Annotated in this window: 56 protein-coding genes, 1 tRNA gene and 1 other RNA gene (2 of these 58 only partly in view); 37 read left to right on the top strand and 21 right to left on the bottom strand. The window is 45.1% G+C overall.

Features of this window, described 5'->3' with window-relative positions; genetic code table 11:
• The 6 genes from lysS to fusA all read left to right on the top strand — a co-directional run.
• Positions 1–158, top strand: the 3' end of a protein-coding gene (gene lysS / locus B3L97_RS08025; RefSeq protein ID WP_286847461.1) for a lysine--tRNA ligase. Its footprint begins 1,363 nt before the window's first position; only the last 158 of its 1,521 coding nucleotides appear in the window; its start codon lies beyond the left edge, outside the window; its stop codon occupies positions 156–158.
• 14 nt (positions 159–172) lie between these two features.
• Positions 173–2,194, top strand: coding sequence for an NAD-dependent DNA ligase LigA (gene ligA, locus B3L97_RS08020; protein WP_286934782.1), 2,022 nt, complete (start codon positions 173–175; stop codon positions 2,192–2,194).
• A gap of 8 nt (positions 2,195–2,202) precedes the next feature.
• Entirely contained in the window at positions 2,203–2,499 is a 297-nt protein-coding gene (gatC, locus tag B3L97_RS08015; protein ID WP_024821893.1) for an Asp-tRNA(Asn)/Glu-tRNA(Gln) amidotransferase subunit GatC, read from the top strand.
• 1 nt (position 2,500) lies between these two features.
• Positions 2,501–3,970 carry an Asp-tRNA(Asn)/Glu-tRNA(Gln) amidotransferase subunit GatA gene (gatA, locus tag B3L97_RS08010; RefSeq protein ID WP_286934781.1) on the top strand — a complete coding sequence of 490 codons (1,470 nt, stop codon included), beginning with the start codon at positions 2,501–2,503 and terminating at the stop codon, positions 3,968–3,970.
• Positions 3,970–5,442, top strand: coding sequence for an Asp-tRNA(Asn)/Glu-tRNA(Gln) amidotransferase subunit GatB (gene gatB, locus B3L97_RS08005; protein WP_286934780.1), 1,473 nt, complete (start codon positions 3,970–3,972; stop codon positions 5,440–5,442). The genes gatA and gatB overlap by 1 nt, the downstream gene beginning before the upstream one ends.
• 164 nt (positions 5,443–5,606) lie before the next feature.
• The gene (gene fusA / locus B3L97_RS08000) at positions 5,607–7,688 is read left to right on the top strand and encodes an elongation factor G (protein WP_286934778.1); all 2,082 of its coding nucleotides are present in this window, start codon (positions 5,607–5,609) and stop codon (positions 7,686–7,688) included.
• Between the two features lie 109 nt (positions 7,689–7,797).
• Here the strand turns inward: fusA and B3L97_RS07995 are convergent, their stop codons facing one another.
• From B3L97_RS07995 to B3L97_RS07985, 3 genes are read right to left on the bottom strand one after another with little or no spacing between them, the layout of a single operon-like run.
• Positions 7,798–8,013 carry a hypothetical protein gene (locus B3L97_RS07995; RefSeq protein WP_024821897.1) on the bottom strand — a complete coding sequence of 72 codons (216 nt, stop codon included), beginning with the start codon at positions 8,011–8,013 and terminating at the stop codon, positions 7,798–7,800.
• A 30-nt stretch (positions 8,014–8,043) separates the two neighbouring features.
• Positions 8,044–9,462, bottom strand: coding sequence for an NADPH-dependent glutamate synthase (gene gltA / locus B3L97_RS07990; RefSeq protein ID WP_156923336.1), 1,419 nt, complete (start codon positions 9,460–9,462; stop codon positions 8,044–8,046).
• A 3-nt stretch (positions 9,463–9,465) separates the two neighbouring features.
• The gene (locus tag B3L97_RS07985) at positions 9,466–10,299 is read right to left on the bottom strand and encodes a sulfide/dihydroorotate dehydrogenase-like FAD/NAD-binding protein (RefSeq protein ID WP_024821899.1); all 834 of its coding nucleotides are present in this window, start codon (positions 10,297–10,299) and stop codon (positions 9,466–9,468) included.
• Between the two features lie 274 nt (positions 10,300–10,573).
• Here B3L97_RS07985 and B3L97_RS07980 point away from each other — a divergent pair, with 274 nt between their 5' ends.
• From B3L97_RS07980 to B3L97_RS07965, 4 genes are all read left to right on the top strand, one after another.
• Positions 10,574–10,810, top strand: a complete 237-nt coding sequence (locus B3L97_RS07980) for a glutaredoxin domain-containing protein (RefSeq protein WP_286934776.1) — start codon at positions 10,574–10,576, stop codon at positions 10,808–10,810.
• 108 nt (positions 10,811–10,918) lie between these two features.
• On the top strand, positions 10,919–12,319 hold the full coding sequence (locus tag B3L97_RS07975; protein WP_024821901.1) for a glucose-6-phosphate isomerase: 1,401 nt from the start codon (positions 10,919–10,921) through the stop codon (positions 12,317–12,319).
• Between the two features lie 135 nt (positions 12,320–12,454).
• Positions 12,455–13,195: an ABC transporter ATP-binding protein gene (locus B3L97_RS07970; protein ID WP_024821902.1), complete on the top strand. Its 741-nt coding sequence runs from the start codon at positions 12,455–12,457 to the stop codon at positions 13,193–13,195.
• Positions 13,182–14,129: a SufB/SufD family protein gene (locus B3L97_RS07965; protein WP_286934774.1), complete on the top strand. Its 948-nt coding sequence runs from the start codon at positions 13,182–13,184 to the stop codon at positions 14,127–14,129. Before B3L97_RS07970 ends, B3L97_RS07965 begins: the two co-directional genes overlap by 14 nt.
• Positions 14,130–14,279: 150 nt before the next feature.
• Here the strand turns inward: B3L97_RS07965 and B3L97_RS07960 are convergent, their stop codons facing one another.
• Positions 14,280–15,041, bottom strand: coding sequence for a tRNA 2-thiocytidine biosynthesis TtcA family protein (locus B3L97_RS07960; protein ID WP_286934772.1), 762 nt, complete (start codon positions 15,039–15,041; stop codon positions 14,280–14,282).
• A 156-nt stretch (positions 15,042–15,197) separates the two neighbouring features.
• Here B3L97_RS07960 and B3L97_RS07955 point away from each other — a divergent pair, with 156 nt between their 5' ends.
• Positions 15,198–15,890 carry a response regulator gene (locus tag B3L97_RS07955; protein ID WP_286934771.1) on the top strand — a complete coding sequence of 231 codons (693 nt, stop codon included), beginning with the start codon at positions 15,198–15,200 and terminating at the stop codon, positions 15,888–15,890.
• A gap of 122 nt (positions 15,891–16,012) precedes the next feature.
• On the opposite strand, the gene fliD is transcribed toward B3L97_RS07955, so the two are convergent.
• Positions 16,013–18,052, bottom strand: a complete 2,040-nt coding sequence (fliD, locus tag B3L97_RS07950; protein ID WP_286934769.1) for a flagellar filament capping protein FliD — start codon at positions 18,050–18,052, stop codon at positions 16,013–16,015.
• Positions 18,053–18,203: 151 nt separating this feature from the next.
• Here fliD and B3L97_RS07945 point away from each other — a divergent pair, with 151 nt between their 5' ends.
• Genes B3L97_RS07945 through B3L97_RS07910 form a run of 8 tightly spaced genes read left to right on the top strand, consistent with a single transcriptional unit; the run spans position 18,204 to position 23,852 of the window.
• Positions 18,204–18,779 carry a D-sedoheptulose-7-phosphate isomerase gene (locus B3L97_RS07945; protein WP_286934767.1) on the top strand — a complete coding sequence of 192 codons (576 nt, stop codon included), beginning with the start codon at positions 18,204–18,206 and terminating at the stop codon, positions 18,777–18,779.
• Positions 18,769–19,503 carry a sugar phosphate nucleotidyltransferase gene (locus B3L97_RS07940; RefSeq protein ID WP_286934766.1) on the top strand — a complete coding sequence of 245 codons (735 nt, stop codon included), beginning with the start codon at positions 18,769–18,771 and terminating at the stop codon, positions 19,501–19,503. The genes B3L97_RS07945 and B3L97_RS07940 overlap by 11 nt, the downstream gene beginning before the upstream one ends.
• Before the next feature lie 14 nt (positions 19,504–19,517).
• Positions 19,518–20,483, top strand: coding sequence for a GDP-mannose 4,6-dehydratase (locus B3L97_RS07935; protein ID WP_286934764.1), 966 nt, complete (start codon positions 19,518–19,520; stop codon positions 20,481–20,483).
• Positions 20,484–20,499: 16 nt separating this feature from the next.
• A complete protein-coding gene (locus tag B3L97_RS07930) occupies positions 20,500–21,093 on the top strand; it encodes a hypothetical protein (RefSeq protein ID WP_286847489.1) in 594 nt (197 codons plus the stop codon).
• Positions 21,094–21,097: 4 nt separating this feature from the next.
• Positions 21,098–21,664 (top strand): D-glycero-alpha-D-manno-heptose-1,7-bisphosphate 7-phosphatase, encoded by a 567-nt coding sequence (locus tag B3L97_RS07925; RefSeq protein ID WP_286934763.1) that lies wholly within the window; start codon positions 21,098–21,100, stop codon positions 21,662–21,664.
• Between the two features lie 48 nt (positions 21,665–21,712).
• Positions 21,713–22,768, top strand: a complete 1,056-nt coding sequence (locus tag B3L97_RS07920; protein ID WP_286934762.1) for a lysylphosphatidylglycerol synthase transmembrane domain-containing protein — start codon at positions 21,713–21,715, stop codon at positions 22,766–22,768.
• The gene (locus tag B3L97_RS07915) at positions 22,758–23,321 is read left to right on the top strand and encodes a methyltransferase family protein (protein WP_286934761.1); all 564 of its coding nucleotides are present in this window, start codon (positions 22,758–22,760) and stop codon (positions 23,319–23,321) included. Before B3L97_RS07920 ends, B3L97_RS07915 begins: the two co-directional genes overlap by 11 nt.
• Before the next feature lie 9 nt (positions 23,322–23,330).
• Complete coding sequence (locus B3L97_RS07910; protein ID WP_286934759.1) at positions 23,331–23,852, top strand: methylated-DNA--[protein]-cysteine S-methyltransferase; 522 nt, start codon at positions 23,331–23,333, stop codon at positions 23,850–23,852.
• A 101-nt stretch (positions 23,853–23,953) separates the two neighbouring features.
• Here B3L97_RS07910 and fabG read toward each other — a convergent pair whose 3' ends face one another.
• Entirely contained in the window at positions 23,954–24,739 is a 786-nt protein-coding gene (gene fabG / locus B3L97_RS07905) for a 3-oxoacyl-ACP reductase FabG (RefSeq protein ID WP_286934757.1), read from the bottom strand.
• 315 nt (positions 24,740–25,054) lie between these two features.
• Here fabG and B3L97_RS07900 point away from each other — a divergent pair, with 315 nt between their 5' ends.
• Positions 25,055–26,116 (top strand): NAD(P)-dependent alcohol dehydrogenase, encoded by a 1,062-nt coding sequence (locus tag B3L97_RS07900; RefSeq protein WP_024821916.1) that lies wholly within the window; start codon positions 25,055–25,057, stop codon positions 26,114–26,116.
• A gap of 51 nt (positions 26,117–26,167) precedes the next feature.
• On the opposite strand, the gene B3L97_RS07895 is transcribed toward B3L97_RS07900, so the two are convergent.
• The gene (locus B3L97_RS07895) at positions 26,168–27,412 is read right to left on the bottom strand and encodes an NAD(P)-dependent malic enzyme (protein ID WP_024821917.1); all 1,245 of its coding nucleotides are present in this window, start codon (positions 27,410–27,412) and stop codon (positions 26,168–26,170) included.
• Between the two features lie 27 nt (positions 27,413–27,439).
• The gene (locus B3L97_RS07890) at positions 27,440–27,997 is read right to left on the bottom strand and encodes a hydrolase (protein WP_024821918.1); all 558 of its coding nucleotides are present in this window, start codon (positions 27,995–27,997) and stop codon (positions 27,440–27,442) included.
• Between the two features lie 133 nt (positions 27,998–28,130).
• Here B3L97_RS07890 and B3L97_RS07885 point away from each other — a divergent pair, with 133 nt between their 5' ends.
• The 4 genes from B3L97_RS07885 to ssrA all read left to right on the top strand — a co-directional run bounded on the left by B3L97_RS07885 (position 28,131) and on the right by ssrA (position 29,815).
• Complete coding sequence (locus B3L97_RS07885) at positions 28,131–28,772, top strand: hypothetical protein (RefSeq protein WP_024821919.1); 642 nt, start codon at positions 28,131–28,133, stop codon at positions 28,770–28,772.
• A 43-nt stretch (positions 28,773–28,815) separates the two neighbouring features.
• Positions 28,816–28,893, top strand: a tRNA-Pro gene (locus B3L97_RS07880).
• A gap of 108 nt (positions 28,894–29,001) precedes the next feature.
• A complete protein-coding gene (gene smpB / locus B3L97_RS07875) occupies positions 29,002–29,463 on the top strand; it encodes an SsrA-binding protein SmpB (protein ID WP_024821920.1) in 462 nt (153 codons plus the stop codon).
• Positions 29,464–29,815: a transfer-messenger RNA gene (ssrA, locus tag B3L97_RS07870) on the top strand.
• Positions 29,816–29,920: 105 nt separating this feature from the next.
• Here the strand turns inward: ssrA and B3L97_RS07865 are convergent.
• From B3L97_RS07865 to B3L97_RS07850, 4 genes are read right to left on the bottom strand one after another with little or no spacing between them, the layout of a single operon-like run.
• A complete protein-coding gene (locus tag B3L97_RS07865; protein ID WP_024821922.1) occupies positions 29,921–30,631 on the bottom strand; it encodes an ABC transporter ATP-binding protein in 711 nt (236 codons plus the stop codon).
• Positions 30,632–30,633: 2 nt separating this feature from the next.
• Complete coding sequence (locus tag B3L97_RS07860; protein ID WP_286934755.1) at positions 30,634–31,845, bottom strand: ABC transporter permease; 1,212 nt, start codon at positions 31,843–31,845, stop codon at positions 30,634–30,636.
• Positions 31,842–32,993, bottom strand: a complete 1,152-nt coding sequence (locus tag B3L97_RS07855) for an efflux RND transporter periplasmic adaptor subunit (protein ID WP_286934753.1) — start codon at positions 32,991–32,993, stop codon at positions 31,842–31,844. Before B3L97_RS07855 ends, B3L97_RS07860 begins: the two co-directional genes overlap by 4 nt.
• Entirely contained in the window at positions 32,990–33,598 is a 609-nt protein-coding gene (locus B3L97_RS07850) for a TetR/AcrR family transcriptional regulator (protein WP_286934752.1), read from the bottom strand. Before B3L97_RS07850 ends, B3L97_RS07855 begins: the two co-directional genes overlap by 4 nt.
• A 559-nt stretch (positions 33,599–34,157) precedes the next feature.
• Here B3L97_RS07850 and B3L97_RS07845 point away from each other — a divergent pair.
• The 7 genes from B3L97_RS07845 to B3L97_RS07815 all read left to right on the top strand — a co-directional run bounded on the left by B3L97_RS07845 (position 34,158) and on the right by B3L97_RS07815 (position 43,087).
• Positions 34,158–34,901 carry an SPL family radical SAM protein gene (locus B3L97_RS07845; RefSeq protein ID WP_286934750.1) on the top strand — a complete coding sequence of 248 codons (744 nt, stop codon included), beginning with the start codon at positions 34,158–34,160 and terminating at the stop codon, positions 34,899–34,901.
• Between the two features lie 199 nt (positions 34,902–35,100).
• Complete coding sequence (locus tag B3L97_RS07840; protein ID WP_024821928.1) at positions 35,101–35,496, top strand: rhodanese-like domain-containing protein; 396 nt, start codon at positions 35,101–35,103, stop codon at positions 35,494–35,496.
• Between the two features lie 351 nt (positions 35,497–35,847).
• Positions 35,848–36,012 carry a hypothetical protein gene (locus B3L97_RS07835; protein WP_286934748.1) on the top strand — a complete coding sequence of 55 codons (165 nt, stop codon included), beginning with the start codon at positions 35,848–35,850 and terminating at the stop codon, positions 36,010–36,012.
• Positions 36,013–36,023: 11 nt separating this feature from the next.
• Entirely contained in the window at positions 36,024–37,265 is a 1,242-nt protein-coding gene (locus tag B3L97_RS07830; RefSeq protein WP_286934747.1) for an exonuclease SbcCD subunit D C-terminal domain-containing protein, read from the top strand.
• An 11-nt stretch (positions 37,266–37,276) separates the two neighbouring features.
• Positions 37,277–40,534 carry an AAA family ATPase gene (locus tag B3L97_RS07825; protein ID WP_334104070.1) on the top strand — a complete coding sequence of 1,086 codons (3,258 nt, stop codon included), beginning with the start codon at positions 37,277–37,279 and terminating at the stop codon, positions 40,532–40,534.
• A gap of 799 nt (positions 40,535–41,333) precedes the next feature.
• Entirely contained in the window at positions 41,334–42,239 is a 906-nt protein-coding gene (locus B3L97_RS07820) for a helix-turn-helix domain-containing protein (protein WP_286934744.1), read from the top strand.
• The gene (locus B3L97_RS07815; RefSeq protein ID WP_286846935.1) at positions 42,236–43,087 is read left to right on the top strand and encodes an ATP-binding protein; all 852 of its coding nucleotides are present in this window, start codon (positions 42,236–42,238) and stop codon (positions 43,085–43,087) included. Before B3L97_RS07820 ends, B3L97_RS07815 begins: the two co-directional genes overlap by 4 nt.
• A 19-nt stretch (positions 43,088–43,106) precedes the next feature.
• On the opposite strand, the gene B3L97_RS07810 is transcribed toward B3L97_RS07815, so the two are convergent.
• From B3L97_RS07810 to B3L97_RS07800, 3 genes are all read right to left on the bottom strand, one after another.
• Entirely contained in the window at positions 43,107–43,481 is a 375-nt protein-coding gene (locus B3L97_RS07810; RefSeq protein WP_286934742.1) for a type II toxin-antitoxin system HicB family antitoxin, read from the bottom strand.
• Between the two features lie 101 nt (positions 43,482–43,582).
• A complete protein-coding gene (locus B3L97_RS07805) occupies positions 43,583–43,783 on the bottom strand; it encodes a type II toxin-antitoxin system HicA family toxin (protein WP_211235516.1) in 201 nt (66 codons plus the stop codon).
• 220 nt (positions 43,784–44,003) lie between these two features.
• Positions 44,004–45,119 (bottom strand): EVE domain-containing protein, encoded by a 1,116-nt coding sequence (locus tag B3L97_RS07800; protein WP_286846930.1) that lies wholly within the window; start codon positions 45,117–45,119, stop codon positions 44,004–44,006.
• A gap of 477 nt (positions 45,120–45,596) precedes the next feature.
• Here B3L97_RS07800 and B3L97_RS07795 point away from each other — a divergent pair, with 477 nt between their 5' ends.
• Positions 45,597–46,157 (top strand): helix-turn-helix domain-containing protein, encoded by a 561-nt coding sequence (locus B3L97_RS07795; RefSeq protein ID WP_286846929.1) that lies wholly within the window; start codon positions 45,597–45,599, stop codon positions 46,155–46,157.
• Positions 46,158–46,251: 94 nt separating this feature from the next.
• Here B3L97_RS07795 and B3L97_RS07790 read toward each other — a convergent pair whose 3' ends face one another.
• From B3L97_RS07790 to B3L97_RS10035, 6 genes are all read right to left on the bottom strand, one after another.
• Complete coding sequence (locus tag B3L97_RS07790; protein ID WP_286846926.1) at positions 46,252–47,379, bottom strand: mandelate racemase/muconate lactonizing enzyme family protein; 1,128 nt, start codon at positions 47,377–47,379, stop codon at positions 46,252–46,254.
• A gap of 53 nt (positions 47,380–47,432) precedes the next feature.
• Positions 47,433–48,740 carry a TRAP transporter large permease gene (locus tag B3L97_RS07785; protein WP_286846924.1) on the bottom strand — a complete coding sequence of 436 codons (1,308 nt, stop codon included), beginning with the start codon at positions 48,738–48,740 and terminating at the stop codon, positions 47,433–47,435.
• Positions 48,728–49,291 (bottom strand): TRAP transporter small permease, encoded by a 564-nt coding sequence (locus B3L97_RS07780; protein WP_286846921.1) that lies wholly within the window; start codon positions 49,289–49,291, stop codon positions 48,728–48,730. Before B3L97_RS07780 ends, B3L97_RS07785 begins: the two co-directional genes overlap by 13 nt.
• A gap of 70 nt (positions 49,292–49,361) precedes the next feature.
• Positions 49,362–50,387, bottom strand: coding sequence for a TRAP transporter substrate-binding protein DctP (dctP, locus tag B3L97_RS07775; RefSeq protein WP_286934741.1), 1,026 nt, complete (start codon positions 50,385–50,387; stop codon positions 49,362–49,364).
• Positions 50,388–50,492: 105 nt separating this feature from the next.
• Positions 50,493–51,578, bottom strand: coding sequence for an NAD/NADP-dependent octopine/nopaline dehydrogenase family protein (locus B3L97_RS07770; protein ID WP_286846917.1), 1,086 nt, complete (start codon positions 51,576–51,578; stop codon positions 50,493–50,495).
• Between the two features lie 769 nt (positions 51,579–52,347).
• A complete protein-coding gene (locus B3L97_RS10035; RefSeq protein WP_333593006.1) occupies positions 52,348–52,554 on the bottom strand; it encodes a hypothetical protein in 207 nt (68 codons plus the stop codon).
• A gap of 394 nt (positions 52,555–52,948) precedes the next feature.
• Between B3L97_RS10035 and B3L97_RS07760 the strand changes: the two genes are divergently transcribed.
• The 5 genes from B3L97_RS07760 to B3L97_RS07740 all read left to right on the top strand — a co-directional run.
• Entirely contained in the window at positions 52,949–53,365 is a 417-nt protein-coding gene (locus B3L97_RS07760) for an ImmA/IrrE family metallo-endopeptidase (protein ID WP_349679279.1), read from the top strand.
• Between the two features lie 148 nt (positions 53,366–53,513).
• Positions 53,514–54,695 carry a PucR family transcriptional regulator gene (locus tag B3L97_RS07755; RefSeq protein ID WP_286846913.1) on the top strand — a complete coding sequence of 394 codons (1,182 nt, stop codon included), beginning with the start codon at positions 53,514–53,516 and terminating at the stop codon, positions 54,693–54,695.
• Positions 54,696–54,917: 222 nt separating this feature from the next.
• Positions 54,918–56,483, top strand: a complete 1,566-nt coding sequence (locus B3L97_RS07750) for an OPT/YSL family transporter (protein ID WP_286846911.1) — start codon at positions 54,918–54,920, stop codon at positions 56,481–56,483.
• A gap of 15 nt (positions 56,484–56,498) precedes the next feature.
• Positions 56,499–57,155 carry an aspartate/glutamate racemase family protein gene (locus B3L97_RS07745; protein ID WP_286846910.1) on the top strand — a complete coding sequence of 219 codons (657 nt, stop codon included), beginning with the start codon at positions 56,499–56,501 and terminating at the stop codon, positions 57,153–57,155.
• Between the two features lie 18 nt (positions 57,156–57,173).
• On the top strand, positions 57,174–57,671 hold the 5' end (the start) of the coding sequence (locus tag B3L97_RS07740; protein ID WP_286846907.1) for a DUF917 family protein. 576 nt of this gene lie beyond the right edge of the window; the window shows 498 of its 1,074 coding nt (coding positions 1–498); the start codon lies at positions 57,174–57,176; its stop codon lies beyond the right edge, outside the window.

Raw genomic sequence — 57,671 nt, 5'->3', positions numbered from 1 at the left:
CTCACGTCTTTGACGAAGATTTTATTAATGCAATAGAATATGGTTTGCCTCCCACTGGCGGCCTTGGGATTGGTATCGACAGACTTGTTATGTTCCTGACGGATTCCAAGTCTATAAGGGATGTCATTCTTTTCCCCACCATGCGCCCGAAAGCATAAAGGAGGCTCTTTTGGTGGATCGTGAAGAAGCGAGGAAACGAATAGAAGCCCTTCGTGACGAACTTAATCATCACGCATATCTTTATTATGTACTTGACAGCCCTGTTGTTGAAGACGATGTGTATGACAGCCTCATTAAAGAGCTGGTCCATCTAGAAGAGCTGTTTCCAGAGTTCGACGATCCAGACTCTCCTACACACAGAGTGGGAGGGGCTGCTCTTGACCGGTTTGAAAAAGTAGTTCATGAATCTCCACTTTTAAGTCTCGATAACGCGCTATCGAAAGAGGAGCTATGGCCTTTCTTTGATCGAGTTTCTGAAGCGCTGGGGCTTGCCGGTCTGGAGTATATTTGTGAACTTAAGATAGACGGTCTTGCCGTTTCTCTTCTTTACGAAGATGGAGTTTTTGTTCGAGGGGCAACTCGTGGAGATGGCCGGATTGGCGAAGATGTAACGGCTAATTTGCGGACAATTCGCTCTCTCCCCCTTAAATTAGGAGAAGCAATTCCCGGGCGTCTGGAAGTCCGTGGCGAGGTGTTAATGACGAGGGAACAGTTTGCTGCTTTGAACGAGGAGCGAGAGGAGGCGGAGGAGCCTCTTTTTGCCAACCCCAGAAATGCTGCGGCTGGAAGTTTGAGGCAGCTGGATCCTTCTGTTACGGCGTCACGAAAACTCTCGATTTTTCTTTACCACCTCATTGATCCAGAAGCCTACGGCCTTGAGAACCAGTCACAAATTTTAGGGTGGCTGCTCCGCTTAGGTTTTCCCGTACAGAAGGCCTGGTGTGTGTGTAAAGATCGAAAAGATGTAGATGGCTTCATAGAAAAGTGGCGAGAAAATCGTTTCCATCTTCCTTATGCTACCGACGGAGTGGTGGTAAAGGTCAATCAGGTGGGTCTTTGGAAGGATTTAGGCACAACGGCGAAAGCTCCTCGATGGGCCGTTGCCTTTAAATATCCGCCAGAAGAAAAAGTGAGTCGTATCTTGGAAATCGAGGTATCAGTGGGGCGAACAGGGACTCTTACTCCTGTCGCCCATCTGGAACCTGTACATTTGGCAGGGAGCATAGTCAAGCGAGCGAGTCTTCATAATGAAGATGAGATACGGCGAAAAGATGTTCGAGTTGGCGATAGGGTACGGGTTCGTAAGGCAGGAGAGATAATACCTGAAGTTGTTAGCGTAGTTTTAGAGGATAGGGACGGTTCAGAGAAAGTTTTTAACATGCCTGAAACCTGTCCAGCCTGCGGTTCTCCTGTGGTGCGGATCCCCGGCGAGGTGGCCCTGCGATGTCCGAACCGAGCGTCTTGTCCTGCCCAGCTCCGGGAAGGCATAGCTCATTTTGCGTCGAGAGCTGCTATGGACATTCGAGGGCTTGGAACGAAATTGATAGCGCAGCTTGTGGAACGGCAGATGGTCCGAAATATGGCCGATTTATTTGCTCTCCGCCGCGACGATCTCCTGACGTTAAATCGCATGGGAAACAAGTCGGTAGAAAATTTGCTTCAGGCTATTGAAAAATCTAAAAGCCGATCATTGTCGCAGGTTATGACGGCCCTTGGCATTCGCCTTGTAGGACAGAAAGTAGCCGATATTTTGGCGAATAACTTTAGAAGTATTGAGAAACTCAGAAATACGCCGGAAGAGGAGCTTTCCACTATCGATGGGGTAGGTCCTAAGATAGCTGCGTCTATCCGGGCTTTTTTTCATGACAAGGCTAACGAAGAGATGCTCCGTCACCTTGAAGAAGCGGGCGTCACTATGGCTGTTGCGGAAGAGGTAGAGGAGGGCCCTGTCCCTTTTGAAGGGAAGCGTTTTGTCTTTACAGGTGAACTTCAGTCCATGACGAGAGACAATGCCGAAGGTATTGTTAAAAAACTTGGCGGAGATTTTTCTTCGAGTGTCAGTCGAAAAACTTCTATAGTTGTGGCAGGGCCAGGGGCAGGCAGCAAGCTCCAAAAAGCGCGGGAACTTGGGGTTACGGTAATTGATGAAGATGAGTTTTTGAAGATGATACACCCATACGTGGGTGATAAATAGGAGGATTGATGATGGCTGTCGAGGCAGAAGATATCAGGCATGTAGCTGCGCTCGCCCGATTGGAGATCAGCGAAGAAGAGGTTAAAGCCATGCATCAGCATTTTGAAAAAATTATGGCTTACTTCAATCGACTTAGCGAACTGGATCTTCAGGGTATAGATGCATTTGCCTTAAAGGTAGATGAAGAGATTCCCTGGAGAGAAGATGTAGAGATAGACAGCTCCGTGAGAGAAGAGGCTCTTAACGAAGCTCCTTATCGTCATGGAGACTTTTTCAGAGTCCCCCGGATAGTAGAGGAGGAGTAAGATGGAACTCTATGAACTTTCAGCTGCTCGAATTGCTTCAGGTATTTCGTCGGGCGATTTTTCTGCCAGCGACGTTTTTGAAGCGTGTCTGAACCGGGCGCGGTCTCTGGAGACTCACATATCTGCTCTTTTGACGGTCACGGAAGAAGAGGGACGATGTAAGGCAAAAGAAATAGATGAGGCACGGGCTGCGGGGAAAGGACTGGCTCCTTTGGCAGGGGTTCCCTTCGTTTTGAAAGACAATATGTGTACTCGAGGTATTCCTACCACTTGTGCCAGCAAGATTCTTGGCCAGTGGAAGCCCCCCTATAATGCAGCTGTTTTTGACTTTCTGAACGAGGCGGGAGCCGTGCTTTTGGGGAAAGCAAATCTCGATGAATTTGCCATGGGAGGCACAACAGAAAACTCTATTTACGGTCCAACATCTAATCCGTGGGATTACGAGAGAGTTCCAGGAGGAAGCTCTGGGGGAAGTGCCGCGGCTGTGGCGGCTGGGTATGTGCCTTTTGCCCTGGGAAGCGATACAGGAGGGTCTATTCGTCAGCCGGCCTCTTTTTGCGGAGTATATGGGTTTAAACCCACCTACGGCCTTGTAAGCAGATGGGGGCTCATAGCGTTTGCTTCCTCCCTTGACCAGATCGGCCCCTTTACGCGAACAGCGGAAGATATAGCTCTTATTCTCAATACCATAGGAAAGAGCGACGAAAGAGATTCCACCTGTAGCCGATGCCCTCGGCCAGACTACACGGGCGCTCTTTGCGCAGAGTCATTAGCTGGTAAAAAAATAGGCGTGGTTAAAGAGCTTGAAGGATATGCATTGCATCCGGACATTCGCGCGACCTTCGATACAACTTTGGCTTTCTGCAAAGAATCAGGGGCGGAGATAGTGGAAATATCCCTCCCCACTACGATCGGGTATGGGCTTGCCTGCTACTATATTTTAGCGCCGGCTGAAGCCAGTTCCAACTTGGCGAGATTTGACGGCGTCCGCTACGGTCTTTCTACAGAGGCTGACTCTCTTATCGACCTCTACATGAAAACAAGGGCTCAAGGCTTGGGCCCTGAAGTAAAACGCCGGATTCTTATAGGTACGTATGTCTTAAGTTCGGGATATTATGATGCCTACTATCTCGTGGCTCAAAAGGTTCGCCAGCTGATTACCCAGGAATTTAAGTCGGCATTTGGCAGTGTGGACGCAGTCTTGTTGCCCACAGCACCGACCCCTGCCTTCAAGAAGGGCTCCTTTGAAGATGACCCAATACAAATGTACCTGACAGATGTTTTTACATTGCCAGTGAACTTGGCAGGTCTCCCAGCTCTTTCCCTCAATGGAGGGTATACGTCGGAAGGTCTTCCCATAGGCATGCAGTTCATAGCTCCGCGATGGGCGGAAGAGAGCCTTCTGTCTATTGCATCTGTTCATGAAAAAACCTTTGGTGCGGCTCCTATTGCCAAGGGAGGTGCTCGTTAATGTCTAAACTAACTTTTACCCCGGTTATCGGTCTTGAAATTCACGTGCAGCTCGCTACGAAGACAAAAATATTCTGCTCTTGCTCTACGGATTATATTGGGGCGGTTCCTAACACGAATGTATGCCCGGCTTGTCTTGGGTTGCCTGGTTCTCTCCCCTCCTTGAACGGGAAAGCTGTGGAATATGGAGTAAGGGCTGGTCTGGCCTTAAATTGCACAATACGGGAAGCCACGCGGTTCCATCGTAAAAACTATTTTTATGCAGACCTACCTAAAGCCTATCAGATTAGCCAGTACGACCTTCCCATAGCGGAGAAGGGGTATGTTGAGATAACGACTGAGGAAGGCGGCCCTCATAAGATACGGATCACACGTCTCCATCTGGAGGAAGACGCCGGAAAGCTTGTGCATGAAGCTACAGACGGCCGACTGGCTGGAGCCGATCAGTCTTTCGTGGACTATAACAGGGGAGGCGTTCCTCTGGCGGAAATAGTTTCTGAACCAGATCTTCGTTCGGCAGCAGAGGCTAAAGAGTATGTATCAAGACTCAGACAGCTTGTGAGATATCTTGAAGTGTCTGATGGCGATATGGAGAAGGGCTCGTTGCGGGTAGACGCCAACATATCGGTGAAGTGTTCCGACGGCCGTTGGGGCGATAGAGCCGAGGTAAAGAACCTCAACTCCCTGCGGGCTTTGGAACGGGCCTTGGAATATGAATTTAAACGTCAAAGCCAGCTTTTGGCTGAAGGGAAGACTATTGTTCAGGAGACCCGCCATTGGAACGACGTAGATGGAGTGACAATGGCGACGAGAAGCAAGGAAGAGGCTCATGATTATCGCTATTTCCCTGAGCCTGACTTGCCACCTCTCATTCTTCCCAAAGGTTTTGTGGAGAAGATCAAGAGCACATTGCCCGAGCTTCCATGGGAAAAAGTGGAGCGGTTCAAAAAAGAATATGAGCTTTCGGATGTTGACGCCATGATTCTTTCAGAACATGTGGCCCTTGCCGACTTCTATGAAGCCTGTGTTCGTGCTGGAGCGACTCCTGCCCGAGCAGCGAATTGGGTCAGGACAGAAGTGCTTAGAATTTTGAACGACAAGAAAATAGAGCTTGCTGATTTCCCTGTAGCTCCTGAAATTTTAGCGAAGATTATCACTAAAGTTGATGATAATAAAATTTCTACAACGGCAGCTCGAGAAGTTCTCGACACGATGGTGGACCGGCGTCTCTCTTTGGAGAAGGCGATGGAGGCCTGTGGTGTTCAGGAAGGCGGCATAACAGGGGCTCAGCTTGAAGAGATGGTTCAATCTGTGTTGGATAACAATAGTGATGTGGTGGAAGTTATCCGAAGCGGAGAGGACAAAAAGGGCAAGAAAAAGAAGTTTCTCCAAGGGCTTGTTATGAAAGAAGCTCGAGGGCAGGCGGATCCGAAGGATGTTGTTTCGGTTCTTGAGAAATTGCTTGGAATATAGCGTTGTGTTTGGGCAGGGTATGTGTTCCCTGCCCTTTGTTTTATTGACTATCGAATCGGCTATGCGTAAGATAAGACAGTATCATTTCAAGACTATAAAACAGCCTGAATGCTGGCCATTGAACGCTGTGGCAGTAGGGGGCATATTTGAGGAGGTAGTAGGGTATGGGAACGCGCAAACCTGAAGACATCAGAAGTATTGCCATTGTAGCTCACGGTGGAGCCGGCAAGACGTCCTTGGTGGAGGCTATGCTCTTTTCCAACGGCGATATCTCCCGAATGGGGACCATCGAAGGCGGCAACACCGTTGCAGATTTTGGTGCAGAAGAGCAGAAACGGCAGATTTCTATCAACACCGCTCTGGTAACCTTGGATCGTAAGAACAAGAGACTCTATCTTCTCGACACACCAGGTTTCGCTGACTTTATAGGCGAGATGCGTTCCGCTATGCGAGTATCTGACGCGGCATTAACAGTCGTAAGCGGTCTCCATGGTGTAGAAGTGCAGACTGGAAAGGCCTTTGAGTTTGCAGAAGATTTTGAGATCCCTGTAGTTTTCTTTGTAAGTAAGCTCGATCGTGAAAATTCTGATTTTTCTAGAACTGTAGCGGATATAAAAGAACAGTTGAGCGAAAAAGCAGCTCCTTTTTTTCTCCCAGTAGGAGAAGAGCTTTCTTTCAATGGTCTTGTAGATATACTGAAGCAGAAAGCGTACCTTTATAAAAATGACGGTTCAGGTTCTTTCTCTGAAAGTGATGTTCCCTCAGGGATGGCTGACGAAGTGGTTTCTTTGAGAGAGTCTCTTGTAGAGTCGATTGTGGAAGCCGACGACGAACTCATGATGAAGTATCTGGAAGGGGAAGAAATATCCAGCGATGAACTTATGGCTGCTGCAAGAAAGGCAATACGAGAACGGCACATTTTCCCCATCCTCCCTGGCTCTGGAACGGCCAATATCGGTGCTCACCAGCTCCTTGATTTTCTAGCGGATATGCTTCCCTCCCCCCTCGAGTCTCATCACAGAAAGGCTATGGTAGGGGAAGAAGAAGTAGAAATACAGGCAAGTCTGGATACGCCCTTTTCAGGACTTTGCTTTAAAGTAATGGTAGACCCTTATGTCGGTAAGCTCTCGTATATCAGAGTTTTTTCAGGCCACTTGGCCAGCGATGGAATTCTTTATGACGTGAATAGAGATGAAGAAGAGCGCATCAGCTCTTTTAAATTCATGAAGGGGAAAGATGGAACAGACGAAAAAGAAATTATTGTGGGTGATATTGTAGCCATTCCGAAACTTCATAGCACCCAAGTTGGCGACACAGTAAGCGTAAAAAGCCAGAATATCCAGTTCCCCCCCATTAATTTCCCTAAACCTGTTTATAGCGTTGCAGTGTTGGCCAAGAGCCGCGCTGATGAGGATAAACTTTCCAACGCCCTTCATAAAATTCTTGAGGAAGATCCAGTCCTTACCTTCGAAAAGAACCCGGAAACTGGCGATAACGTTTTGTCGGGTATGGGCGACATGCATATAGATATTGTTCTTTCTCGCATACGTGAGCGTTACGGAGTTGAACTCGAAACGAAAACGCCCCAGGTTCCTTATAGAGAGACAATACGGAAAAAAGCTGAAGCTCAGGGGAAATATAAAAAGCAGACTGGCGGCCGTGGGCAGTATGGAGACGTCCATATTCGTTACTTGCCCCTAGAGAGAGGAGCCGGGTTTGTTTTTGAAGATAAAATTGTAGGCGGTGCTGTGCCCAAAGGGTATATCCCCGCAGTGGAGAAGGGGCTTAGAGAAGCTCTGTCGAAAGGTCCTTTAGCGGGATTCCCCACGGTAGATTTTCAGGCCGAGCTTTTCTTTGGTTCCTATCACGAAGTGGATAGCTCTGAAATGGCCTTTAAAATTGCAGCATCCATGTCTTTCAAGAAAGGAATTCTTGAAGCGAACCCAGTACTTCTTGAACCCATTATGGTTGTGGAAGTTATAGTTCCCGAAGAGTACCTTGGTGATGTTATGGGCGACCTTAACAGTCGTCGCGGCCGAATATTAGGTATAGACAGCCACGGACGCTTGCAGGTCGTGAGAGCCCAGGTTCCTCTTGCGGAGATGTTTAAATACGCTATTGTCCTTCGCTCCATGACATCTGGTCGAGGAACATTCTCTATGGAGTACGACCATTATGAGGAAGTTCCGGGGGATGTTGCGAAAAAGGTTATTGCTGAGCACAAGCAGGAAGAGGAAGAAGAATAATAAGAAGCATAGAATATGGAATGTAGAAATAAACCAGAAGGGGCCTCAACGAGGCCCCTTCTGGTTTATGTACATTAATAAATGTGCGGAGGTATGCCAAGACACAGAGCTAACGGTTCTTCTGATCTTCCGAGAAGAACTTCCACATAGTCGCCTCTGCTTTTTCAGGGCTAAGAACACCTTCTGACATGACATGTTTCCATGCCCGTTCAGTTAAGGAACCAATATAGCGATCAAAATCGGCGTTCAGGCGCTTTGCTGCTATTTCTAAAGTTTCTTTACGAAACATTTCCCATTTAGCCGCTTTTCTCTCGTCTATAGACATCTTAGCGTCCCTCCTTTGTATATGCTGACGTTACTTTTTTTCTCCTGCTTTTTTTGTGGAAATATATTCGTCGATGGCTACAGCCGCTTTCTTTCCTGCGCCCATGGCCAATATGACGGTTGCGGCTCCGGTAACAATATCTCCACCAGCAAAAACCCAGTCTGGGTCTGCTTGCCCTGTCTCTTCATCGGCTTCAATGTATCCCTTCTTATTGAGCTTCAGTTCAGGGAAAGCGTTGAGCAAGACTTTATTGGGGCCTTGTCCAATAGCTTCAATAATAGTATCGGCCTCAAGGGTAAACTCACTGCCGGCAACGGGCTGAGGACGGCGACGGCCAGAAGCGTCAGGTTCGCCAAGTTCCATGCGGATACACTTGACTCCCACCAGGTTGCCCTTGTCGTCTCCTACGTACTCTACAGGGTTTGTAAGCCAGTTGAATACGACGCCTTCCTCTACGGCGTGATGGTACTCTTCAATACGGGCAGGAAGCTCTTCAAGAGAGCGGCGATAAACCACCTGCACGTTCTTCGCGCCGAGACGAAGAGCGGAACGGGCAGCATCCATAGCCACGTTTCCGCCACCTACGACAACCACTTTCTCTGACTCTTTCACAGGGGTGTCGTATTTAGGAAATTCATATCCATGCATTAAATTGATTCGGGTCAAGTACTCACTGGCAGAATACACGCCATTCAAGCTTGTTCCAGCAATTCCCATGAAATGAGGAGTTCCTGCTCCGGATGCAATGTACATGGCATCGTAATTATCACGAATTTCTTCAATGGTAACGCTCCGTCCTACGACGGTATTCGTCTGAATCTCTACGCCTAAAGCCTTAATGTTCTCAATCTCACGGCGTACGATAGCTTTAGGAAGACGGAACTCAGGAATGCCATACATGAGAACTCCGCCTGCGGCATGCAATGCCTCAAAAACAGTTACTTTATATCCCATTTTTGCCAAATCGCCAGCAACTGTCAAACTGGAAGGGCCAGAACCTACAACCGCCACTTTCCCTTTCGTCTGAGGTACGACCTTAGGTGGCTCTTTGCTGCCATGCTCAGCTTTCCAGTCGGCTATAAAACGCTCCATTTTACCGATAGAGACAGGATCATATCCCTTTATTTTCCCTACAGTGCAAACGCCTTCACACTGCTTTTCCTGAGGGCAGACACGTCCGCACACTGCAGGAAGGTTTGTGTACTGGGTAATAATCTCATACGATTCTTCCAGATTTTTTTCTCTAATAGCTTTAAGAAAAGCTGGGATATTAATGGAGACTGGGCACCCTTTAATACACGGAGCATTCTTGCACTGAAGGCACCGTGAGCTTTCTGCTACAGCCTCTTCAATGCTATAACCTATAACAACATCATTAAAATTCTTAATCCGTTCCTCGGGTGATTGCTCGGGAACGGGCAGTCTTTTAGGAGCAATATTCAACGCCATTTCCTATTCACCCATTTCAGCCTGAAATTTTTCCAAAGACATTTTTTCCTCGTCTTTGTACTGTCGCAGACGGTTCATGAACTCGTTCCAGTTCACGCCCCAACCATCGAACTCTGGCCCGTCGACACAGGCAAATCGGATCTGGTCGTTGATTGTTACTCTGCAGCCACCGCACATACCAGTTCCATCGATCATGATGGGGTTGAGTGAGACGAAAATGGGAATGTTCAATTCTTTCGCTTTGAAAGAAGCGAATTTCATCATGATAGAAGGACCAACGGCCCAAGCCTGGTCGATCTTCTCGCCACGCTCTGACAAGAGAGCCATGGCATCAGTAACCACACCCTTCATTCCTGCAGAGCCATCATCGGTAGTGATAATGAGTTCATCGGAGACTTGCTCGCACTCTTCCTTCATGATTACAAGGTCTTTATTCCGTCCGCCAAGGATGGTAATAACCTTGTTTCCCGCTTCCTTCAAAGCGCGGATAATGGGGAAGAGAGCTGCAATTCCTACTCCGCCACCAATGCCAAGCACTGTTCCATAATGCTTGATCTCGCTAGGAGTGCCCAGAGGTCCGAGAATATCAGAGAGAGAATCTCCCTCGTTCAATTCGGCAAACTCTGCTGTCGTCTTCCCTACAATCTGGAAGATCATCCTGATGAGCCCTTTCTCTCTGTCAAAATCAGCTACTGTGAGAGGAATCCGCTCACCTTTTGGGTTCGTTCTAATAATAACGAACTGTCCGGGCTGGACATGTCGCGCTACCCTTGGAGCCTCGACCCATACGTCGAACTCCTTCGGTACGACAAGCTTTTTGGAGACTATTTTGTACACTTTGTTTCCTCCTCGTTGTATCGAAGATGTACTGGGGGTAAATTTATTTGGGGTTGTGTTATCCACTCTCATCTCGATACCTTATATGTTATATTTATTTTGTCAATATAAATTATGCCACGAATCCTTCCTACTATACCTCAAGTTTTTTGCGATTTTGCACAAGGAAAAACATTACCCCCTACTTTATCCAAACGCAAGAATTGACGAATCAGGGGGAGGGATGTAATATACCTATAGAGGGTATACCCTTCAAGAAAAGGAGGAAAACAAAATGATTAAAGTATATTCCACTCCCACATGCCCCTGGTGCACAAAAACCAAAGAATATCTTACTTCAAAAGGGATGATTTTTGAAGTAATTGATGTCTCCCAAAATAGGGAGGCGGCTATGGATATGGTACGAAAGACTGGCCAGATGGGAGTTCCAGTGGTGCAGTTTGATGAGAAGTATATTGTGGGGTTTGACCGACAGGCTATCGACGAAGAAATTGAAAAACTAAAGGCATAGCTTGCATTTCTTCAACTCTCCCATATCTGTCTTTTATACTTCCCCATAGCTTTGAGGTGAGAAAGAGTATAAAATTCTTACAGAGTTCAGATATAGGGAGGTCATAAAATGAAACCCTTGCTTCAGCTCCATTTAGGAGCTGCTCTAGGTTCCCATCTTGTTTCGGGAGGAGCAACGTTTCAGGAACTTCAGAACCTTTCGTCTCGCCTTAGACAGGCGGCTCAACAGATAAAGGAGCGATCTCGTGACGGTTTGCAGGGCACGGGATGGCTCCTTTTACCTTACTCTGATCCTACAGAGGTAATGAAAGTGGGAAGATCCCTCGCTTCTTTTGATGCGTTGATACAGATAGGGATTGGCGGATCAGCGTTAGGGAATCAAATGCTTCATTCTGCTCTTTTGCCCCCGTATTGGAACGAAATTTGTCATGAAAAAGGGAGGCCTCGCTTCTATATTTCCGATAATGTAGATTCTCTTGAGAACATGACTATGTGGAAGTGTGTGGATCCTAAACGTACTGCTTTGATTGTAGCAAGCAAGTCGGGCTCTACTGCTGAGACTATGGCAAACTTCCTCTTTTCCTGGGAACGTTTGGAAAGGGCTGTGGGAAAAGAAGAAGCAGCCAGGCAGACAGTAGTGATTACCGATCTGAAAGAGAGTCTGCTGAAGGATTTTGCTCTGGAGCAAGGCTGTCTTACGTTAGAGCTTCCTTCCACTGTTGGAGGCCGTTACTCTGTTCTTTCCCCGGTGGGGTTGCTTTCTGCCGCTGCTCTTGGAATAGATGTGCCAGCCCTTCTTTGCGGGGCCCGCGAAATGGCGCAGTCTCTCGTCGATCTGGAGGGAATGGAACAGAATCCAGCCTGGGTTTTTGCGGGACTCACTTGGCTTCATTATCTCAGAGGAAGGAATATGATTGCTTTTATTCCATATCTTGACGGACTCGCCATGTTCAGTGACTGGTTCGCTCAACTTTGGGGGGAGAGCCTGGGGAAGGCAGGAAGAGGGTCTACCCCCATTAAGGCTCTTGGAACTATCGATCAACATTCCCAGCTTCAGTTATACACGGAAGGGCCAGATGACAAATTATATGTATTAGTACATGTGAAGCATGTGGATGAGGATATTACAATTCCTCTCTCTAAAGATAAAAGCCTGTCTTCTCTTTCATATCTTTTCAATCAGTCAATGAATCGGCTACGGGATGTAGAGCAGCTCTCCACAGCTTCCGCCCTCATTAAGGCAGGGCGTCCGGTTCTTTGGGTGGAGATACCGAAACTTGATGCGAAGCATCTTGGAGGGCTTATCTATTTCTTCGAGTTTGCCACAGCTCTTACTGGCGGGGTGATGGATGTAAATCCTTTCGATCAGCCAGGAGTAGAGCAAGGGAAACATTATACATACGGTTTGATGGAGAGGCCAGGCTATCAGTCTTTCGCAGAAGAAGCCCGCGGTTTTTCCGCATTGCTTTCTCAACGTACGATCGCCATCCCATCGCAGGAAAAGTGTTAGAATACAGGGCAGATTAGAGACTATATAAAACATAAAAACTTAACCCCGGCTGGATGGGAATCCTGGTGGGCTTGCAGACTGTAGATTATGTAAAAGGAAGAATAAGTAAAGCTGAATAGAAGGGATTGGGGAAGTATGGATACGTCTCTCCTGAATGTACATTCCATAACAGTTCGTCGGGGAAATGCGACGATACTGAGGGATTTAAGCCTCCGCGTAGAGGCTGGAGAAGTGACAGGTGTATTAGGTCGAAATGGAGCAGGGAAGTCGACCCTCGCCTATGCGCTGATGGGGGTGCCAGACTATATTCCGGCTAAAGGGACTATTTTTTTCCAGGGCCAGGATATTACCCAGTGGGCTATTACCGAGCGTGCCAGAGCAGGTATAACGTTGGCGTGGCAGCTCCCAGCAAGATATGAGGGTATTACAATTCGAGACTATCTTCGCACGGGAGCAAAAAGTTGTTCAGAACGAGATCTGGAAGAAGCCATGTCTTTTATTCAAATGAATTCTTCTTTTCTGGATCGCTGTATAGATAAGAGCCTTTCAGGGGGGGAGCGGAAACGCATAGAACTTGCCTCCATTTATTTAATGAAACCTCAACTGGCTATTTTGGATGAACCGGATTCAGGGGTGGATTTGCTCGCTTTGCGGGAGGTTATGGGGCTTTTGCGTCTCTTGGCAGATGGTGGAAGTGGCGTAATGGTGATTACCCACCGGGAAGATGTGGCGGCAGGTTGTGACAGATCATACCTTATGTGCGATGGCCGAATTATATTGGAAGGCAGTGCCTCAGCTGTAAAACGCTATTTTATGTCTCAGTGCCGCCCTTGTGACGGATGTGAAGAGCAGGTGATTCGCCGTGGCAAAGATTAGCGAAGAGTTTCAAGAGATCCTTTCTATTGCTGCCCAATCTCCCAACCATGGCTATTTCAACCATCGCAAAGGAGCGTATGCCTTTATTCAAGCGAATAAAGTTGTTGACTATCATGAAATAGAAGGAGTCCATATTGAGGCTTACGAAACAGACGATGGAGTAAAGGCCTTTATTGAGATAGAAGAAGGGACGCAGGTGAAAGAGCCTGTTCATCTCTGTTTTGGCGATGTCCGCAAAGATGGGCGGCAGGTTATCGTAAGTCATATTGTAGTAGGCCGCGGGGCGAAGGTGGAGTTTTTAGCTCACTGTGTGTTCCCTCATGCAGAAAAATTCCTTCACGCCATGGAAGGCCTTGTGGAGGTAGGGGAGGGAGCGGATGTTGCTTATAGAGAGCTCCATTTTCACGGACCGAAGAGCCAGATGGACGTTCGGCCTGTAACGAAAGTGACAGTTCAGAATGGCGGCCGGTACGTAAATGATTTTACGTTAGTAGAAGGGCAGATCGGTACCCTTGATATTAAGATCGATATAGATGCTGTTGGAGAGGGGAGCCATGTAGAGCTTACCTCAAAGGTCTATGGGAAACATGATGATCAAGTTAAAATTCAGGATGTTGTAAAATTGTCTGGACAGAATAGTTCGGCGCTTATTAAGACTCGTACCGTTTTGAAGGATCACAGTAGAGGGAGTTTCCTTGGCATGATTGATGGGGCGGCTTCAGGTGCGAAAGGCCATGTTGATTGCACGGAAGTGATTCAAGGTCATGCTGTGGCCGATGCTTCTCCTGTGGTGCGAGCATCTCACCCGGAAGCGGAAGTGACCCATGAGGCAGCTATAGGTCGAATTGCCGACGATAAAATAGCCGGACTTATGGCGAAAGGGCTTTCGGCGGACGAAGCTATAGACATGATTGTCTCTGGTTTGTTGAAGTAGAGACACCCGATTAAAAAAATAATAGATGAGGGAGAAGCTTCGTATGTGAGCTCCTCCCTTTTCTTTGTCTTCTTGGCGACTTGTACTCAGCCTTCCCCTGTTCTCCATTTTGCAAGCGTGGCACAAACTTACGGACCAAGTGTTTTCCTATCAGTCTTCCTCTTTTTCCTTTTGCCATATGTCGGAAGAACGTATTGAGGAGAGGGCGTGAAGAATATTGACTTTGATCCACGGAGCTTCTTTCTCAAGCTCCTCAATGAGAGAGCGGGTGCGGCTTCTCTGAGTATCTAGAGAAAAAGGACAAACTTCTTGAACGACAGGCAGATTGAGTCGCACCGCTTCACTGCGCAACTCTTCCTCACCTACGTAGATGAGGGGCCTGATGACCCAGACGTTTGTTCGACTTTGCCAGAAGCGAGGTTGAAAACATTTGAATCGGCCAGTTTGAAATAAGTTCATAAGCACAGTCTCTGCCACATCGTCAAGATTGTGCCCTAAAGCCAGAACGTTATATCCTTTATCTTGAGCTACGGAACTGATAATTCCTCGCCTAAGGTTTGCACAAAAACTGCAGGGAGATTTTTCGTCCCTGTTTTTTATTATTTCCGATATAGGGTAGAGAGTGATAAAATGATCTACTTCTAAAGAGTGGCAAAAGTTGGTTAGAGGTTTGGTGTCTAAATGTCCCCCGGAAATATCTACTGTGCAAGCGGCGAGGCCGAAATGGCGAGGTGATCGTTTCCGGAACAACGCGAGGGCTGTGAGCAACATGAGACTGTCTTTTCCTCCAGAGAGTCCCACCATTATTTTATCCCCATCGTTGATCATGGAGTAATCTCCTAGCGCTTTGCCGATTCTTTTCCGGATAGTTGGTTGTATTTTTAGTTCTTTATCCTTTATTCCTTGAATCATCTGTAAATTTGTGCCTCTCTTTATAAAATAAGTTATAATTAGGGCTGAAGTCCCAACTATATGGAAGATAGAAGTACGGTATAGTTTTACAAAAACAACTAAACTATACCATAGTTATGGTGAAATGATTTTTAAAGAGTACGTGGAGGTGGAGCTATGGATCCGATACGCCTGGTTATCGCGGATGACCATCGACTCTTTCGAGATGGCGTCAAAAAGTTGTTAGAACTGGAGTCGGATATAGAGGTGATCGGTGAAGCTGGAGATGGGGAAGAGGCGCTGAAGGTGGTCCGAGACAGGGAGCCAGATGTGCTTCTCTTCGACATTAATATGCCCAAAATCGATGGGATTCAGCTCGTGAGGGAGCTGAACAGTTATCCCCATAATATTAAGTACGTGGCTGTGAGCGCTTACGATGATGAAGATAGCCTGTCGGCTCTTTCTTCAGCTGGAGTTTTGGGATTTGTTTTGAAAGCGTCTGGGCGAGTAGAACTTTTGTCGGCTATCCGATCGGCCAACAGAAACCAGCCTTACGTAGATCCTCGCGTTGCAGGAAAGCTGCTCACTTCTTTCTCACGGCGTAAAGAGGAGAACGACCAGCTTTATGAACTGACACCCCGAGAAAAAGAGATATTATACTGGCTGTCTCAAGGGTTGAGTAATGCTGAAGTGGCTTCTAAGATGGTGCTTTCAGAAAAAACAGTGAAGAACCATGTAAGTCACGTTCTTAAGAAACTAGACTTACGGGACCGCACGCAAGCGGCTATTCTTGCGTGGAGAATTGGGTTTGCCCAGCTGCAACCGGAATCATTACGCCAAATCATTGGTGGCGGTATAGGAGAAAAATAAAAAGATTCATAAAAAGGAGAGGCTTTTTGTTCAGCGCCCCAAAAGCTGGACATGGAATCCAGCATGTAGAGGTGCGCTTCATTTGCCTCTCCTTTGTCCTTTTTGCTTTTTATCCTATTCCTTTATTTGTTGTTTTGTTGCATCCCAAGCTGAGAAGAGATCCCAGATATCCACGAAAGCTGCTGTTGAAGCTGAGCCAGCCTTTTTTCAGCATCAGTGTATTGTTTGTAAATGCGCTTCTGCCTAACGGCGAGCTGTTCATCGAAATTTGAGATGCGCTTGTCAAGAGAAGAGATCTGATCTTCCCAGAACTTGATTTGGCTCGGGATTCTTCCCTTGGGTTTCGATGTCCCCCCTACGGCGACTGTGGAGGAGCTGACACATCCTTCCATAGTGGCGTCTAATCGCTTCATGACGGTGGTCATGAAGGTCTGAACTGCCTCAGGGTCCCTTTTCATGGCTTCCATAAATTTATCTGTATTAAACTCTAACTTACCGCTTTTACCAAAGTTGGCCTTTTCTGTGGAAATACCTAACTGGGAAAGGCGGGTATAGGGATCATTCATCCCTAAAATTCCCAACACTCCACTGAGGTCGGAGACGGACGCCTGTTTCCCGCTTCCGGCAGCGATGACAAGTCGATCCTCGCTCACCCGAGCTGTGGCCAGGGGAGGGGAGTATGGTTCTCCTTCAGAGTTATATCGTAAGTCATGAGCATTATTGATGCGGTCGGCTACGTCTTGGAGGGTATCCTCCGGCTTCACTGCAATAGCTACGCCGCGGTCTCCCACAGAGAGAGTGAAGGATGTATCGTTGGTGAGACCTTCTTCTTTAAGAGTCCCTAAAACAGCCTGACTGCCTGTCCTTTTTGTAAAGGGAATGAGGGCCGGGTTTCCTAAATCGTAGCGCAATTGACTTTTAATTTGCCAAAGGGTGGAGTCTCCATGGAGCTTTCCCCATTTGCGCTCAAAATCAGACTTAGGATTTTTAACAAGCTCCTCGGAGAGGCGGATATTAATCCAGTCCATAATTTCATTATAGGCTTTGACGAACTCTTGAGTTGACGTAACGGCTTTTTCCGCATCAAGAGATATGTCCATGGTCACTTTACCAGGCCCGTTGATAGAGAGGGTTACCCCTTCAAGAATGTCATTCACAGTATTGCTCGAACGGGTAATCTTCATCCCATCCACTATGAATTCGGCATCCTGAGCGGCAATATAGTGGTCGACATCATTGGCATTAAGTCCAAGTACATTCAAAACCTGGGCGCTATCTCCCTGATCAAGTGTGTAGACGTTAGCGTTAACTGTATACGATACCTTGTATTTTGACCCTTCTGCCGGTTTATTCCCGCCATCAATCCACGTTATTTTGTTACTTCCTTGCTCCACTGTGAAATCTGTACCTTCCACATAGGTCGTTTCACCTTGAGCCACAACAAGCTTGCCGTTGGCAGGGGCCTGTTTATCGAAAGAAAAATCCAGAAGGTCGGGGTCCCCATCAGCCCCTCGTGTGATTGTGGATGAAAAAGTTTTCTCACCCAACCCCGTTTCGGGGCTCTCCAGGATAATCCTGTTATCTACAATACGAGCCGTTATCCCCAAAGCTTCTCCTTTGGGCTGTCCATCTGCATCTAGTGTTATATCTGTAGCCTTGTTAATTTTATCCACTACTTTTTGGAGGGAATCCGAGGATGAGACATCTATTTGGGCTCGTTTCCCTCCAATAGAAATATAAAAGGTCTCGTCTGCTGTAAGTCCGGCATCAGCCATGGTCCCTTTAATTTGAGAGCTGAATCGAGTCTCCCGCGTCGCTTTTTGTAATATTTCGATCTCATGGCGACTGATAGCTGCTTTAGATGAAACCTCCGCCGTAACAATTGCGTTACTGTTGGCCCCTCCGCTTAGAACAATAAATTCAGCTTGTTTGCTGCTGTAAGTGCTCTCAAGTTTTAGGGGGGATAACGCCGTACTTGCTTGTTTAATAGAGGCGGCGAGCTCTTTGTAGAGCCCAATTTTGAGTTCCAGTGTATCTTTTTGCCTGAGCCACACCTCTTCGGGCTTCTTCGCTTTTTCCATAACTTTATCGAGCATTGCTCCCCAATCTATACCTGTAGCAACTCCAGGCATTGTAAAGAGCGGATCGTTCGAACTAGCCATAGCGTATCCTCCTTACTCTGTATAATCCTTTATATTAATTATCGGACAAAGAAGTGAATGTCTTGATAGAATTTTTGCACCACATATTCGGGTTTTCTCCTCTCATCGTGGTAGAATAACGTTTTAAGAAGGTTTTGAAGGGGCTGGTCCCATGATTGGAGTTATACAAAGAGAGTTGCAAGAGGCTATATGCGTTAAAAAGGCGGCATTGGCTCTATCCGAAAAGGTTGAAAAAGCAGCTAATATCCTCATACAATCTCTCTCCCATGGTGGAACAATATTTCTTTGCGGCAACGGAGGGTCTGCTGCTGACGCTCAACATTTAGCGGCAGAGCTGGTTGGCCGTTTTGAGAGGAACCGCAGGGCTTTGCCAGCTATGGCTTTGACGGTAGATACAAGCATTATGACGGCAGTTGCCAACGACTTTGGGTACGAGGAGATTTTTGTGAGGCAACTTGAAGGCTTGGCTGAGCCGGGAGATGTGTTAGTGGGCATCTCTACCAGCGGCCGAAGTTCCAATGTGGTAAAAGCCATGAAGTGGGGGCGTGAAAACAACCTCGAAACTATCGGAATGACTGGCGAGAAGGGTGGAGACATGGCGCCTTTTTCCTCTGTCCTGTTAGCGGCTCCTTCCCCACACACTCCCCGCATTCAGGAACTCCATATTACATGGGGACATATTCTATGCAAATTAGTAGAGGAGGCTTTATTCCCTCATGAACCATGAATTGGCTGTAATTCTGGCAGGAGGTCTCGGCACTCGTCTGCGATCTGTTGTTTCGGACCGCCCAAAGGCCCTTGCTCCTATTCAGGGTAAACCTTTTCTTCATTGGTTGCTTTCTTTCCTTTCGCGCAGAGGGATTGGTGAATGTCTTTTGCTTTTAGGCTATAAAGCCGAGCAAATTATGGAATACTGTGGAGACGGAAGGGCCTGGGGGCTCTCTATAAATTACAGCCTCGAGCCAGCACCTCTGGATAAAGGGGGGGCTTTGCGTTTCGCTCTTCCGCAGATACGCCACGATGATTTCCTTTTCCTGAACGGAGATACAATTCTGGATGTGGATATTCCGTCTATGTTCTCTACAAGCCGAGAACGTGGGTCTCATGTCCTTATAGGGCTTAGAAAATGGCCATCTATAGAGAGAATGGATCCAGTGGAGATCGATGGGGCGGGGAAAGTATTGCGCTTTGGGGATGTTACTATTCCTGCCGATGAAAGAGGAGAATGGTTTGTGAACGGCGGGGTATATGTAGTCAAGAAACACGTGGTAGAATCTCTTCCAGAAGAGCGTCTTTCTTGGGAGAAACAGGTTTTGCCGACGCTCTTGCGAAAAAAGCAGCCAGTTCATTCTCTCCAGTCCAGAGGATATTTTATCGACATCGGAGTTCCAGAAGATTATCAGAGAGCACAAGAAGAAATTCCTCGTTTTGTAGCCTCTCTGAAGGCTTAAAGAAGGTGTTGTGAATGTCTACAAAAGTTTTTATTACGGGAATTGGCGGCTTTATAGGAAGCCATCTTTCGGAATTTCTGGCACGTCAGGGCTTCGAGGTCTGGGGCTCTTATTTTCGCCCCACCAACGATATGAGCGTCCCTCGCCAGCATGCGAAAGGTCTTTTCAATATTGATCTCCGGCAACGGGATCATCTGGAAGAAGCCTTGAATATTGTTCGTCCGCACGTAATTTACCATTTGGCGGCTCAGAGCTATCCCATGGTTTCCTACAAACAACCTGAATATACAGTAGAGTCTAATATAATAGGAACTCTCAATCTCTTCGAAACAATGCTCAAGCTCGGTCTTCATGAGGCGAGGGTTCTGCTCGCTTCTTCCACGGCTGCCTACGGCTTCATTGATCCATCTGAGGCGCCAGTTACGGAGGATCAGCCGTTCCGCCCAGCTCATGTGTATGGTATGTCTAAGGCTGGTCAAGATTTGTTAGGGTATACCTACTTTAAGGCTCAAGGCCTTGACATTATCCGGATGCGGATCGGGAATTGCGTTGGAAGGCGACGGAGGGGGGAGGTGGTTTCCGATTTTACCATGCGCCGAGCCCAGATAGATTTGGACCTTATTCCTCCGAAGTTCAGAGTAGGGAATCTTTATACGAAGCGGGCTTTCCTTGATGTGCGAGACGCGGTAGAAGGTTTTCTGGCCTTGCAGAAAAAAGGGAAAAGCGGGGAAGCGTATAATATTTCCGGCGCTGAAGCCGTTTCTATGCAGCACCTTCTTGACGTGGTGTTACAAGGTTGTGAGAAAAATGTCCACGTTGTGGAAGACCCAGAACTGGTTCGAGCTGTTGACGAGCTTATTTACTGGAATGACCTTTCCAAAATAAAGAAAGATACAGGCTGGTTCCCTTGCCGGAAGCTCGAAGAAACAGTTGTGGATATGATCGATTGGTGGAAAGGCGTTTTACCTTGCGGGCGTTAGAGGGAGGAAACAAATATTGATAATAACCATTGACGGAAAAGAACTAGAGCTGAATTTAGATGATAAAGAGCTCCTATTGAAAGAGGTACAGCAACGGCTTCTGGACAAGGGGCGGATTCTTTGCTCTATTAAGGCGGACGGAGAAGAGATTGAAGAAGACGTTTTTCTTTCCCGTCAAGGCGTGGAAAAAGTTGATTTTTTAAGCACCTCCATTCGTCAGTGTGTATTGGAATCTCTGGAGAGTGCGGAATCTTATTTTCCTGCCTTGTTGAACGGCATGGAACGCATCGTGGAGTTTCTCGAGGGAGAAGAAACGGATAAGGCGTTAAAGAGCCTCCAGCAGGGGATAGAGGGAATTGGGTGGTTGCTGCATACTATGCGGAACTCTCAATTCTTGCTCGGCGCTGAGGATAAAGATCTTGCAGACGGAAATCTTAAAGAAACATGGGCACACCTTGAGAGGGCGTTGAAAAAGGCATCTCTAGCTTTGGAGAAGGCGCAGATGCTGGAACTAGCATATATTATTCGGAATGAAGTCATACCTCTTCTTGACGGACTGTCACCATACATAGAGGGGCTTCTTTCCTTAGCTCGCAGTGCCGTACAATAATCTTATGAAGCCGGCGGTTTTTCTGGACAGGGATGGCACTTTAATAGAGCATGTTCCGTATCTGTCTGAAATGAGTCAAATTAAGCTTGTGTCTCATGCTGTTGATGCTTTAAAAATTTTAAGAGATATAGGTTTTAGCATTGTAGTTGTTTCTAATCAGAGCGGCGTTGCCAGAGGATATTTTGATGAACCCTTCGTTCAGGCTTGTCATAAAGAAATTGAACGTATGCTTGAGGATGAAGGTGCCTCCATTGATGGATATTATTATTGCCCTCACCATCCCCTTTTTGGGGCTCCTCCGTATAAGAAACAGTGTCTTTGTCGGAAGCCGTCCCCTGGCCTGGTTATGCAGGCGGTGAGGGACTTGGCATTGAACCTTTCCTTGAGTTGGGTTGTGGGAGATAACGAACCGGATCTGCTTTTATCTCAAAATGTAGGATGTCCTTTCATATTGGTTCGAACTGGGTATGGCAGAACGATGGAAGAGAAGAGTAACGGAGACCTGCCAACAGGAACAGTTGTGGATGGACTGTACGAGGCTGCCCTCTATATACAGTCTCTCTGCGAGTGAGATTCAAAGAGGGGTATGAAAAAGGACTCCATGAGAGGTGTGTAACTTTTGACATTACGAAAAGGACTTGTCATCTTTTTAACATTGACTTTCGGCGTGAGCGCTATAGTCCTTCTTTCAAGTGTGGACGAGGAGACAGTCAAAATGCTCCTTTCCGCAAAGAAAATAGCGTTGCTTATGGCTCTCGCCCTCGTATTTTGCGCATGGTGTTTTGATGCGTTACGGTTTTGTGCTATCGCCAGAGCTGCGTCTGAAAAAGTGACTTTTCGCCTTGGGATTATTCTTACATGGCTTCACTACTTCGGCTGTGCAGTCACGCCAATGCAGAGCGGGGGCGGCCCCTTTCAGGTTTTTGTGCTTTACAAACATAAGATGCCTATTGGCAAAGGAGTTGCAATTACCCTTACTCGCACTCTATTAACCCTTTTGTTGCTTGGAATTGTGGTGCCCATCTCCCTCATTCTTGTCCCTGATTTTTTGGGAGAGGGTCTTTTTTTAAAGAGCATATTTACCTATGTGGCTATTTTTGTAACAGTATCCTGGCTCTTGGTAGTTCTCAGCCTGACTCGCCCAAAACTTATGAAGAAGTGGGGGCAAATACTAACTCTTTGGCTGAAAAAAATCGGTCTGGTTAGACCTCGAAAAGTGCTTTGCATTGTTCGTCGAGTGAATCACGAGATCGATAATTACAACGAGAATTTTAGGCTGTTCTTCTCGTCGGGCCTTCCTTACTTTCTTCAAGCCGTATTCTTCTCGGCGCTGCATCTGGTTTGCCTTTTCTCTGTCCTTCCCTGTCTCATCTGGGCTGTAGGTCTGCCGGTAAATTATTTTCAAGCTTTTATGACTCAGGCCGTGTTCTTGTTCGTCCTTTACTTTATCCCAACTCCGGGAGCGAGCGGTGTAGCCGAAGGTGGAGGAGCTGCTCTTTTTGGATTGTTGGTTCCATGGAATATTGCAGGCATTATGGCAATCCTATGGCGTTTCTTTACAGAATACCTGGCTATAGGGATGGGTACTATCGTGGCTATCCGATTGCTAGGTTGGGGTACGAGCGAGCAAATATTTAAAGAAGAAAGCGAGAAGTGTTCTCATCATGACGCATAACTCATTTCGCGCCAAAGTTTTCCATTTACGAGGGGGGTTGTGGACAGGACTGTATCTCCTCATCCTCTTAGGGGCTCGACCTGTTTGGGGAAGAGTTCTTCCCTCCCTTCTGCTTGTAGCGATAGGCCAACTCTTGCGTTTTTGGGCTGTGGGGTGTATTCAGAAATATCGTGGAGAACAAGTGAAAGCCGACCAGCTCGTTACGTGGGGGCCCTACGCTCTGGTACGAAATCCCCTTTACGTAGGGAACGGCCTTATAGGTCTGGGATGGGCCGTATTAGCAGGGCCTTGGGTTGTCGCACTCTTCCTCTTCTCTTTTGCGCTCATATATGGAATTTGGATTGTGCCTCATGAAGAGAGCTTTCTTCGAGATAAATTTGGGGAGCGATATAACGAATACTGCCAAGAGACAGGGTGTTTTTTCCCTGTCGCATGGCCGAAGGATCGCTTAAGAGGACCATATAACTGGGCGACGGTGTGGAAAAGTGAACGGCACTCTCTTTGGGTAACAATAGCTGGAACAGTGGTTTTATTATCTCGTTTCCGGTGGTGATAAAGAGTCATGAAGGTTGTGCAAAGATATGGAGAGATACCTGAAAAACAGTGGAGTCTCCTCGCTTCTCCTCTAGGAAACTGGATAGTGGAGTGGTGTGATGATGGTGTTATTTCTCTTTCGCCTAACGGCAAAAAAGAGTCGGCTTTTTCTCACGCTGTACCACCTGCATCGGTAACTGAGGCATGGAAAGCTTTTTGGGAGGGGAACCCCTTCTACATTAACCTCTGCCAAATCGCCCCTCTAGGAACCTTTAGCATGAGAGTATTGGAGATAACATCATGTATTCCAAGGGGAGAGGTGAGAACCTACCAGGAGATAGCTTCCTTGGCAGGAAATTCTTATGGCGCTCGTGCGGCAGGAAATGCTCTCCGGCGAAATCCCTGGCCTCTTTTTGTCCCCTGCCATCGAGTTATACGTAAAGATGGAAGACTCGGTGGGTACGCCGGCCCCAGCGGCACGGATTTAAAACGCCGCCTCCTTCAATATGAAATGGTGCCTGGTTTGAAAAACAGCCACTGCTCGTCCTGATAACGGAGAACAGTGGCTGAAAACGTAAGGTTATTTATTTCTCAGTAGGTATTTTCATAGCCGCGCCGCAACAGCGAGATTTGGCCGTTAAATGCTACTATTTATTTCTCAATGGGTACTTCCATAGCATCGGAGGATTCTGGTAAAATTTGCCCTCCATCAACGACAATAGTCTGCCCTGTAATAAATTTCGCCAGGTCAGAGGCTAAAAAGACCATGGCGTTTCCTATATCTTCAGGTTTTCCTAAAAATCCGAGAGGAATAGATTTCTTCATGGTGTTATAGTATTCCTCTCCCATACTGAGCAGCCCTTCAGTCTCAATGTTCCCTGGCTGCACGGCATTGATCCTAATGCCGTATCGGGCTAGCTCTATTGCGGCAGATCGCATAAATCCGAGCTGGGCGGCTTTAGTTGCCCCATAGTGACTCCATCCAGTATATCCAGTAACGGGGCCTGTAATGGAAGATGTAATAACAATATTGCCGCCCCCCTGCTTTTTCATATAGGGAATACATTCCTTGACAGCCAAGAACATCCCCTTCACATTAACTGTATTGATGTAATCCCATTCCTCTTCTGACATGTTCTCTATAAGGGACATGGGGAATATTCCTGCATTGCTGCAGAGAATGTCTATTTTCCCATGTCTTTCTATTGCAGTATGCACCATATTTTTAATATCGGTGGCTTTACTTATATCAGCGACTATATAGGAGATAGCGCCGAAATTCGATAGCTCTTTAACTGTGTTCTGGAGATCTTTTTCTGTCCGACCTGTGATGATAACAGTAGCTCCATGATTTAAAAAGGTTTTTGCTATCCCTTTTCCAATACCTTTGCTAGCTCCAGTGACAACCGCGAATGCCCCTTCGAGAAGACGCTCCACTAAAATCGCTCCCTTCGTAGTTTTGATAATTTATTCACATATAAAAGTATAGCATAAATTTGAATAAAAGTTAAAGGGAAATACAATACAAATAACAAAAATTCCAGCGCATAGCGTAGAGAAAAGAGTGTTTTTAGAGGAAATTGCATATAGAATATAGAACAAAAAAGAATCTTATCTTACAAGAAGATAAAAATATTTATTCTTATTGCCAATATATATTTTTTTTGTTACTATAATCTATAAACGTTATGTGAATAGAGTAACTATTCAATGAAATTGAGAAGTATTAAATCTAGGAAGGAGGTTTACGTTATGAAGGGGTTTGCTATGTTGGGAATTGGTAAAACAGGTTGGATTGATAAGGACAAGCCAGTTGCCGGTCCTTATGACGCTATAGTCCGTCCTATCGCTGTTTCTCCGTGTACATCAGATATCCACACCGTTTTTGAGGGTGCGATTGGGGACAGAAGAGATATGATACTCGGCCACGAAGCAGTTGGGGTTGTAACGGAGGTTGGGGCGGAAGTCAAGGATTTCAAGCCTGGAGACAGGGTTATTGTTCCTGCCATTACTCCTGATTGGCGTTCCATTGCTGTACAGAGAGGCTTTCCTCAGCACTCGAATGGTCTTCTTGCCGGATGGAAATTTTCTAACTTCAAAGATGGAGTTTTTGCGGAGTTCTTCCATGTAAACGATGCTGATATGAATCTTGCATTGCTACCTGATAGCGTTTCCTCCAAAGCTGCTGTTATGATTACTGATATGGTAACCACCGGATTTCATGGAGTAGAGCTGGCGCAGATTGGGTTTGGAATGAGCGTTGCCGTTTTAGGCATTGGGCCAGTGGGGCTTATGGCAGTAGCTGGATCCGCCCTTGCTGGTGCTGGACGTATTTTTGCGGTAGGAAGCCGGCCAAAATGCGTAGAAGTTGCCAAAGCCTATGGCGCTACAGACATTATTAATTACCGAAATGGAGATATTGTAGAACAGATTATGGAGCTCACCAATGGAGAAGGCGTGGACAGAGTTGTTGTAGCCGCCCCTGGAATTGATATGATCAAGAAGGGCGTTAAGATGGCAAAACCTGGCTCTGTCATTTCTAATGTTAACTATTATGGAGAAGGGGAAGACCTGTTAATCCCTCGGTTGGAGTGGGGATGCGGCATGGCTCACAAAACTATCAGAGGCGGCCTGTGCCCTGGCGGACGGGTTCGTATGGAGCGTTTGGCCTCCCTCGTTGAACATGGTCGGTTAGATCCGTCCCTGTTGCTTACCCATGAGTTTAAGAGTTTCGATAAAATGGAGGAAGCCCTTCTCCTTATGAAGGATAAACCAAAAGATCTCATTAAGCCTATCGTAGTTCTGGAAGATTAGGACTGAATTTATACTGAAAGTGGGGGCGCTTATTGGCCCCCACTCTTTTTTTTACATCCGAAGTAAGTATCCTCCGAAAAGTCGCTGCCATGTATCGTCGTAAATCTTTTTTGGGGGGACGGGTTTTCGTGCCAACCCTTCCGTTATGGCGGCCTGTGCTACAGCTTCTGCCACTCGTGGGGCTGTTTCGTCTGAGAACAGGTCTGGCAGAAGGTGTCGCTCGTTCAGACGCCGTTTGTCCACTTCGCTTGCTACAGCTTGAGCAGCTGCGATGAGAATATTTTTATTCAGCCCTGTAGCGCGAACGTCCAGCAATCCCCGTACAAGGCCTGGGTAAATATAGAGGTTTGGCATGGCGTTATAGGCTGCTGTCGTCAATCCCATAGCGATAATAGATGCCCCGGCAGCCTCAGCTTCCTCCCACGTGATCTCCGGCGTAGGCATGGACAAGGCGAAAATAATGGGTTTTTTGTTCATGGTTTTGATGAAGCTGGGTGGGAGTGTTCCTCGAGAGGAAAGGCCGACATACACGTCAGAACCTTTTATGGCCTCTTCCAGCCCGCCACGAAGTTTTTCAGGATTGGTGCGCTCTGACATATTTTGCTGTATGTGATTCATAAAAGGATTGTTTGCCCCAAGAATTCCCTTGCTGTTCAGAACTATTACGTTGGGAACACCCACGTAAAGAAGCATATCTGCCACCGCTATTCCCGCAGCGCCAGCTCCTTGTATAACCACTTTGATTTCAGTTATTTTTTTACCCACCACGGCCAGCGCATTGGTGAGAGCGGCCAGGACTACAGCTGCCGTGCCCTGCTGATCGTCGGAAAAGACAGGGATCTCAATGGATTGCAGCGCTTTTACAATATCGAAAGTGGCAGGGCTTGAGATATCTTCAATGTCAATAGCTCCAAAAGAAGGGGCTATGTGGCGGGCAAACTCTATAATCTCGTCTGTTTTATGAGTTTCGATACACATAGGAATGGCGCTAATATCTCCAAAGTTTTTGAAGAGAAGGCTTTTCCCTTCCATAACAGGAAGGGCCGCATGTGGCCCAATATCGCCCATGCCTAGCACGGCCGTTCCGTCAGAAATAATGGCGAGCCTGTTCCCTCTCCCTGTATATTCATAGGTTCGGTCATGATCTTCCTGAATCTCTAAAGCAGGGTAAACGCTTCCTTGCGCATAGGCTATAGCCAGATCGTCCTCGTTCCGAATGTTGATAGTCGGGTACGTCTTTACTTTCCCGCGAGCTCTTCGATGAAGCTCCAATGCTTTCTGTCTATCGACAGACACAACAATCCCCCCCTCAGTGGGCGTCTTTTATTCTTTGAATAAAGGCAAAAGAGCCTTGAATTCCGGAGTTCCAGACCTCTTCATCAGCTGATAAATCACTGTCTCTGTAGGAACAACAAGAGCACCTGCCTGAATCATAGTCTGCAAAGCCATCTCGTGATTATCATTCTTTCTACTGCCGCAGGCATCGGCTGCAAGCCAAACCGAGAATCCATTCCTCAATAAGTCCATAGCTGTGGCTAAAACGCAGATATGACTTTCTATACCCCAAAGGACAACTTGTTTCCGTTTATGCCACTCTAATTCTTTCACAAAACCTTCTTCATCGCAGCAAGAAAAGTGAGTTTTTTCGAAAGCGGGAGCGTGACCTTCAAGGACTTCCAAAATATCACTGTCTGTTCTGCCGAGCCCTTTCGGGTATTGTTCCGTATAGACGAGGGGGATCTTGAATACAGCAGCCGTCTGAAGGAGACGGAGAGTATTGGCTTTCACCTCACGATCGTTGGATATAGCTGGAAGAAGTCGTTCCTGGATATCTATGAATAGGAAGAGGGTTTCCTGACAGGATAGTTTAGAGAGATTCATCTTATTCCTCCTTAATATTGGAATTTTTCTCTTGTACCATAAAAAATATTGTAATATAACTCGTGTAATCAGACACACTTTATGTTATGCTTCTCCTCAATAACGTTTGATTTGTACTTTTGGAGGTACTCGAATGACAAAGCCTCAGGGCGAAAAAAATAACAACGGATCTGAACAGTGGACGGTGCGCGATGTTTTGGTAGCCATGTCTGGTAAGGGATATCCGGCCTATCTGCTGAAGTTTATAACAGACATACAGCTTTGGATGGAAGATATTCTGTCTGGAGAGGAATGTAAAGAAAGCGAAAGGGATATTTTGATGCCGTACCTAGAGGAACCCTTCGAGGTGGATATGGATAATTTGTACTCCCGCCTCGAATGGATAGATCAGTTCGCCGACTTGATTCCGTCTACGCGAAAACCTTCGGGACATTGTGATGCGGTAGTGTTGGCATTAGGGCCAGCTCAGTTTGAGGATGGAATTCGCATGGCTATTGACTATGCCTCTCTTTTTGGCCGTGAGGTGTGTCAGCGTGTCTGGCTTGTGAGCGATAGCTATATGATTAGCGACCTTCTTCGTTATTCGGCCCATATTAAGGCTCTTTTCAATCAGGGGATCGTGTTCCGCTTTGTTATGGTAACCCCATGGGGATGGACAGAAATCCCTATAGGAGAGGAGACACATCCAGGCGGTCGCTTGAACTGGAGGAACCTCCGCAAGGGGTCTCAGGAGGCTTCAAATGGCCCGAATGGTGAAGACGATCGGGCTCGATAAGGGGTTTGACTGGCTGATCTCTGCGTGATACAATCTCGCCGTTCGGGGCGTAGCGCAGTCTGGTAAGCGCGCCTGGTTCGGGACCAGGAGGTCGGAGGTTCGAATCCTCTCGCCCCGACCATAAATAAAAATAGATCCTGGCTGATATGGCCAGGATTTTTTTTAAGGGAAAAATTTAAATTGACTAATGCTGACTATTTTGCTAAAATCCGCAATGGAGGGAAATATTTTGGCTATCGATAAAATTGCGGTTAATAGAAAGGCACGCCATGATTACTTTATCCTCGATACTTTTGAGTGCGGTATTGTACTTACAGGTACCGAAATAAAGTCTGTGCGTGCGGGTAGAGTAAATTTAAAAGACAGTTTTGCTATGATCCGCAACGGAGAACTTTGGCTTATAGGAGTGCATATTTCCCCTTACGAAAAAGGAAGTTACTATAACCATGAACCTGAACGAGATCGAAAGCTATTGGTGCATAGAGCTGAGATTGTTCGGTTAAATAGTAAGGTTCGCGAAAAAGGTTTAACCCTCGTACCCTTGTCTCTCTATATGAAAAATGGACGGCATGCTAAAGTTGAACTGGCTTTGGCGAAGGGTAAGGCCGAACACGATAAGCGTGATGCCATTGCTGAGAAAGATGCAAAACGGGCGATGGCCCGGGCTATCAGGCGTGATGGAAGAGATTAAGGGGGCGACTGGTTTCGACGGCAAGATGGAGGGTCTGGAAGAGCGAGTCGAGGACTCCGCAACCTCGCTAAACGGCGGAACAACAATAAACGTCAACAATAATAATTACGCACTGGCTGCTTAGTTCAGCCACGTCTTCAGTAGATCAGTCACCGGTCTGCTGAAAGGCGTCACAATAAGGTGAATGCCTCGCGGAGAGTGTCTCTGGCTTTGCGAGAAAGACAAGGGGGCTTGGGAGCGCAGAATCCTGTTCCTGGGAGTCTGCATCCGACACTAAATCAGGAACTACACTCGTAGGGCTTCCATGGCTGGCCCTTGTCGGACGGGGGTTCGATTCCCCCCGCCTCCACCAATTATAAAAGACAAACCCGTCTCTTTGGGGTATTCCCAGGGTGGCGGGTTTTCTCTTTCTTCTCTCTGCACCGCCTGGTAGTTAAATGGCTTCCTTGGGAAGCTTTCACTCAAAGCTGCGCCCTTGACCTTCCTCTTCATAGGTTACTCCGTCACGGATGTGATAAATGCGCTTAAAGGTGGGGATTATTTTTTCATCGTGGGTAACCACAATAACGGCAGTCTCGAACCTTTGGGCCATATCGTTCAAGATTCTGATGACCGCCAGCGCACGCTCGCTATCAAGTGGGGCAGTCGGTTCATCGGCCAATATTACCGGCGGGCGATTGACCAAGCCGCGTGCAATGGCTACTCGTTGTTGTTCTCCGCCAGAGAGTTGAGAGGGCATGGCCTTGGCGCGGTGCTCCACATCAAGCGCTTTTAACAATTCTATTGCTTGTTGACGCGCTTCGGCGTTAGGTTTCCCCGCCAGCATAGGCAGCAGGGCAACGTTGTCGGTAACATCTAGGAAAGGAATCAGATATGGCGCTTGAAATACAAAGCCGATACGGTCTCGACGTAGCGCGCGAAGATCTTTGATTTTCCAGCCATCGTGATAAATAACATCATCCCCGAGCATCATTTGCCCGGCAGTCGGCTCTATCACAGCCCCTAAACATTTAAGCAACGTGCTCTTGCCGGAACCTGAAGGTCCAATCAGCCCAACAACTTCGCCTGGCGCAACATGCATGTTTACCATCTTCAATGCGTCTACAGCAGTATCGCCACTTCCATAGCGTTTTCTTAACCCCGAGATGCGAACGCCTTTACCCGTCATATTTAACCTCCTATGGCTTCAGCCGGATCGACCTTAAGAGCGACACGAATGGCTATAATGCTCGACAGAATGCAGATCATAATCACGGCGATAAAACCAAGGACTGAATCGAGAGGCTCTAGCAGCACATATTTGGGGAAAATAGGTGCCATCAACAGGGTCGCCGAGATCTTCCCAACCACAAAACCGATCAAGCCCAGCGCGATGGACTGTTGTACGATCAAACCGATAATGGTGCGATTCTTTGTGCCGATCAGTTTCAACACTGCGATTTCTCTTATTTTCCCAAGTGTCAGCGTGTAGATGATGAAGGCGACAATAACCGAGCTCACAATCGAAAGAATCACAAGGAACATCGCAATTTGCTTTGCCGAGGTGGCGATCAGCTTGCCGACAAGAATTTCCTCCATCTGATCTCGAGTGTAGACCGTCAAGCGCTTCCAGCGTCGGATCGATTCAGCCACTTCTTCTGGAGCATGGCCTGTTTCAATCCGAACTAAAATCGCATTGACGTAGGGGTTGGTACTTTGCGAGGCAATAACCGTATCAAGTAAACTAGGCATTCCAGGCTGGTTAAAAGCTGGATTTTCAGCTGTGCGTCGGCGCTGTTCTCGGATGGCGTCATTGTCTTTTAAAAACTGGGCTTCTTGGGCATCTTTAAGCGGGATAAACACCATCGGATCACCATTAGAAGAAACCATCCTCCTGGTCAGGCCGACCACGGTGTATTGGTTACGACGGATCTGGATATGTTCACCAAGTTTAAATCCCGAGGCGATATCAGCAACGGCCTCGTAATGGCTCCGAGTGATCTGACGTCCTGCTACAAGATAGGGTGGCCAGCCCGGCGTTCCTGCTTCTCCAGGTGTGACGCCGGTAACCATGACGCGCACATCTCTTTCTTCTTTGCTTTTGCGCACCTGCATAGTGAGATAGGTGATGTTCGCTGTCTGTTTCACTCCCGGCATGCCTCGTATCTCGCGCCAGATGTCGTCGTAGATGCTTGATGATTCAGCATAAGGACCAAGCGTGTCTTTCTGTACTACCCAGAGATCAGCACCGCTGTTGTCGAGCAGCACCTTAGCGTCATCCACCATGCCACGATAGATGCCGGCCATGGATAATGTAACGCCAATCAGGAGTCCAAGTCCCATGGCGGTAAAGACGAACTTTCCCCAAGAGTGCATGATATCTCGCCCTGCCAAACTGATCATTGCGTTACCCCCGGGATATGATCAACGATGCGAATTCGGCGGCGTTCGTTCAATGCGTTTTCGCTATAGATCACTACCTGGTCACCAATCTTGAGCCCTTCTTGTACCTGTACGAGGCCCTCCAAATCAGCGATTCCTAGTGAAACTGGAGTAAAACGAAGGTCACCATTTATGACTTGCCACACGCCTAATTTGCCATCAATATGATGAATGGCGGCGTTAGGGACAACTGGAGTTTCCGCAAGCGTTGGTAATGTAATCGTGACTTCGGCCAGCTCGCCGATTGGCGGCATAGGATCGGGAATGTGGTCGAATACAACTTTGGCCAATACTTCCTCAATTACCACATCTGCCAATGGCTCGACTCGCAGAACACGCTCTGTTTGCAGTTCACCTGCCTGGGAACGCAATGTGATCAGGGCTGATAAACCGGCGGCAAGACCTCGCGCACGAATTTGATCGAAGCGGACGTTGACCCACAGTGAGTACGGGGCGATCAATTCCACGACAGCTTGACCAGCAACTACGGTGGTTCCTGGATCGGCATTACGTGAAATAATCAATCCGTCAACTGGTGCAATCAGAGACAAATTACTGCGCTGCGCCTCTAGTGCCTCCCGCTCGGCACGTACACGGGAAAGCTCCTCACGTGCTGCAGTTAGCGCTGTTTCCGCAACCAACAGCTTTTGTCGTTTAGTGTCTGCTATCTCCTCACTGGCGAAACCCGCTTTAAGTAACTGCTCGTAACGTAAAGCCTGTGTTTTGGCATAATCCTTACGTACCTGCGTTTCACTTAAGAGAGCCGTTGCTCGCTTCAGGGTGGCATTTTGAGCCTTAATACGCTCATCAAGATCCACCGGATCCATTCCGCCAAGCGCTTGTCCCGCCTTGACATGTTCACCTACGTGTACATCCAAACGTTCGACCCGGCCCGCGAACGTTGGGCCAATCTTGTAGGTGTAACGAGCCTCAATGGTTCCAATACCGAATAGAGCAGGAGAGAGGCTCTTATTCTCGACTGTGGCCAACACAATTGATACTGGAGCAAGTGGCCCCGAACGCAAGGCCACATAGACAAAAAGCGCAAATAGAGGCACAAGTACAGCTATCAGTGCCAGTGTGCGTATTTGGAAAGGCAATTTTTTCATAGTGTATTCCTAATGCCTCGCTGGTAGATGCCAAAAACTTTTGGTGCATTGCGGCGCATATGGCTCACATCTCCAGCTATTAACGATTGCATGACCACCCCTTGAATAGAGCCTACGAAAAGTGTAGCTGCAGCTTCGCTATCAAGCTTTCCGTCAAGCTCTCCACAGTTTTTACCTTGTTCAAAGAAATGATTGAGGCGCTCTTTATAACGCATGGTAAGCGTTTGTGCCATCTGCTTGGGAACGGTTTCTTCAGAACGTTGCAATTCACAAAATAGCATACGTGGAATACCAGGATGCTCTGTTATAAAGTCCACATGTGCCATAAACATGCTTTCAAGAGCGGCGAGAGGAGAGGCTTTTGCGTGTACCGCCTTGTCGATGCGAGACATTAATCGCTCGGCTACCCATTCCATAACTGCTCTTAAGATGGCATCCTTGTTGGGGAAATAACGAAAAAGTGCACCTTGAGTCAATCCCATGTGTTTGGCTATGGCGGCTGTGGTAATTTCGCTCGGATTTTGTTCGCCAGCCAACTCGATCACCGCTTCTACCGTCATCACCCGTCGTTTCTCTCCCGAAAGATATTTGCTTGATGAGCTCATGTAAACCTCCATAAAAAAGTAATTAATTACTATTTTTTATCATGAAGGGGGGATTTGTCAGGCGTTTTTTAAACCTATTGTTGCTGGAGGGCGGCCTTCTTTGCGATCTGCTCCGCACCTTTTTCAGCACATTTCCATTTCTTTCAGTCAGCGGCATAGCATTTTGAGCACGGTGTATAGCCTTTTGCTTTTGCTTCCCAAAGTGAAACTTTCGATTTTTGTGAGATCGAACCGTTCTTGGCTTCAAGAGTTGGTGTCGATATGTGGACTTTCAGTCGAGCTTTATGGCAATATTATTAGGTTTATTGTGGTGTTGCGCGATTATTTTTTGATTCAGCTTTCTCAAATCCCCTCGTCTCACCGGATAGAGCTTTGTTGTTGATTAAGGTCGTGCGATAATCTTTGCAATAGCGTTTTTTTGTTAGGCGTCTTTTGCAAACGAGGGGTGGGGCAATATGGATTCTAAAGATAAGGTATGGGCGCATGTTCTAAACTTGGAAGATCTCGACGGTAGATTCCCTACCAGTAGTGCAGAATCCACGCACGTAAGAAGGTTTTCATGATTATTCGGGAGATACACGCCAAGAGCATTCTTTCAGCCTCAAAAATTTACCCTTATGTCATTAACCCCTATGTCGGCTGCCAACATGCCTGTACATACTGCTATGCCCGGTATATGAAAAAGTTCACTGGTCACAAGGAACCATGGGGTACGTTCGTTGACGTGAAGGTCAATGCTGCAGAGTTGCTGCAAAAAGAAATATGCAAGAAAAAGAAGGCGACAGTTTGGATCAGCGGTGTCTGTGACCCGTATCAGCCCTTAGAGAGAAGATATGAACTCACCAGGCAATGTTTGCAGATATTAATTAGCGAAGATTGGCCCGTGGTGATCCAGACCCGATCTCCTTTGGTTCTTAGAGATATGGATATACTCAAAGAAGCAAAAAACGTGGAAATAGGGCTTACTATAACAACTGCAAATGACGATATAAGAAAATTGTTTGAGCCTGCCGCGCCATCTATACCAGAGCGAATCAACGCTCTTATTGAATTACATCGGCAGGGAATCCGGACCTATGCAATGATTGCCCCGATTCTTCCAGGTGCGGAAAAACTGATTAATCTGCTGACAGAGGCTGTTGACTACATTTTGGTGGATCGCATGAACTACCACTATGCGGATTTTGTCTACAAAAAATACAGTTTGGAAGAGTATATGACGGAGGAATTTTTCGCTCGGGTAAGCCAGCAAATCAAGTCAGATTGCTTCCGTTTGGGTATTGAGTGCTCGGTAGTTTTCTAAGGAATGCCCGATCATAGTAGTTGCGTGTACTTACTACAGGCACTTTTGCTGTTTGGGTGTTCGCACTCATTTGGTCAGAATTGCATAGGCAATCCGTTCTTTATATATAAAATGTTTTTGTTATTGAAATCTCTTGTTTTTTAAATTATTATTGATATTGATTATCGTTATCTAAGTACTTATAAAAGGAGGTTTTGTTTTGAAGACCATCGAAGAGGCAGTTGCGGTTTATTTTCAAGATCTTAAAAAAGGATGCAATAATCTTATCAGTTGCGACCAGTTGAAAGAGCTTATGAGTAGAGAAGATGTTTATATTCTTGATATTCGGAAGCCAGAGGATTTTGAAAAAGAACATCTGGAAGGCGCTATCAATGTTTTTTGGAGTGAGGTAGGAGATCATCTGGATGAAATTCCGAAAGATAAAAAGGTGGTTGTCTGTTGCTATTCAGGTCAATCTGCAGGGCAAGTCGTGTCTCTTATGAGGTTGTTAGGTTATAATGCGTGCTCTCTAAAGGGTGGTATGCAATGTGATTTGACCTACCTACCTTTAGAAGCACATTGCTGTGACATACAAACAGAGACGTGTTCGTCTTGAGGCATTTAGATATATTTCTCCGTGGGAGAAATGAATAAACACATTGTTCAGCACCTCAATGTTAATCAATAGCTAAGTAATTTGAGAGGAATGGGTTCGACACTTCGGTGCTTAGGCGCTTGGGTACCATCGGGCTCATTCCTTTTTTATTTGTTTATAGCCCATCTTTCTGCCTCGCCGGAAATAACTTGAGGTACAATATATATTAATTTGCATATTTGGTGCGTGTTTACGTCTTTGCCATGTGATTATGCCTTTATCACGTGCTCGTGCCTGTGGCGGCCTGGACAAAAATATGCGTAAGAAGAGGCTGAGAATGTAAAATCCTCAGCTATAATTCAAAGAGAAACCGTGGCTGGTCCCGTTGGGGCGGTGCTGGCGGTTTCTTTAGTACTGTTTGTGGTGGCATATTCGACTGACTCGGTTACTCTGGCAGCTTCAGCTACCTTGGCCGCGACGGCTTTGTCAGCAGTTTCAGCCGCATCAGCAGAAGAGACTACTTCAATTACTTCATAGGAGGAAGCCCAATGAAGATTCTTCATACATCAGACTGGCACCTGGGACGCTCCCTTTACGGGCGCAAACGCTACGACGAGTTTGCCCAATTTCTAGACTGGCTCGGCACAACTATCGAAGCCGAAAATGTCGATGCACTGCTTGTCGCCGGAGATGTTTTTGACACGAGCACCCCCAGCAACCGCGCTCAGGAGCTTTACTACAACTTTCTCTGCACAGTCTCCCGTTCCTGCTGCCGGCACGTTGTCATCATTGCGGGAAACCACGATTCCCCCTCCTTTCTGAATGCCCCCAAAGAGATTCTCAAGGCCTTGAACGTCCACGTTGTGGGTTCCATAACAGATAACCCTGAAGACGAAATTATCGTGCTGAGAGATAGGACCCAAAAGCCGGAAGCCATCGTCTGTGCGGTTCCGTACCTTCGGGATAAAGATATTCGCGTTGTCGAGGCTGGCGAAACAATTAAAGACAAAAATGACAAGCTCATCGAAGGCGTTGCAAATCACTATGAAGTCGTCTGCCACATCGCAGAGCAAAAGCGCGCCGAACTCAAGGAGAGTAGCGACATAGACATTCCTATCATCGCTATGGGGCACCTTTTTACGGTCGGGGGCGCAACGGTGGACGGAGACGGTGTCAGAGAGTTATACGTCGGTTCTCTGGCTCATGTGGCGGCCGACCGCTTCCCTCCATCCATCGACTATTTTGCGCTGGGACATCTCCACGTCCCTCAGCGTGTGGGAAATACTGATCACCTCCGTTACTGTGGCTCTCCCATCCCTATGGGCTACGGTGAGGCCCGTCAAAATAAAAGGGTGATTATTGTTGACTTCAACAGCACGACGCCAGACGTTCGGGACATTCAGGTTCCGTGCTTTCAGCCTTTGGAACGCATCGTGGGTTCCCTTGATGAAATAGAGTCGAGAATTGAGGAACTTAAGGGGCAGGGCAGCTTTGCGTGGCTTGAGATCGACTATACGGGCACGAGCATCGTGGGGAATCTGCGGGAGGTCATGGAAGAGGCCATCTTGGGCAGTTCCATGGAAATTAGGCGAATAAAAAACAGGCAGGTTATGGAAAATGCCACTCTGGCTCTTGAAGAAAACGAGACCCTCGACGATCTGACAGTGAACGACATTTTTGAACGCTGCCTCGACGATCACGATGTTCCTCAGGAAGAGCGGGAAGAGCTTGTCACAGCGTACAACGAAATAGTCAGGTCTCTTTATGAAGACGACGTTAATGCGGAATAAGGGGGCTGGACATGAAAATTCTTGAACTCCGATTTAAAAACCTGAACTCTCTCTACGGAGAGTGGCGAATCGATTTTACAGATCCAGCGTATATGACGCACGGCATCTTTGCGATCACGGGGCCGACGGGCGCCGGCAAATCCACCATCCTTGACGCAATCTGCCTGGCTTTGTACGGGGCAACTCCTCGACTCGGGCGGATCACAAAGAGCGGCAACGAAATCATGTCTCGTCAGACGGCGGAGTGCTTTGCAGAGGTTGTTTTCGAATCTCAGGCAGGGCGTTTTCGTTGTTTCTGGGAGCAGCATCGCGCCCACGGTAAGATTGATGGAAACCTCGTCGATGCACATCATGAGATCAGCGAAGTGAAAGACGATGGGCCAGGCACAGTTATCGAGTCGAAAAAAAGCCTGGTTCCGGGCGTTATTGTAGATAAAATTGGAATGGATTTCGACCGTTTCACCAGGTCGGTTCTCCTTGCGCAGGGCAGCTTCGATACCTTCCTGAAGGCCAACCCGGAGCAGAAGTCAGAAATACTTGAACAGATAACTGGCACCGAGATTTATTCTGAAATTTCACGACGTGTCCAGAAGCGTCATAGTAGCGAAAAAGATGCGTTAGGCCTGCTGGAAGCCGAGGCTTCTGGCATTGAACTTCTCACTCCCGAGCGGGAATGCGAGATTGGGCACGAGATAGCCGAAAAACGAGAAGAAGAGACCACCCTCGCCGCTCAACGGGAGGAGACGGAGCGCGCCCTTTTGTGGCTGAAGGATATAGAAACACTTCATGGAGAGATCGCTTCTCTCGCTGAGGAATCCGCAAAGCTCGCATCCGAAATGGAAGAGTTCCAACCGGAGCGAGAGCGCCTTGACCATGCCCAGAAAGCGGCCGAACTTGACGGCGAATATGCCAGACTGGCAGAGGTTCGGAAGGTTCAGAGCGATGATAGCGCCTCGTTGGAAAAGCTGGAAGAGGAGCTTCCCGGGCTTGAGGGTTCCTTTAAAGAGTGTGAAGAGAGCTTGAAAAAAGCAGAGCAGCAGACCCAAAAGGCCAAAGAAGAGCTGAACCAAGAGGTTCCTCTCATTAAAAATGTGCGTTTGCTCGACCAAAATCTCGCCCTGAAAGGGGAAGATGTGGAATCGTGCGCCAAGAAGTGTACGGGGATTGCCGAGGCGATTGAGGCAAAGGAGAAGGAGAGGGGCGTAAAGGAAGCGGAACACAGTAGAGCCGGCGAAAAGTTGAAAGGTGTTCATGAATACCTTGAGACCCACTCCGAAGATGAGTGGCTGGTAAGCGGTTTGACGGGAATAGAAGAGCAGTTGACCTATCTTCTTGACAAAAAGAAGGCCGTGACCCAGAAAGAGGCGGAGGTACGACAAGTTCAGGCAGACCGTGTCACCTGTTGCGAAAGGCTGGCGGAGTGTGTCAGAAAGAATGACGTTCTCAAAAAGCAGGTTGAAGAGACTGTCAAGGCTCACGAAGAGACGCAAAAAGAGCTTGAAACTCTCTTGGCAGGGCGGTTACTTCGAGAATATCGCGCCGAAAAAGAAGCCCTGCTGCGTGAAATGAACCTCCTCAAAAAGATAGCGCAACTTGAAGATTACAGAGCCCAACTTGAGGACGGCAAACCGTGCCCACTCTGTGGAGCTACGGCCCATCCCTATGCTGAGGGGAATATTCCTCTCCCCGATGGAACGCAGAAAAGGATCAATGAGCTGACGGGGCTTATAGAAGCGGCAGAAGCTTTGGGCGAGGACGTAAAAGAGCGTGAAGCAGCTGAGCGGGAGTCCACGAGCAAACTAAAAGAGTTGGAAAGCGATGTTCGGCTCGTTACACAAGAGAAGGAAAGGGCAGAAAAAGATCTCTCAGACTTGAATGAGACGCTACAAAAGATGAGAGACGACTATGAGCGCTTAAAGGTAACTATATCAGAGAAACTGCACCCCCTCGGCGTCGATCTCACATCAGAGACAGACATCTCTTCATTGCGTGGGGCGTTGCACGAACGGCTTGAAGCATTGCAGACCCATGTCGATGAGAAGGAAAAAGTAGAAAGAGAGCTCTTTCAGCTTGAAAAGACGTTGGGTAAGCTTGATGGTGAAATTGAGACGCAGAAGATGGATTTGGCAGAGAAAAAGCAGGCCTTACAGTCGGCTCAAGATGGATATACGAGCGCAATGGCTGAGCGCCAGAATCTCTACGGAGATAAAGACCCCGACAAAGAAGAAGAGCGTATGAGCCAACAGATTGCCAAGGCTGAGGAGGCTGAGAGAGAGGCACGAAATCGGCTTAACCTAGCGCAACAGATGCTGACCGCAACGAAGGCAAGCATAGAGTCGCTCAGTACGAAGATTGGGGAGAGAGCGTCGCTGCTTGACGAGCTCGAATCGGCGTTTCATATCTCTTTGCATGCGGGTGGGTTCTGCGACGAGGCGCGGTTCCTGCAGGCTCGCCTTACATCTTCGGAACGGGCGGCGCTGGCAAACAGGGCAAGGAGCCTCGACAACCGGCAGACGGAACTCAAGGCCAAAGAGGAAGACCGCAAAGAGCGTTTGGCGGCTGAAATTGCCAAAAAGGTGACAGATGAGGGGCGTGAAGAGCTTGAGCCCCAATTTAGGGAGTGGGAAGAAAAACTGAGGCTTCTTCGTGACGTTATTGCGGGGTTGAAGCAGCAGCTTGCCTTGAACAGCCAGGCCAAAGAGCGCATGAAAGAGAAGCAGGGGGCTATTGAAGAGCAGAAAAAAAAGTGCAATCGGTGGGCTAAACTGCATAGCCTGATAGGGTCGTCAGATGGCAAAAAGTATCGGAATTTTGCGCAGGGGCAGACCTTCAAATTGATGGTGTCTCATGCCAATCGGCAGCTTGCCAAAATGACAGATCGCTACCTTTTGATACAAAATGAGGAACAACCGCTGGAGCTTGATGTTATCGACAACTACCAGGCGGGGGAGGTCAGATCGACGAAAAACCTCTCTGGTGGAGAAACCTTTATTGTGAGCCTTAACCTGGCCCTTGGACTCTCGAAGATGGCGAGTCAGAAGGTGAGGGTCGATTCTCTCTTTCTGGACGAAGGGTTTGGAACGTTAGATGAAGATGCCTTGGAAACCGCTCTCGAAACCTTAGCTGGCTTGCAGCAGGAAGGAAAGCTGATCGGCGTGATTTCACATGTATCCGCGCTGCGAGAGAGGATCAGCACGCAGATTGAGGTGGAGCCGGTGTCGGGTGGGAAGAGCAGACTGACGGGCCCGGGATGTTGCGAGGGCGCGTAGGGCTGCTATAAAGGCTATGGAAGAGGCCGAAGTGGCTAAAGCGGCCGGAGCCGGAGCGGCTTTTTAGTAGATAATGCAGGCGTTACCGGTCTGCTTGAAGTTAAAAAACAAAAGAGAAGGAGTGGATCTCGATAAGGGGCTGTTCCTTCTTTTTTAGTTTTTGCTGCTCATGAAATGGCTTCTACGAGCCACAAAACTTTTTGCTGATCGTATATAAGCCACAAATTCCCTTGCTGCTCATAAAAAGAAATATACGAACTGCAAAGTATCGCTTTTATTCAGGGAAACCATTCTGCTCAAAATATAAGCGCAGAAAAATTCCCGTACCTCTTCGCCCTTACCTGCAAAATAATTTTCTAAATGTCGCTTGCCTCGAAAACTTCAAAGAGAAGTTTCCTTTTCAGGCTTCCCCATGCTTTAAATTTTTGTACTGAAATCCCCAAAGAGAAAACTTCCTTTCATGGTTACTTTTCCCACTCAAAACTCCAAAAACTTTTCACTTTTTGTTTTTTCAATGCCACGAGCACACTTATACATATAGAGAGACTCTATTTTTTAAAAATATTGGCGAGTTTGAGCGTCGGGAATTTTTTGAGCAGCATGTCGAGCCACAGTTCGGGCAGATATAGGCCCGAGCTTCAGATCCAACATCAAATTGAATCACAGGCCGAATGTAGATTCGAATTGCTTAAACCGCCTGAACTGCTTGAACGCCGGAAATATTTCAAGCTCACGGAGAGTTTCTCGTGGCTGCATTGTCTCAGTTACGTGGCAATTCATTAGAAAGAGGGGAAGTTTTGTGGCAGACCAGACACTTCTAAACGACACTCGTGATTTTTGGTGGACGTGTGTAGACCGGTGCATCATTCGTGATAAAGACCTTTCTCCTATCGACAAAACCGTTTACGCCGTTCTTTGCAGCTTTGCGTCTACGTATGAGAGAAAATGTTTTCCTAAAGTGGCAACAATTGCCGCATATGCGAGGTGTTCCGTGCGCTCCACTCAAGAGAGCTTAAAACGACTGCAATCGAAAAAATATTTGAGGAGAACTCCTCGATACAAAAATAAGCTTCAGCTCTCTTCGGAATATACACTCATTGGCCACCGAGCGAGAAATGCATCTCCTACAAGGGCGCATGACGTACACCAGGGGGGTGCGCCAAAGGCAGTGGCGGAACTAGAATCACTTGAACTAGATACTTCTCTTTCAGAGAAGAGAGAAAAATTCTCTCCAGAAGCGCGTCCTTCAGGTGGCTTGTACGGAACATCAAACGCAAAATCCCAACCAACCGCTTCCACGCAATATATTCCTAAAGCGACAGTGGAACTGGAAGAAGTTCCTCAAGTAATGCGTGCAACGGTGGAGTATTTCCTACTCAAAACGGGAAGGAAGGAAATTACCCCACAAGAACTTTCCGCACTCAAAGTCCTCGAGAAAATTCATGTACCCGCACGTGTGAACCATGAGATCGCAAGGGCGGTGGCACGATATGAAAAGCTGAACCGTCCGCTCCACAGCCTGACTCTTGAATACATTTACGAAAGCTTGAAATATCAAACATCGAGGCGAAAGGGCGAGTCTGAAACTCAAGAGGTTTCCACATCTGAAGATCCATATGAAAAGCAACGATCGGCCGACTTGAAAGAGTGGGAGGCCAGGCGGCAGGAGGCCTTGATTGAAAAATACGGAGGTGAGTTGCCATGACAAAACGAGTTCTCTCGTATGTGCGGCGACTTTTCAAAAATCCATCTATAACGAAATCGGATTTATATGGCTCCATGGGAGATTTCAGACAGGCTGAAGAGCAGCAACTGTTCTGTGCCAAATGTCCGGGAATCACATTGTGTAAATATAAGGGGCTCCGATGGTCGATTTCAGTGAAAAAAATCTTTAGACGGCAGATTATTGTAGCTGAGGTGGGGAATTGTGTGAATCGCCAGAGGGAAAAACGACAGCGGGAAACGGAACAACTCATTCGGGCGAGCAAGATCCCAGAGGCCATGAAACGCTGCACTTTCGGTACGTTCATAACGGCCGGAGACCCCATGATCAGGACGGCGAAGGGGTTGGCAATGGCGAGTGTGGAAGACGGCGCCTCCTTAATTCTGGGTGGAGGAACTGGCGTGGGGAAGACCCATCTTGCCATCGCTATGGTGCAAAAAACGGTCAGTCGAGGGAAGGCGGCTCTATTCGTTCCGGTGGTAGATTTGCTCGACGAAATTCGGTCAGGCTACAATGAAGGAACCGCAGACGCGATTCAACAGGTGGTGAAGGATGCGGATTGCGTGGCTCTCGACGATTTGGGGGCGCAGCGGTCTACAAGCTGGGTAAGCGAGAGGCTTTTTTCTGTTATCGACGCGCGATACAGGTCGGGGAAACAGACGATCATTACCACGAATGCGTGCTCTATGTCGCAGCTTGAGAAGATGTTGGGGGAAAGAGGCGCGCGGATTGTTTCACGGTTGGCGGAGATGGCGCAGCCTCTGTTTATCAAGGCCCGGGATTTCAGAACACGCAAAAATGTGCAGCAGCGCCTTCCTGTTGGGAAGTAGCGGTATGGTTTGTTTTAAATCATGCAATGGTGGGGGCGGGGTGTGAAAATGGCGTTTCAGCTTTAATATCTATACCGAGTTCTTGCGCAATTGCAACTTGAAGCATCAAACTATAATTTTTTATTCCCGCTTCTTTGGCGGCACGATCCATCCATGCAGGTATTGTAAGCGTCTTTTTTACGCTGTACTCTTTTACAGATGCGCGAATGAGTGGCATCCAAACATCAACAAGTACGCAGATTGTTCCTTTTTTCTGTGGCAAATTTTTAATAGATGACGGAGCGGGAATTGATTCGCCATCGACTTCCATGCCGTAGATATGTAGCCCCAACGCCTCTTTTGCGCATTTGATAGCATCTGTTTCGTCTTTACTTACCGTAACGCACCCAGGCAAATCGGGGGATGTTACTCCCACTTGATTTTCTTCATAGTGAAAAGTGCTGAGTAAATATAGCGGTCTGCCATTGTCTTATTCCTCCTCTGGGGCAGGAATCATTACTTGAGTCGTATTCCTGCTTGTTTCTCAATACTTTTTAGTAAGGCTCCTGAAATATCTTTCTCTGGATGTTTTACCGTAACGTTCCCTTTTTTGTGAGGGTGTTTTAATTGGACAGGATCTCCAATGGAAGCAACCTTCTCCCATCCTTTTGCTTTCAGTATGGCAATGTTTTCTCTTGATGATATCGTACGACCCAATCCACAGCCACCTTTTTGGTACTCTTATTGCAATGCATCAACACGTATTGTCAATACATATTAATACTTTACAATACATTTTGATACTTTTTAATACGTACCAAAATGAGGCATGATTTGCTATATTCCTACCTTTGAGAGGACTATAGTTCTGACATAATGTAAATTTAATTTGAGCTAGAGTTAGGGAACGTGACCATATTTTGAACTTAATAGAGGGTTAAAACTCGTCTCCTTCACAACTTATAGCTATTTTTTGTATAAAATCTGGCTTCATAACGTCAAGCATGTCTTTATGCTTATCAAATGTTTCTTTCAATGTAGAATAAGGAATAAATTTGCATATTTTGGGGAGCGGCTTCTTCAATTTTGCAAAAGTAGGCCTCATGATTTCCCCGAAAACCTTATCTTGCCTTTCATCTGGCGCGACCAGAAAAAGCTTTATATTGATATTAGGTTGCATGCATATAAGATCCGACATTCTCAGCAAGCCGGAATATATGGACGTCGTGTGTTCCACCTCAAAAGTGGCCTCAATAGAATCTCCTTGAAGCCAGAGAACATCAATCAGCTGAATTGTTCTATTGGTGGCATCATCAAACTGATTCGGCAACTCGGTTCGCATACCTTTTATATCCTTAAAGAGTTTCCCGTCGAACTCCTTGTTTTTGTCATTTCGCGCTACCCATACATCTAAACCAAGCCTAGAGCCAATCTCAAGAAGCAACCATTGAATTTGTTCATGGGTAACATTGTTTCCATCAGTTTTTTGAATAGACTTCAACTCGGGCGAATGAGTCTCTTCATTGTTTTCGGTTTCCGGTATCGTTACAATTCCGTTCTTCGTTTCATACGTTTTAGGTGCTCTAAAATACTTCTTTTTATCAAAATCTATCGGTACAGGATTATTCTTTGCCTTGATAATTTCTTTAATAATCAATTCACCATCGTGCGGATGAAATTTTTGTGGTGAACCTCTAAGGAACCCACCCCAAGCGCTTGATGACGTCAGTTTTTCGTAATCGAGATGTTCTATTAAGTTACGTGGAACAGCTGTCTCGGGAGTAAGTTTATGAACAACTTTGACATTGAATCGGACGGGGAATGGTTGATTTTCCCATATCGGTTTATCGTCAATAAAAGCCTCTGATGTCACTTCTAAAACCCCAATAAATCTCTGAACGCCAGTTATGTAGCAAATAAAGTAATCTCCAGGTTTGACCCTTTTACATGTTGTTTTACGTGTTTCCCTGAAGCCGGAAACGTTACCACCGGCCTTAAGAAACTCTTCCCAAGTCTTTCCAATAAATAAATTTAACCAATACGATCTCCCCATATAGATAGATCGCCATCCTTAAAATAAGTTGCTTATATTTTTGTTGTTTCTCTTCAATTCGATGTCAAAGATTAAAGGGTACACAATACTTAAAAACAAATCACATCTATCCAGTTAAAATATTAAATTAATTGATATAAATAAGCAAGGAAACTCTGGGTAAAATGAAAACGCAACGCTCTTTTATTGCTTCTTCAGAAGTTAGGGCGGTACATTATGGCAGATTGGTTGCAAGTTGGTCTTTTATGCCTTTTTAAAATTAACTTGACATTCCTGTCCGCCATGTAATAATAGAGTCAAATTTTCATATAGAATGCAGTTTTTAAAAATGTTTTTATTATTATTTTGTTAAAAAGAAAACAGTCGTTTATGAGTCAATATAATCATTGTTTTTATGAGTGTTGAACTTAGTGCCCACGATTGTATGCTAAGCTTGTTATTGGGTTTCTTATTGTTTTAATCGGAGGGGAATTGTGAATGGAAGAGATGGAAATACTCATAGGGAAACGCATAAGAGAGCAACGAAAAAGTCACAAAATGACCTTACAAGATTTAGCTGATAAAGTTGGCATATCAAAAGCAATGCTCTCCAAGATCGAACTAGGCAAAGTAAGCACCCCAATTTCAACTTACTCGAGAATTGCTAAAAATTTAGAGATGTCTTTAGCTGCCCTCATTAGCGAAACTAGCTCTGGTTTCCTTCTTATTCGCAAAGATGATAAAAAGCCCATCTCATCGAGAAAGACAAGTAAGGGATATCGCTATGAAATGCTTGGTGATGCTTGGCATAATAAAATGTGGAGCGCATACTTAATTACTTATTCAGCTGGAACAGCCGAAGAAAACCCGAACTTCATACATAACTCTGATGAGTTTATATATGTTTTAGAGGGGCAAATGCATTTTTATTATGAAAGCAATACATTTATCCTTTCTTCTGGAGATTGTATTTTCTTTGATGGGAACAAATCTCATGGAGGAAAGGCTTATGGTGGGAAACAATGTAAAGCTCTTCTTATTTTGACACCAACAAGTTAACCAATAAGTCGTAGAAGAAAAATCTTCTACGACTTATTGGTTAATATATTTAGACGATTTTCTGTAGAAGTTTGCTAAACTGCATATAGTGTATCTATTTCTTTATAACTGTACGAGCGATGACATAGCGATCAAGAACATCTTCTAGCAAACTGATACCAAGGCCAGGAGATGCTGGGGCATAAACTCTGCCGTCTCGAATTAAATCGCTAAAGGTAGTAATATCTGCCTCTAAACGTAGCGGTGAGAAATAAGCATGACCATACGTATATATATTTTCAGTGGCAAGAGCCATATTTAGAGAAGCTGCTTGTGTTATTCCTTCTTCTAACATAGAATTAAATAAAATGTTGATTCCATTATTTCTTGCTAGTTCAATAATTCTCATTGACTCTTTTATTCCACCATTCTTACAAACTTTAACACTAAAAACATCAGCAGCGTTAAGACGAATTATATTCTGAGCACACTCAAAAGAAGTGAGACTTTCATCAACGGAAACAGGGACATCGCAACACCTACGTAACTCTGCCATTCCTTCTATATCTTCCCCAAGTAATGGTTGTTCAAATAGAACTGGATTTGCCTCTTGGGCAATAGAAATAAACTTTTTAGCAGAAGCAAGATCCCACCCTTGATTCGCATCAAGAATCAAGGGGTAGTCTGGCCCTACAACTTCTCGGACAGCAAGAACACACTGAGCATCTTGAACAGGATTACGACCAACTTTAATCATTAAGGAATGGTAGCCCTTAGTTTTTGTTTTCATAGCAGCATTAGCAGCTTCTTCGCATGTTTCTCCTCCAATGCCTCCCATAATAGGTAAAGACTCATATAAATTCCCCCCCAGCAAATGATAAACAGGCATCCCTGCCTCTTTGCCAAGAATATCGTAACAAGCTATATCAATAGCTGCTTTAGCCATATGATTTTCACGCATAACAAAATTCATGATTTTGTGTAACTTAAGGATATTCGTTGATTCTTCTCCAAGAATTGCAGGTGCGATATTATGTTTTAGAACAGCAGCGACGGTCTCCGGTGTTTCAGATGTAAAGCCAGCCCATGCATCCGTTTCTCCGTAACCAACGGTGCCGTTATCAGTATAAATTTTTACAATTGTAGGGTGTGTAAACTCCACCACGCCATATTTTCTTGACAGTTTATATGGATCTTTTAATGGAATTTTTGTTTCAATAATTTCGATTGAATTTATCCTCATTATTATCATCCTTTCAACAATTATGGTGGTGAAGGATCTTTTTTAATTATTTTTTAGCGAATTAACCCTGCAAGACGAGGCAAATAAAGAGAGAGAGGTTCCCAATATGTTGTGGCCAAAATAACTGGGACATAACAACATCCTATAAATATCATTATAGGTTTCATCATTTTGTTAACAGCAACCTTTCCTGTTTTAGCCCCCATATATAGAATGCCAGCCATAGGAGGAGTTAACATTCCTACTCCTAAATTAACTCCGATAATAGCTGCAAAATGTATGGGATGAATGCCAAGCTTTAAAATAACAGGGTAAAGCAACGGTGTTACCAAAAGTATCCCACTCAGTGCATCCACAATCATCCCAACAAAAAGAAGAAACACGTTAATGAGAAGCAAAAGGACATATTTGTTATCAGAAAGGCTCAATAAGATAGTGGAAACTGCATGTGGAACTTGCTCCATCGTGTATATTCTGCTTAAAATTGCTGCAAAGAACGTCATAAGCATCATCGTACCAGTAGCAGTAACAGAGGAACGAAGAGATAATAATATTTTCCCAAACGAAAGCTCGCGATATATAAAAAGGCTTAACAAAATTGAATAAATAACAGCAACAGCAGCTGCTTCGGTTGGAGTCATGACCCCCCCATAGATCCCTCCTAAAATAAGTACTGGAAGCAACAAAGCTCCGAGGGCAGTTTTCGTTTTTTCTCCAATGAGAGCAATCTTTTCTCTAAAAGAAACATTCGGGAGCGTTCTGACAGAAGGCATTTTTTTAACAAGATAGACGTTAACGAAACTTAAAAGCGCTGTTAAAATTAACCCTGGTATCACTGTTGATAGGAAACAAGCTGCAACGGATTGACTGGTTACAAATGCATACATGATCATAGTGATACTGGGAGGAATCAATGTGCTTAGAACAGAGGAAGCAGAGATTAGGGCTGCCGAATAACCTCTGGGATATCCATGTCGTTCCATTTCAGGAATCATTATGGTACCAATAGCGATTACCGAAGATGCAGCTGCCCCAGAAATCGCACCGAAAACAGCAGATGTTACACATGCCACTATACCTAGCCCACCTGGAATTCGACCTGCAAAAGCATTAGCAAAATCGAGTAAACGGCGAGCAATGCTACCCTCCGTTACGATGTAACCAAGGGCAATAAAAAAAGGCATGCTAAGAAGGGTTACCGAATTTAGGCTAGTAAAACCTATAGGTAAAAGAAAAGAAGGATCCATTCCTTTTGCAATTTCTAAAAAAATTATAGAGACTAAAAAACCAAACGGTATTGGCACGCCAGAGAAAATCATGAACGCAAATATAACTAAAGAACAAACAATTATCCAATCCATGAGTCAATCTCCTCTCTAGCGACGAGTAAATTTTCAGGTACATGACGATCCATAAAAGCAGCTTTAAACCATTGAAAGGACTCTATGAAAAAATAGAAACTCATTAATGCTAATCCGACAAAAATACTCAATTGGAAAAAAAACACAGGATAGGTACTTCCTAAAAAAGTGGCTCTCGATTGCTCATTCATTACCCAACCCCACTTAACATATTTATAAGCCCATGACAGGGAATAAAAAGCTGCTAAAGCGGAAATTAGGCTTGTAATTGCATGTGATTTGGCGTAGTTAAGTTTATTTTTAAAAATAAGTTGAGAAAGATCTGCCGAAATATGACTTCTTTCATAGGCACCGTATGAGCCACCAATAAAGTAAAGCCAAAAAGCAACATAAGCTGCTAATTCTTCTATACCTATTAAAGGAGTTTCGAAAAAGTAACGCATAATAACTTCAATAAAAACTGCTATCGTCGAAAAACATATTGATAGAAGCATCACAACTCTTTGGGCTCGTAGCATAAAATGCCAAAAAGACAAAAAGACTTTTTTCATGCTAACTTCTCCCTTCAATAAGGAGACCCCGAGAATATCCTAATCGCGAGATCTCCTTAAATATACTGATTTATTTTGTAATCCCAAGCCCAGAAAGCGCTTTATCCATTACTTCTTTACCCACAACATTTTCCATAATTGGCCATGTATTTTTACGTACTTTTGTAGCAATTTTCTTAAGTTGTTCATCGGTAGGGATAATAACTTTTATACCAGCCTCACTCATTTTTCCCATATAAGATTTGTCTTCAGCTTCTGCAATTGCAAAACTTGTATCGGCGTATTTTTGAGCGACTTCTTTAACTATTTTCTGAAGGTCAGGAGAAAGAGCTTCCCAAGCTTTTTTATTCATATAGACAAATGAGTGTTGGAAGTGAGTATTATACTGAACCCAAGTTTTAGTTATATCAAGGAAAGAAGCATAAGTATTATATGGTTGACCACCAATTTGAGAATCGATAAGCTTAGTCTGAAGAGCTATATAAATTTCTCCCCAGGGCACAGAGGCAGGTATGAATCCTAATTGTTGTGCAAGAGATTCGAAAGCCTGATTTCCAGCAGGGACACGCATTTTATAGCCATGTTTATTAGCATCAGGATCAACAAGATCAAAATCAGGGGTATCAGCAAAACCAGCGCCACCAAATCCCTCTGCTACAACAGCAAGAGCCTTAAATCCTACTTTTTCCATTTCTTCAGACAGAATATTAAAAAGGAAAGGATCTGCGCCAGTAAAAGCTTTTCGAGCTTCATTCCAGTTCATGACACTGTAGGGAAGAACACGGATCTGAAGTGCTTTATTATATACTGGAGAGACAGGAAGAATGCCAATTTGTATAGAACCACGCATCATTTGTTCTGACATTTCCATCCAATCTCCCAGCTGCCCTGCTGGGAAAAGAGTAAATTTTATTTGACCATTGCTTCTTTCTTCTATTTCTTTAATCATATCTTTTGAAAGGTTGTCTACCATGGAATCAACTGGCAAATAGTGTACCCACTTCCAATTAACCGCGGCTAAAGACATAGTAGAGAATAGTACTAAAAAACAAACAACCAGAACCAAAAGCGATAAACGTTTCTTCATACCAATCATCTCCCTATCTTTTCTAAATTTATATTCCTAATTGGACGACTAGAAGGCCCTATATGCTAGGCTAGTTGCCGCATGTTAAGCACATATCTACCAATTTGATTAAAACTAAATCATCATTTCTATAATCTCTTGTGAACTTTTCCCTTCAATTCCAATTGAATTTAACGTGGTACCCTGTGTCCAATAGTTGGTACCATGAAGCTGTGATGCCAAATCAATGATAGTATCGCAGCGTGGAGAGGGGGTTCCAATCTGTTTAGCCAGTCTTGCTATTGGCATGATAACGCCTGGTACGTCCTCTGTTATATAACGACTCTTCACATTTTGCCCGATAAGGTCAGCATACGGAGTTTCAGCACTGTTAACGTACTCATATAGATTTTTTGTATCGTTTTGACCATAGTATAATTTCATAAGATCCAAAGCTGATGTTAATGTAAATCCTAAATTTGAACCGATTGAAATTCTTTCTTGATCGAGATATTCCATCTGTTCACTGATTAATGGTGTAATACCGTCTATATAGTGCCTAAACGTAGTGGGATTTTTCTCTATCTGCCCGTAGTTCAGAAGCAGCGGGTAAGGGTGCATTACAAAATTAGCGTTCGAAAAGTCTAGCGCAAGTATATGCTCCGCAGGAAGAAAACTAACATAACCATCAAAAATATCATTCAGAAACTTGCGTACTTCGGGGCCGACTGATAAAGGAGTACTAGCAATGTGAATAGAAAATTTTCTTTTAAATATAACAACAGTGTCGAAATTTTTAATCCGGCAAGCGTAAGGCATTGTTTCAGTTGTTGATATATATATTTTTTTATTACAATGCTCATCAAGCATCATTTTTTTTAGGCGATAGGCCGCAAAATTACTTGGAACTACGATAACGTGTTGTCCATCTTCAAGATAGGGGATCATTTTCCTAAAAATAGGTTTGTGTGCAAACGAAGGAACAATAACAAGAATACAATCTGCTCCTTTCATAGCATCCTCGATATTCATAGTAACTCCAGCAAGTTTTCCCCCTAATTGGATATCACCCTCAAGAAACATTTCTTTCTTTTCTTTTAGCTTTAGATAGTCTTCAGTAGCTTCGAGAGGTTCCCACATAACTACAGAACACCCTTTTGCTGCTATTTGAGCACACCAAGCTCTGGCGCCATTTCCACTTCCAAGAACAGCAAATTTCATTTTAAAATTGCCTCCTTAGTAAAGCATGTTTGAACAGCAAGTAAAATAAAACAATTTATTCAAAGCGCATATGCAGAATAGTTCAATTTTATTAAAAAGTCAACTAACATGAAATTTTTTTACTGTAGTGATACTTATTACTTTATAAAATATTTTGATTACAATGAAAGAGTGGAAGGAGTTCATTTTAGTGACAAATATATGTTTCTGTTTACGCTCGATTTTGCCCCAACTATAATTCTGCTTTAACTTACAGTTACAGAATAAAAAAGTTTTTTCTCCAAATGGACAAGTAAGGCTTATTTACCTTATGGATCTACAATTTTGGATGAATAGAAGTTTATAATGTGAAAAAACACATTTATTCACAAGAAAAACCCAAACAAATCATGATTTTTAAAAAAATAAAAAAACAGCTAATCCTGATGAGGACAAGGGCTAGCTGGCTAGTATGTACCTAAGCGGTGATTATTAGTCAATTACAGCGTAATTCAATTTTGCTCTAGTGCTTGATACACGGAGGAATTCTTATTATCTAGCTGTAACGGATCATCAAAAATTATGTGAAAAAGTATAGTGAAATAAAAAGTCTTGATGGTGTGAGTGTTATAAATAGAATTCATTTATCGTAGCTTTATGCTCATGTTTCATATAACCTTTTGTGAGGGGTTATAGTCTTCTCCCCGATAACGTGATAAAGAGAATAGTGGAAATCCCAGTTAATCTGTTTGGTTCCCGCCATTTCAAAAATGAATGGGCTCAATAACAGCTACAGGACAGAAGTATCGGCTTTTGAATTGGCTGAAGAAAGCTCGTATATTTTCCCTTTTGATGCTTTTCCGTCCATTTCTCTTCTTCCATGTAACCGTTCCTGATTGTAATATTTTACCCATTTTGTAGCGAGAGTCATAAAGGTTTTATGAGATGCAATATAGGGAAGCACAGGGATGGGGTCAGTACGGTGGCTCTGTTCCATAAAGCCCTGGGGCTCTTTCTGTTGTTCCTCCGGAAGATGTTGCTGATTGTGTATAGGGAGAAAGTCAGGCTGAAGATGCGGGCCAGTTTCTTGGCAAGTCGACGAGTACCCATGTTTGTATTCTTCTGAACTTCAAGAACGATAGCCTCCATATGAGGCTGTGTTCTTTTTGAATGGGATGGGATGATCGTGGTCCCCTTTTTCCTTTTTTCATGAGATCAGTTACGACTTCTAGTGCTGCTGCAGAGTTCTCAGATCGCTGTAAGCGTTGGTATAACGATGTCATGGTGGGTTACCTCCAGTTTCCTTTGTCTTGGTTGTGTGAGCAACACCAGCATCAGGAGAGGTGTCCGCCTTTTTCATTATCTATTTCACTTTACCTAAGTAAACGAAAGTGAAGTGGTACAACAAGCGTAAAGTGTTGTTGGCGATAAACGATAGGTTGAAAACTTCCGATATTTTCTGGTTTTCATTATTCCACGAGATTAAACATGTTTTGCAAAAAAGAATAAAGTTAACCATTGTAACAGATGATAATGTTTCATTGGCAGAAAGTCTGATTCAGAGATTAGAGCTTGAGGCTGATGGATTCGCAAGAGATATTCTTATCCCTAGAGAAAAATATTTAGAGTACATACAAGAGGGGATTTTTACTGAGCAGAGCATAAAACAGTTTGCGGAAAAAGTTGATATAGATCCAGGTATTGTGCTTGGACGTTTACAGAAAGACAAATATGTACCTTATAGTTATTTCAACAATTTAAAAATAAGGTATGAAATACAATTAAATTTCTCATCTACAGCCTGCTAGCTCGTTTCCAAAACAGGTAGCAAAATTTACGCCACCCAAAATATGGAAGAAACCTTCAATTAAGGATGTGAGTTGTTTAAAAAGGCTGAATATAGATTAAAGTGGTTTATAGTTATAATATGAGGGCAAAGAAGGGGGGTAGTATAGCGTGTTACGCATTAGGGAAATGCTTGAGTTTCCCTGTTTAAAAGGGTCTATAGTTTTGGCAGGACAACAAGGGCTTGATAATCCGGTTCGTTGTATAGATGTTATAGAAGTGCCAGATGCAGACCAATGGGTGACACCTGGCACTTTTTTTCTTACAACTGCTTATGCCTATAGAGAAAATATTTCACGTCTAGCACAACTAATTAAACTTCAGGCAGAAGGAGGTGCTTCTGGCATAGGAATAAAAGTAGGACGTTTTATACAGGCTTTGCCGGAAGAAGTACTCAAAATATCTGAGCAAGAAGCTTTCCCAATGATCCTTCTGCCCCCAGAATTGCCGTATGTTCCTGTAATAAAAGAAGTTATGTCACAGATATTTGAGAGGGAACAATTCTTAAAGAGATCTTTAAATAAACAGGAAATATTGCAGTATATGCTGAGAGAAAGCGTTTCTGAAAAAGAAAAGCTGGACTTTTTCCGTCAACTAAATCTCTCTCTGTCTGATCAATGTTGTTTCATATTATTTGAGTTCCCAGACAATAGAGGTGTAAATGACATTTCTATTTGGGAATTTGTTGAAAAAACGAGGTTGAAGAGAAAAGATTTCTTTGCTGTTCAACTTGATAATATTATTGGTCTTCTGTTTATAGTGTGCGATGAGTCAAGTTTTGTGGACGTGAAAAATATAGCACGAAGAGTGTCTTCATCGTCTCAAAGTGAATTAGGGGCATATTATGTAAGCGTAAGTGCCCTTCATTTTTTAGAAGAAGGTATAAAGGAGGCATATAAAGAGGCTTGTTTTTCCTTAAAAATTATAAAGAAGCTTATGATTTGGCAATCGAGTTTTGCTGATTTTGATAGCCTTCATTATCTTTATTTTTGGTATACACATCCTAACCGTAAAGACCTTATTCACACGAGTCGTTTGATTTTAGAACCCGTTCTGGCCTATGACGAAAACAATAACAGCTCTTTGTTACAAACGCTTAAAATTTTTTTGCTTATGGATTGCAATCAGAAAAAAGCTGCTGAAGAGTTGCATTTACACAGAAATTCGTTGCGTTATAGATTAAACCAGATAGAAGGAATTCTTGGTACTGACGTTTTTTCCGGTTTCAAACTACAGCGGTTGTTTTTTGCGCTGATCACATATGCTCTCCTCGAAGATGAGAACCCTACATAAGTTTTGTGCATTGTGCATAGAGAACGTTTTTTTCTTTGTATGTTGATCCCATTGTTTTTCCTCTACCTTAAAGATATAAATACATTAGAGAAAACTCTATAATGATGTAATTGTATCCATAGCAGTAACTTCTCTTTGTTTTTTGGCGTGAAACTATGGCATATTTTTACGTATTTGCTCCTACGTATCACAGTGTGCTGGGAATAAAAAGGAGGGGAAAATATGAATGGGTCCAAGAAGCATGTGAAAGCTCTTGAGCCAAGGACTTTTGTTTTAAGCATCATAGTTTCTGTTCTTTCCGCTATTATCTGTATGCAAATCATATCAAGAATAGGTATTACGCCAAACACATCAATTATAGGAGCCATTGTTGCAATGACTCTAGCTCGTATTCCTCTATCATTTTTAAAAGACTTCCGTTCACTTGATCGTCAAAATCTTGTACAAACAATGACTTCAGCTTCAGGTTTTGGAGCGGCAAATTGCGGTTTGCTTGCCGTGGGAATTATATATGTGTTAGGTGCGCCTAAATATATTTTCCCCATGTTAATAGGTTCTGGAATAGCGACAGTTATTGGAATGCATTTTGTATATAAAATATACGATTCCGATCTGTACCCTGCTACAGGTGCATGGCCTCCTGGTATAGCTACTGCCCAAGCCCTTATTGCAGGAGACGAAGGAGGAGAAAAAGCGCGCCGTCTCTTGGAAGGGGTTGTAGTTGGTGCTATCGGCAGTCACTTTGGTCTCCCTATGGCAGGAGTAGGAATAGTTTTTATCGCTAATATTTTTGCCATGTCTGCCTTAGGAATCGGTCTTGTTATACGAGGATATTCCGGAGTGCTATTGGGGCTGGATTTAGGTAAAACCTATATTCCCCATGGCGTTATGATTGGAGCTGGTATTGTTTCTCTTGTGCAGGCTCTTGTTGTTATTTCGCGTAAAGGAACATCCAGTTCTCAAGAAAAAACTAATGATTCTCTTCCTAACACTGTTACCCCTCAAGAAACTAAAAAAGCAATTATTTTTCATACAATACTTTTTGGGTTAGGAGCAATTGTTTTGGCTCTTTTGAGTGGGCTTTGGAGAGACATGAGCTTCGGAAAATTACTCTTATGGGTGGCTTGGGCTACTTTTTCTGCAGTTGTTGCTCCTATTCTTGTAGGTTTAAGCGCGATGCACTCAGGATGGTTCCCAGGTTTTGCCATTAGCGTCATATTCTTGAGTCTTGGCCTTTTTATGGGGTTTCCCGGAGTTCCTTTGGCTCTTTTGGCGGGATATGTTTCAAGTACAGGGCCATGTTTTGCTGATATGGGATACGACTTAAAAACAGGGTGGATTATTCGTGGTAAAGGGAGAGATAGAGAGTACGAGCTTGACGGACGTCGCCAGCAAATGATAGCTGAAATTATAGGGGGCTTTGTAGCGGTAGTAGTTGTTTTTTTCTTTATGAATATGCATTTTAAGTTAGATATGTTGCCTCCGGTAAGTCGCGTTTTTGCTGCTACAGTTTATGCTGGAGCTAATCCTGATGTTCTTCGGCAATTGCTTTTATGGAGTGTTGCGGGCGCTGTTATTCAGTTACTAGGCGGTGCTAAACGTGCTATTGGTATTCTTTTTGCTACAGGACTCCTTATTAAAAATCCTATATATGGAATAGGTGTTTTAGCTGCGGTAATTTGTCGCATTATTTGGGGGACCAAGTGGATGGAGATGCGAGAAGCAGGTTTAATTGCGGGGGATGGCATCTACGGATTTATTTCCGCAGTTGTTCGAAGTTTTGCGTAAAAGGGGATACTTAGCATGGTAAAGACTTATTATCGTATTGGTCTCATACGAGTATTAACTGCGTACGATCAAAAAGTTCTCGAATCTCACGGCCGACTTTTAATGTCTCTTTTCCCAGATTGGGAAGTGCTCTCTTTGTGTATTCCTGATCAGCCAGAAGGAATACATGATGAGGAGACGAAAAAGAAAGCCCTTCCTAAGATAGAAAACCTAGCTCTCTCTATGATTCAAGATAATATTCAAGGTTTAATTATAAGTTGTGCAGATGATCCGGCAGTAGATAAACTCAGCAAAAAGCTCTCCATCCCTGTTATAGGCGCGGGACGTTCTACAGCTTTGCTTGCTATAGGAGTAGGGAAACGAGTTGGAGTTATTGGAATAACAGATGAAACTCCAATAGGGATGAAAGAAGTTTTAAAAGATTCTTTAATAAAAGAAATACATCCTTATGGAGTGAACTCTACTCTTGATCTTATGACCCCAGCTGGGCGAGCTTCTGTTTTAAAAGAGGCATTTACTTTAAAAAAAGATGGAGTGGATGTTATTGCTCTTGCCTGTACAGGCATGTCAACTGTTTCTTTGGCATCAGAGATTAAAGACAGAGTTTGTTTGCCTGTTATAGATCCGGTGAGAGCAGAAGGATTTTTCATGAGGGCTGCTTTAGGGTTTTAATAAAATGGGGTTGATAATATGTCGAGAATAGTATTAATGGACGAACATGTTGAAGCCGCTGTTTTAGGTGGAGCTGTTTTAGGTGGTGGCGGCGGTGGAGCTATGCAACGAGGACTTGATCTTGGACATTTGGCAGTACGTATCGGACATCCTGTTCTTATAGGGTCTGAAGATTGCGAAGATGAAAAAGTGTTAGTGACATGTTCTGGGGTTGGAGCCCCAGCGGCGAAAAAGGCTTTCGTTTCGCCGCGAAGTTATTGGCGAACAATAGAGTTACTCCAGATGCATAGTAGCAGTCTCATAAACGGGCTTATTACTAACGAATGCGGGGGCAACGCTATTGTTAATGGTTGGCTTCAAGGGGCACTTCTTGATTTACCAATTGTAGATTTGCCATGTAATGGCCGCGCTCATCCTACAGGAGTAATGGGATCTATGGGGCTTCACAAGAAAAAAGATTTTGTATCTGTTCAAGCTTTTGCTGGGGGGGATCCAGAAGATAATACGTATATTGAA

The sequence above is a fragment of the Aminobacterium sp. UBA4834 genome (assembly GCF_002400205.1).
In the GTDB taxonomy this organism is placed as follows: Bacteria; Synergistota; Synergistia; order Synergistales; family Aminobacteriaceae; genus Aminobacterium; species Aminobacterium mobile.
The sequence above is the reverse complement of the archived record's forward strand: the minus strand, read 5'-3'. Positions and strand labels throughout refer to the sequence as shown.

Bases quoted from the DNA above. Each gene is read 5' to 3' on its own strand.
- gatC (WP_024821893.1), top strand. From the start codon at position 2,203: ATGATGGCTGTCGAGGCAGAAGATATCAGGCATGTAGCTGCGCTCGCC.
- gatA (WP_286934781.1), top strand. From the start codon at position 2,501: ATGGAACTCTATGAACTTTCAGCTGCTCGAATTGCTTCAGGTATTTCG.
- gatB (WP_286934780.1), top strand. From the start codon at position 3,970: ATGTCTAAACTAACTTTTACCCCGGTTATCGGTCTTGAAATTCACGTG.
- fusA (WP_286934778.1), top strand. From the start codon at position 5,607: ATGGGAACGCGCAAACCTGAAGACATCAGAAGTATTGCCATTGTAGCT.
- B3L97_RS07995 (WP_024821897.1), bottom strand. From the start codon at position 8,013: ATGTCTATAGACGAGAGAAAAGCGGCTAAATGGGAAATGTTTCGTAAA.
- gltA (WP_156923336.1), bottom strand. From the start codon at position 9,462: ATGGCGTTGAATATTGCTCCTAAAAGACTGCCCGTTCCCGAGCAATCA.
- B3L97_RS07980 (WP_286934776.1), top strand. From the start codon at position 10,574: ATGATTAAAGTATATTCCACTCCCACATGCCCCTGGTGCACAAAAACC.
- B3L97_RS07975 (WP_024821901.1), top strand. From the start codon at position 10,919: ATGAAACCCTTGCTTCAGCTCCATTTAGGAGCTGCTCTAGGTTCCCAT.
- B3L97_RS07970 (WP_024821902.1), top strand. From the start codon at position 12,455: ATGGATACGTCTCTCCTGAATGTACATTCCATAACAGTTCGTCGGGGA.
- B3L97_RS07960 (WP_286934772.1), bottom strand. From the start codon at position 15,041: ATGATTCAAGGAATAAAGGATAAAGAACTAAAAATACAACCAACTATC.
- B3L97_RS07955 (WP_286934771.1), top strand. From the start codon at position 15,198: ATGGATCCGATACGCCTGGTTATCGCGGATGACCATCGACTCTTTCGA.
- fliD (WP_286934769.1), bottom strand. From the start codon at position 18,052: ATGGCTAGTTCGAACGATCCGCTCTTTACAATGCCTGGAGTTGCTACA.
- B3L97_RS07945 (WP_286934767.1), top strand. From the start codon at position 18,204: ATGATTGGAGTTATACAAAGAGAGTTGCAAGAGGCTATATGCGTTAAA.
- B3L97_RS07940 (WP_286934766.1), top strand. From the start codon at position 18,769: ATGAACCATGAATTGGCTGTAATTCTGGCAGGAGGTCTCGGCACTCGT.
- B3L97_RS07935 (WP_286934764.1), top strand. From the start codon at position 19,518: ATGTCTACAAAAGTTTTTATTACGGGAATTGGCGGCTTTATAGGAAGC.
- B3L97_RS07925 (WP_286934763.1), top strand. From the start codon at position 21,098: ATGAAGCCGGCGGTTTTTCTGGACAGGGATGGCACTTTAATAGAGCAT.
- B3L97_RS07915 (WP_286934761.1), top strand. From the start codon at position 22,758: ATGACGCATAACTCATTTCGCGCCAAAGTTTTCCATTTACGAGGGGGG.
- B3L97_RS07910 (WP_286934759.1), top strand. From the start codon at position 23,331: ATGAAGGTTGTGCAAAGATATGGAGAGATACCTGAAAAACAGTGGAGT.
- B3L97_RS07900 (WP_024821916.1), top strand. From the start codon at position 25,055: ATGAAGGGGTTTGCTATGTTGGGAATTGGTAAAACAGGTTGGATTGAT.
- B3L97_RS07890 (WP_024821918.1), bottom strand. From the start codon at position 27,997: ATGAATCTCTCTAAACTATCCTGTCAGGAAACCCTCTTCCTATTCATA.
- B3L97_RS07885 (WP_024821919.1), top strand. From the start codon at position 28,131: ATGACAAAGCCTCAGGGCGAAAAAAATAACAACGGATCTGAACAGTGG.
- B3L97_RS07865 (WP_024821922.1), bottom strand. From the start codon at position 30,631: ATGACGGGTAAAGGCGTTCGCATCTCGGGGTTAAGAAAACGCTATGGA.
- B3L97_RS07860 (WP_286934755.1), bottom strand. From the start codon at position 31,845: ATGATCAGTTTGGCAGGGCGAGATATCATGCACTCTTGGGGAAAGTTC.
- B3L97_RS07855 (WP_286934753.1), bottom strand. From the start codon at position 32,993: ATGAAAAAATTGCCTTTCCAAATACGCACACTGGCACTGATAGCTGTA.
- B3L97_RS07850 (WP_286934752.1), bottom strand. From the start codon at position 33,598: ATGAGCTCATCAAGCAAATATCTTTCGGGAGAGAAACGACGGGTGATG.
- B3L97_RS07845 (WP_286934750.1), top strand. From the start codon at position 34,158: ATGATTATTCGGGAGATACACGCCAAGAGCATTCTTTCAGCCTCAAAA.
- B3L97_RS07830 (WP_286934747.1), top strand. From the start codon at position 36,024: ATGAAGATTCTTCATACATCAGACTGGCACCTGGGACGCTCCCTTTAC.
- B3L97_RS07825 (WP_334104070.1), top strand. From the start codon at position 37,277: ATGAAAATTCTTGAACTCCGATTTAAAAACCTGAACTCTCTCTACGGA.
- B3L97_RS07815 (WP_286846935.1), top strand. From the start codon at position 42,236: ATGACAAAACGAGTTCTCTCGTATGTGCGGCGACTTTTCAAAAATCCA.
- B3L97_RS07800 (WP_286846930.1), bottom strand. From the start codon at position 45,119: ATGGGGAGATCGTATTGGTTAAATTTATTTATTGGAAAGACTTGGGAA.
- B3L97_RS07795 (WP_286846929.1), top strand. From the start codon at position 45,597: ATGGAAGAGATGGAAATACTCATAGGGAAACGCATAAGAGAGCAACGA.
- B3L97_RS07790 (WP_286846926.1), bottom strand. From the start codon at position 47,379: ATGAGGATAAATTCAATCGAAATTATTGAAACAAAAATTCCATTAAAA.
- B3L97_RS07785 (WP_286846924.1), bottom strand. From the start codon at position 48,740: ATGGATTGGATAATTGTTTGTTCTTTAGTTATATTTGCGTTCATGATT.
- B3L97_RS07780 (WP_286846921.1), bottom strand. From the start codon at position 49,291: ATGAAAAAAGTCTTTTTGTCTTTTTGGCATTTTATGCTACGAGCCCAA.
- dctP (WP_286934741.1), bottom strand. From the start codon at position 50,387: ATGATTGGTATGAAGAAACGTTTATCGCTTTTGGTTCTGGTTGTTTGT.
- B3L97_RS07770 (WP_286846917.1), bottom strand. From the start codon at position 51,578: ATGAAATTTGCTGTTCTTGGAAGTGGAAATGGCGCCAGAGCTTGGTGT.
- B3L97_RS10035 (WP_333593006.1), bottom strand. From the start codon at position 52,554: ATGGAACAGAGCCACCGTACTGACCCCATCCCTGTGCTTCCCTATATT.
- B3L97_RS07750 (WP_286846911.1), top strand. From the start codon at position 54,918: ATGAATGGGTCCAAGAAGCATGTGAAAGCTCTTGAGCCAAGGACTTTT.
- B3L97_RS07745 (WP_286846910.1), top strand. From the start codon at position 56,499: ATGGTAAAGACTTATTATCGTATTGGTCTCATACGAGTATTAACTGCG.